Annotated in this window: 50 protein-coding genes (2 of these 50 cut by a window edge); 28 read left to right on the forward strand and 22 right to left on the reverse strand. The window is 64.5% G+C overall.

The annotated features are described in order from the left end of the window. From R9B85_RS06325 to R9B85_RS06380, 12 genes are all read left to right on the forward strand, one after another. On the forward strand, window positions 1-912 hold the 3' portion of the coding sequence (locus R9B85_RS06325) for a ribonucleotide-diphosphate reductase subunit beta (protein ID WP_112253462.1). The gene continues 339 nt to the left of window position 1, outside the view; the window shows 912 of its 1251 coding nt (coding positions 340-1251); its start codon lies beyond the left edge, outside the window; it ends in the stop codon at window positions 910-912. Window positions 913-1114: 202 nt separating this feature from the next. Next, the gene (locus tag R9B85_RS06330) at window positions 1115-1651 is read left to right on the forward strand and encodes a BRO-N domain-containing protein (RefSeq protein ID WP_423770905.1); all 537 of its coding nucleotides are present in this window, start codon (window positions 1115-1117) and stop codon (window positions 1649-1651) included. A 455-nt stretch (window positions 1652-2106) separates the two neighbouring features. After that, window positions 2107-2370, forward strand: coding sequence for a hypothetical protein (locus R9B85_RS06335; protein ID WP_423770906.1), 264 nt, complete (start codon window positions 2107-2109; stop codon window positions 2368-2370). Beyond that, complete coding sequence (locus R9B85_RS06340) at window positions 2357-3091, forward strand: zeta toxin family protein (RefSeq protein ID WP_423770907.1); 735 nt, start codon at window positions 2357-2359, stop codon at window positions 3089-3091. Before R9B85_RS06335 ends, R9B85_RS06340 begins: the two co-directional genes overlap by 14 nt. 801 nt (window positions 3092-3892) lie before the next feature. Further along, window positions 3893-5131 carry an OprD family porin gene (locus R9B85_RS06345; RefSeq protein ID WP_423770908.1) on the forward strand — a complete coding sequence of 413 codons (1239 nt, stop codon included), beginning with the start codon at window positions 3893-3895 and terminating at the stop codon, window positions 5129-5131. Window positions 5132-5357: 226 nt separating this feature from the next. Further along, window positions 5358-6164, forward strand: coding sequence for an NAD-dependent epimerase/dehydratase family protein (locus R9B85_RS06350; RefSeq protein ID WP_112253459.1), 807 nt, complete (start codon window positions 5358-5360; stop codon window positions 6162-6164). A gap of 20 nt (window positions 6165-6184) precedes the next feature. After that, entirely contained in the window at window positions 6185-7066 is an 882-nt protein-coding gene (locus R9B85_RS06355) for a glucurono-1,5-lactonase (protein WP_112253458.1), read from the forward strand. A 63-nt stretch (window positions 7067-7129) separates the two neighbouring features. Then, window positions 7130-8101, forward strand: coding sequence for a TRAP transporter substrate-binding protein (locus tag R9B85_RS06360; RefSeq protein WP_112253457.1), 972 nt, complete (start codon window positions 7130-7132; stop codon window positions 8099-8101). Window positions 8102-8167: 66 nt separating this feature from the next. Beyond that, window positions 8168-8695, forward strand: a complete 528-nt coding sequence (locus tag R9B85_RS06365) for a TRAP transporter small permease (RefSeq protein ID WP_112253456.1) — start codon at window positions 8168-8170, stop codon at window positions 8693-8695. Beyond that, window positions 8696-9976 carry a TRAP transporter large permease gene (locus tag R9B85_RS06370; RefSeq protein ID WP_112253455.1) on the forward strand — a complete coding sequence of 427 codons (1281 nt, stop codon included), beginning with the start codon at window positions 8696-8698 and terminating at the stop codon, window positions 9974-9976. It begins immediately after the preceding gene. Window positions 9977-10154: 178 nt separating this feature from the next. Beyond that, window positions 10155-11078: an EamA family transporter gene (locus R9B85_RS06375; RefSeq protein WP_112253454.1), complete on the forward strand. Its 924-nt coding sequence runs from the start codon at window positions 10155-10157 to the stop codon at window positions 11076-11078. A gap of 22 nt (window positions 11079-11100) precedes the next feature. Next, entirely contained in the window at window positions 11101-11970 is an 870-nt protein-coding gene (locus R9B85_RS06380; protein WP_423770909.1) for an aldose 1-epimerase, read from the forward strand. 71 nt (window positions 11971-12041) lie between these two features. Here R9B85_RS06380 and R9B85_RS06385 read toward each other — a convergent pair whose 3' ends face one another. From R9B85_RS06385 to tagH, 15 genes are all read right to left on the reverse strand, one after another. After that, on the reverse strand, window positions 12042-12503 hold the full coding sequence (locus tag R9B85_RS06385) for a hypothetical protein (RefSeq protein WP_112253452.1): 462 nt from the start codon (window positions 12501-12503) through the stop codon (window positions 12042-12044). Window positions 12504-12532: 29 nt separating this feature from the next. Then, window positions 12533-12973, reverse strand: a complete 441-nt coding sequence (locus R9B85_RS06390) for a hypothetical protein (RefSeq protein WP_112253451.1) — start codon at window positions 12971-12973, stop codon at window positions 12533-12535. Beyond that, window positions 12970-13863, reverse strand: coding sequence for an NAD synthetase (locus R9B85_RS06395; protein ID WP_112253476.1), 894 nt, complete (start codon window positions 13861-13863; stop codon window positions 12970-12972). The genes R9B85_RS06390 and R9B85_RS06395 overlap by 4 nt, the downstream gene beginning before the upstream one ends. A gap of 125 nt (window positions 13864-13988) precedes the next feature. Then, window positions 13989-14894, reverse strand: coding sequence for a type VI secretion system-associated lipoprotein TagQ (gene tagQ / locus R9B85_RS06400; RefSeq protein ID WP_112253450.1), 906 nt, complete (start codon window positions 14892-14894; stop codon window positions 13989-13991). Window positions 14895-14964: 70 nt separating this feature from the next. Next, window positions 14965-16752 (reverse strand): formylglycine-generating enzyme family protein, encoded by a 1788-nt coding sequence (locus R9B85_RS06405; protein WP_207879258.1) that lies wholly within the window; start codon window positions 16750-16752, stop codon window positions 14965-14967. Continuing rightward, on the reverse strand, window positions 16745-17947 hold the full coding sequence (locus tag R9B85_RS06410; protein ID WP_112253448.1) for an FtsX-like permease family protein: 1203 nt from the start codon (window positions 17945-17947) through the stop codon (window positions 16745-16747). Before R9B85_RS06410 ends, R9B85_RS06405 begins: the two co-directional genes overlap by 8 nt. Further along, the gene (locus R9B85_RS06415) at window positions 17947-18651 is read right to left on the reverse strand and encodes an ATP-binding cassette domain-containing protein (protein ID WP_112253447.1); all 705 of its coding nucleotides are present in this window, start codon (window positions 18649-18651) and stop codon (window positions 17947-17949) included. Before R9B85_RS06415 ends, R9B85_RS06410 begins: the two co-directional genes overlap by 1 nt. Then, window positions 18651-21650, reverse strand: a complete 3000-nt coding sequence (locus R9B85_RS06420) for a serine/threonine-protein kinase (protein WP_313856102.1) — start codon at window positions 21648-21650, stop codon at window positions 18651-18653. The genes R9B85_RS06415 and R9B85_RS06420 overlap by 1 nt, the downstream gene beginning before the upstream one ends. Window positions 21651-21664: 14 nt before the next feature. Continuing rightward, the gene (locus R9B85_RS06425; protein WP_215521313.1) at window positions 21665-22384 is read right to left on the reverse strand and encodes a PP2C family protein-serine/threonine phosphatase; all 720 of its coding nucleotides are present in this window, start codon (window positions 22382-22384) and stop codon (window positions 21665-21667) included. Then, complete coding sequence (gene tagF, locus R9B85_RS06430) at window positions 22381-23037, reverse strand: type VI secretion system-associated protein TagF (protein ID WP_112253444.1); 657 nt, start codon at window positions 23035-23037, stop codon at window positions 22381-22383. Before tagF ends, R9B85_RS06425 begins: the two co-directional genes overlap by 4 nt. Then, on the reverse strand, window positions 23034-26543 hold the full coding sequence (tssM, locus tag R9B85_RS06435; protein ID WP_207879249.1) for a type VI secretion system membrane subunit TssM: 3510 nt from the start codon (window positions 26541-26543) through the stop codon (window positions 23034-23036). The genes tagF and tssM overlap by 4 nt, the downstream gene beginning before the upstream one ends. Next, complete coding sequence (locus R9B85_RS06440) at window positions 26540-27847, reverse strand: DotU family type VI secretion system protein (protein ID WP_112253442.1); 1308 nt, start codon at window positions 27845-27847, stop codon at window positions 26540-26542. The genes tssM and R9B85_RS06440 overlap by 4 nt, the downstream gene beginning before the upstream one ends. Before the next feature lie 6 nt (window positions 27848-27853). Next, entirely contained in the window at window positions 27854-29188 is a 1335-nt protein-coding gene (gene tssK / locus R9B85_RS06445) for a type VI secretion system baseplate subunit TssK (RefSeq protein WP_112253441.1), read from the reverse strand. A gap of 15 nt (window positions 29189-29203) precedes the next feature. Then, window positions 29204-29701, reverse strand: a complete 498-nt coding sequence (gene tssJ / locus R9B85_RS06450; RefSeq protein WP_207879246.1) for a type VI secretion system lipoprotein TssJ — start codon at window positions 29699-29701, stop codon at window positions 29204-29206. Window positions 29702-29740: 39 nt separating this feature from the next. Beyond that, complete coding sequence (gene tagH / locus R9B85_RS06455) at window positions 29741-31123, reverse strand: type VI secretion system-associated FHA domain protein TagH (RefSeq protein WP_313856112.1); 1383 nt, start codon at window positions 31121-31123, stop codon at window positions 29741-29743. A gap of 396 nt (window positions 31124-31519) precedes the next feature. Between tagH and tssA the strand changes: the two genes are divergently transcribed. The 16 genes from tssA to R9B85_RS06535 all read left to right on the forward strand — a co-directional run bounded on the left by tssA (window position 31520) and on the right by R9B85_RS06535 (window position 50570). Next, entirely contained in the window at window positions 31520-32557 is a 1038-nt protein-coding gene (tssA, locus tag R9B85_RS06460; protein WP_423770910.1) for a type VI secretion system protein TssA, read from the forward strand. Window positions 32558-32629: 72 nt separating this feature from the next. Further along, the gene (gene tssB / locus R9B85_RS06465; protein WP_025340314.1) at window positions 32630-33145 is read left to right on the forward strand and encodes a type VI secretion system contractile sheath small subunit; all 516 of its coding nucleotides are present in this window, start codon (window positions 32630-32632) and stop codon (window positions 33143-33145) included. Window positions 33146-33156: 11 nt separating this feature from the next. Further along, window positions 33157-34653, forward strand: a complete 1497-nt coding sequence (gene tssC / locus R9B85_RS06470; protein WP_133974866.1) for a type VI secretion system contractile sheath large subunit — start codon at window positions 33157-33159, stop codon at window positions 34651-34653. Window positions 34654-34724: 71 nt separating this feature from the next. Next, window positions 34725-35213: an Hcp family type VI secretion system effector gene (locus R9B85_RS06475; protein ID WP_112253436.1), complete on the forward strand. Its 489-nt coding sequence runs from the start codon at window positions 34725-34727 to the stop codon at window positions 35211-35213. Window positions 35214-35283: 70 nt separating this feature from the next. Next, the gene (locus R9B85_RS06480) at window positions 35284-35724 is read left to right on the forward strand and encodes a type VI secretion system amidase effector protein Tae4 (protein ID WP_207879239.1); all 441 of its coding nucleotides are present in this window, start codon (window positions 35284-35286) and stop codon (window positions 35722-35724) included. Continuing rightward, window positions 35721-36161 carry a hypothetical protein gene (locus R9B85_RS06485; protein WP_181457383.1) on the forward strand — a complete coding sequence of 147 codons (441 nt, stop codon included), beginning with the start codon at window positions 35721-35723 and terminating at the stop codon, window positions 36159-36161. The genes R9B85_RS06480 and R9B85_RS06485 overlap by 4 nt, the downstream gene beginning before the upstream one ends. Next, window positions 36155-36670 (forward strand): type VI secretion system baseplate subunit TssE, encoded by a 516-nt coding sequence (gene tssE, locus R9B85_RS06490; protein ID WP_112253434.1) that lies wholly within the window; start codon window positions 36155-36157, stop codon window positions 36668-36670. Before R9B85_RS06485 ends, tssE begins: the two co-directional genes overlap by 7 nt. Next, window positions 36667-38529, forward strand: a complete 1863-nt coding sequence (tssF, locus tag R9B85_RS06495; protein WP_112253433.1) for a type VI secretion system baseplate subunit TssF — start codon at window positions 36667-36669, stop codon at window positions 38527-38529. Before tssE ends, tssF begins: the two co-directional genes overlap by 4 nt. Further along, a complete protein-coding gene (tssG, locus tag R9B85_RS06500; protein WP_112253432.1) occupies window positions 38526-39542 on the forward strand; it encodes a type VI secretion system baseplate subunit TssG in 1017 nt (338 codons plus the stop codon). The genes tssF and tssG overlap by 4 nt, the downstream gene beginning before the upstream one ends. Then, window positions 39535-42210, forward strand: a complete 2676-nt coding sequence (gene tssH, locus R9B85_RS06505; RefSeq protein WP_112253431.1) for a type VI secretion system ATPase TssH — start codon at window positions 39535-39537, stop codon at window positions 42208-42210. The genes tssG and tssH overlap by 8 nt, the downstream gene beginning before the upstream one ends. 11 nt (window positions 42211-42221) lie before the next feature. Then, window positions 42222-44159: a type VI secretion system tip protein VgrG gene (locus R9B85_RS06510; RefSeq protein ID WP_207879233.1), complete on the forward strand. Its 1938-nt coding sequence runs from the start codon at window positions 42222-42224 to the stop codon at window positions 44157-44159. 11 nt (window positions 44160-44170) lie between these two features. Beyond that, window positions 44171-44605, forward strand: a complete 435-nt coding sequence (locus R9B85_RS06515; RefSeq protein ID WP_112253429.1) for a DcrB-related protein — start codon at window positions 44171-44173, stop codon at window positions 44603-44605. 9 nt (window positions 44606-44614) lie between these two features. Further along, window positions 44615-48970 carry an RHS repeat-associated core domain-containing protein gene (locus tag R9B85_RS06520; protein ID WP_423770911.1) on the forward strand — a complete coding sequence of 1452 codons (4356 nt, stop codon included), beginning with the start codon at window positions 44615-44617 and terminating at the stop codon, window positions 48968-48970. A gap of 10 nt (window positions 48971-48980) precedes the next feature. Continuing rightward, window positions 48981-49637 (forward strand): hypothetical protein, encoded by a 657-nt coding sequence (locus tag R9B85_RS06525; RefSeq protein WP_423770912.1) that lies wholly within the window; start codon window positions 48981-48983, stop codon window positions 49635-49637. 25 nt (window positions 49638-49662) lie between these two features. Further along, window positions 49663-49911 carry a hypothetical protein gene (locus tag R9B85_RS06530; protein WP_207879231.1) on the forward strand — a complete coding sequence of 83 codons (249 nt, stop codon included), beginning with the start codon at window positions 49663-49665 and terminating at the stop codon, window positions 49909-49911. 8 nt (window positions 49912-49919) lie between these two features. Continuing rightward, window positions 49920-50570: a hypothetical protein gene (locus R9B85_RS06535; protein WP_423770913.1), complete on the forward strand. Its 651-nt coding sequence runs from the start codon at window positions 49920-49922 to the stop codon at window positions 50568-50570. Between the two features lies 1 nt (window position 50571). On the opposite strand, the gene R9B85_RS06540 is transcribed toward R9B85_RS06535, so the two are convergent. The 7 genes from R9B85_RS06540 to R9B85_RS06570 form a co-directional block, all read right to left on the reverse strand. Further along, on the reverse strand, window positions 50572-51468 hold the full coding sequence (locus tag R9B85_RS06540; RefSeq protein WP_112253425.1) for a LysR family transcriptional regulator: 897 nt from the start codon (window positions 51466-51468) through the stop codon (window positions 50572-50574). A gap of 169 nt (window positions 51469-51637) precedes the next feature. Then, window positions 51638-53674: a pyridoxamine 5'-phosphate oxidase family protein gene (locus R9B85_RS06545; RefSeq protein ID WP_112253424.1), complete on the reverse strand. Its 2037-nt coding sequence runs from the start codon at window positions 53672-53674 to the stop codon at window positions 51638-51640. A 27-nt stretch (window positions 53675-53701) separates the two neighbouring features. After that, window positions 53702-54331, reverse strand: coding sequence for a glutathione S-transferase family protein (locus R9B85_RS06550; protein ID WP_112253423.1), 630 nt, complete (start codon window positions 54329-54331; stop codon window positions 53702-53704). A 279-nt stretch (window positions 54332-54610) separates the two neighbouring features. Further along, window positions 54611-55168: a UPF0149 family protein gene (locus tag R9B85_RS06555; protein ID WP_112253422.1), complete on the reverse strand. Its 558-nt coding sequence runs from the start codon at window positions 55166-55168 to the stop codon at window positions 54611-54613. Between the two features lie 5 nt (window positions 55169-55173). Further along, window positions 55174-55725 (reverse strand): UPF0149 family protein, encoded by a 552-nt coding sequence (locus R9B85_RS06560; protein ID WP_112253421.1) that lies wholly within the window; start codon window positions 55723-55725, stop codon window positions 55174-55176. A 92-nt stretch (window positions 55726-55817) separates the two neighbouring features. After that, on the reverse strand, window positions 55818-56807 hold the full coding sequence (locus tag R9B85_RS06565; protein ID WP_423770914.1) for an asparaginase: 990 nt from the start codon (window positions 56805-56807) through the stop codon (window positions 55818-55820). Then, on the reverse strand, window positions 56804-57671 hold the 3' portion of the coding sequence (locus R9B85_RS06570) for a hypothetical protein (RefSeq protein ID WP_207879220.1). 287 nt of this gene lie beyond the right edge of the window; only the last 868 of its 1155 coding nucleotides appear in the window; its start codon lies off the right edge, out of view — the gene reads right to left on this strand; its stop codon occupies window positions 56804-56806. Before R9B85_RS06570 ends, R9B85_RS06565 begins: the two co-directional genes overlap by 4 nt.

Raw genomic sequence — 57671 nt, forward strand, 5'->3', positions numbered from 1 at the left:
TGCGCCAACCACTGGATGCCGCAAGAGGTCAACATGACCGCCGACATCGCCCTGTGGAAGAGCATGGACGGCCTGACCGAGGACGAGCGCCGCATCGTCATGCGCAACCTCGGCTTCTTCTCCACCGCCGACTCGCTGGTAGCCAACAACCTGGCCCTGGCCGTGTACCGCCTGATCACCAACCCGGAGTGCCGCCAGTACATCCTGCGCCAGGCCTTCGAAGAGGCGATCCACACCCACGCCTACCAGTACTGCATCGAGTCGCTGGGCATGGATGAAGGCGAGATCTTCAACATGTACCACGAGATCCCGTCGGTCGCGAAGAAAGCCGCCTGGGGCCTGAAGTACACCCGCGCCATCTCCGATCCGGAATTCAACACCGGCACCGTCGAAACCGACAAAGAGCTGCTGCGCAACCTGATCGCTTACTACTGCGTGCTGGAAGGCATCTTCTTCTACTGCGGCTTCACCCAGATCCTGTCCATGGGCCGCCGCAACAAGATGACCGGCGTCGCCGAGCAGTTCCAGTACATCCTGCGTGACGAGTCGATGCACCTGAACTTCGGTATCGACGTGATCAACCAGATCAAGATCGAGAACCCGCACCTGTGGGACGCGGCGATGAAGGAAGAAGCGACCCAGATGATCCTGCAAGGGACCCAGCTGGAGATCGAATACGCCCGTGACACCATGCCACGCGGGGTACTGGGCATGAACGCGGCGATGATGGAGGACTACCTCAAGTTCATCGCCAACCGTCGCCTGACCCAGATTGGCCTGAAGGAAGAGTACCCGGGGACCACCAACCCGTTCCCGTGGATGAGCGAGATCATGGACTTGAAGAAGGAGAAGAACTTCTTTGAGACGCGTGTGATCGAGTATCAGACTGGTGGGGCGTTGAGCTGGGATTGATCGTCCGGGCTGAGCATCGAGAAGGCTGCCGATTGGCAGCCTTTTTTATTGGCAGGGGAATGGCAGAACAGGAAGCATCCTACAACTTTTACCGTTGTCACTTTGAACGCATAGCGATAACGTTTCATGGCGCTTAAGAACGCTCACGCAGCGGAACCCCGTTCCCGTTAGCAACGGCTCTCCAATATCAGGATGGCCAAACATGGACAGTCTCAATACACCTACCCTCTTCTTTCGCCACAACCGTCCTCTTCACACCCTTTGGCTCGAGTCCCAAGCCTGGTTTTGCGCCCACGAACTCGGCCGGCTGAGCGGGCACTTCTTCGATGAGCACTGCATGCGCAAGCTCGACCCGGACCAGTACCGCACGGTGCAGCTGCGGCGCTATGGCAAGTACCAGGAAACCACCATGGTCAGCGAATCCGGGGCCTATACCTTGTTGGCACATCACCATGTGCCGGAGAACCGGCATTTGCGCTGGTGGTTGACGCATGAGGTGGTGGCGGTGCTGCGTGATGGGCAGACGGACGGGGTTGAGGATGCGCCGCGGCTGGGGCAGATGTGCTGGCCTGGGGGGCGGACGGCGACGTTGTTGTATTGGCAGAGTGAGCCTTGGGTGAGGATGCGGGAGATGCCGGTAGTGCTGGCTGGGGAGGTGGAACAGCTACCGCAGGTGGAGAAGCGGAAGTTGAGTTGGCGGGAGTGTGCGCAGCGAGCGCTGCGGTTGCATGGGGTTTAACCAGCGCGTTTGCCTGCGCGGGCCTCTTCGCGGGTGAACCCGCTCCCACAGGGGGCTTAGTCTGCTGGAATGACTTGGTTAGTCAGTAAAGTGCGGTATATAGGGCTGGAGAGCAGCCCATCGCCGGCAAGCCATGCGCAGCACCAGTGGGAGCTGGCTTGCCGGCGATGGGCCGCAAAGCGGCCCTAATCTGTATGCCCCACTGGCATGTGGAGTTACCCGCGAACACCGGCAATGCCGGTGCCATGTACCGCGTCGTATTCTTCGCGGACATGCCCGCTCCCACAAAGGCCGCGTCTCGCTTGTGATACGGCCAGGGCCCTTCCGCATGACTGCTGTAAGGTTTTGACTCAACCCAGTCAGCAGAAACCTCACTAATGGCCTTCAGGTTACTTGCAGGGGCTATTACACTGACGGATATCCAATTCATGCGTCTGACCAGACCAGGAAAACCTATGGCAACCTTGAGCGAAAACCAGCTTAGCGACGAGACTATTGAGAATCTGGAAAATCAGATTCCGGAGATGGCCGCAGCTGCCACACGCCTTGCATATTTCCGGGCTGTCGCAGCAGGACATACGGTCGTCACCGTCGCCAACAATCACATCATCGCAACCCACGCTGACGGGCATGTTGAAGTGCTTGCCGAGACCAAGCCAGGCCGAAAGGTGAAGACCGGGCAGCGCTTCACCGTGCGAAAGCTCAGTGGGCGCGCCTAAGCTTCGCGTTTTTGCCGGGCCCAATGGGTCGGGTAAAAGCACCATCAAAGATCAGGTCCCACCTCGACTGATCAACCTCTACGTCAATGCCGATGAACTGGAAAAATCAGCCAAATCGACTGGCTACATCGACCTGAATGACTATGGTCTTGAGCTTACGTTGGAGGCTCTGCGTTCGTATCTCAGCCAGCACCCACTGATGATAAAGGCAGGGCTACAGAAGGACGTAGAACGGGTAGCCCTCGATGGTCGAAGAATCGACCTCCGAGCAGTAGACATCAATTCTTACCATGCTGCAGTGGTTGCGGACTTTATCCGTCATCATTTGCTCGACCGTAGGATCAGCTTCACATTCGAGACAGTGATGTCTTCATCGGAAAAGGTTAGGTTCATGGAGGCAGCCCAGAAGCTGGGCTACCGAACTTACCTGTATTTCGTGGCCACAAATTCACCGGAGATCAATATTCTTCGGGTGGCCAACAGGGTCGAAGATGGCGGCCATGATGTCCCGAAAGACAAAATTACCCAACGTTACGACCGTACACTCTCACTGCTTCCCGAAGCCATTTCCGCAGCGAACCGGGCGTACATTTTTGATAATTCCGGCGATGAGTCTGTTTTCTTGGCAGAAATTACTGACGGTGCCACGTTGGAGTTTCATCAGAACGACATGCCGGACTGGTTCATCAATGCCTACCTGAGTCAGGTTTGGGAACCATGAGTTAAGCCCAACGGTAGAACACCCAGCTTTATTCCCTTGCGCAATATCGGTGTGAGCGGCCATCGCCGGGGCCGCTTTGCGGCCCTTTCGCGACGCAAGGCCGCTCCTACACGGGATCGCGTATCACTGGGAATTTGTGTGGCAGTTGCCGGCAAGAATCCGCCAGGGCCTTGAACGAAAAAAGCGCAATGGGCGCTTTTTCAAGGGGTTAGTAAAACAGCGGGGGCCAGGGAGCGCTCGATCTCATCCGGTCAGGCGCGCCATAAAAAAGGGGCCCCGCCCACGCCGACAAGGGGGTACGGCATCAACGAGGATGCCGGGACTGGACATGCCAGTCTAAGTGGTCGAGGGCGAGGCCTGATTTGAAGATAGCGCAGGGGAGCAGCGCGGTCCACTGTCAGGTAGGGTTGATTTGTTTACCTGCAAAGCAGTTGTCATCGTATCTCTTTACAGAGTGCGCGATAGAGCCTCTACGCGTTAATTTACGGGGATCTTGCCTTTAATCACCAGGCCATTATGCGTTGACAGTCCCTCTCACCCTTGCTAATAATCGCCCCTAGTTGTACGACAACACATAACAAAAACAACAATCAGTGGACGAACCCATGTCGACACTCATCCCGCTGCACCCACATCTGTCTCTTCCCACGGTCTGCTGGCGTACCCCCTCGAGTACCTAGCGCCCGGTTACTGCGCATTCACCCCTGGCCCTGACCGGCCCGTTACTTACCCGCCCCTGCCGCAGGCCGCTTGCGCGTGCCCGGTGGACGGGCTGCCATACCCTTCGGGAGCATAACAATAATGAAGATCTGCCATACCTTGCCCTTCGCGCTGCTTGGCGCCGGGGTTATCGCCGGCTTGCCAGGTACCAGCCTGGCGGCGGGTTTTGTCGAGGACAGCAAGGCCACCCTCGGCCTGCGCAACTTCTACATCAACCGCAACTTCACCAACCAGAGCAACCCGCAAAGCAAGGCCGAGGAATGGACGCAAAGCTTCATCCTCGACGCCCGTTCGGGGTTCACCGAGGGGCCGATCGGCTTCGGCGTGGATGTGCTGGGGCTGTGGTCGGTCAAGCTGGATGGCGGTGGCGGTACCTACGGCACGGCGTTGTTGCCGCGCCATGACGATGGCAAGCCGGCCGATGACTATGGGCGCCTGGCAGTGGCGGGCAAGGCACGCATCTCCAGAACAGAACTGAAGATCGGTGAGTGGATGCCGGTGCTTCCGATTCTGCGCTCGGACGACGGGCGTTCGTTGCCACAGACGTTCCGTGGCGGGCAGGTCACGTCCAACGAGATTGCCGGGCTGACCTTGTATGGCGGGCAGTTCCGCGGCAACAGCCCGCGCAACGACGCCAGCATGGACGACATGAGCTACGCCGGTGGCGTGTCGGACCGCTTCAACTTTGTTGGTGGCGAGTACAAGTTCAATCAGGACCGCACCCTGGTCGGGCTGTGGAATGCGGCGCTGAAGGATGTGTACCAGCAACAGTACCTGCAACTGAGCCACAGTCAGCCGGTGGGTGGCTGGACCCTGGGCGCCAACCTGGGCTACTTCAATGGCGATGACGATGGCGCCAGACGCGCTGGCGAGCTGGACAACAAGACTTACTCGGGAATGTTCTCGGCCAAGTACGGTGGCAGCACCTTCTGGGTCGGGCTGCAGAAAGTCGATGGCGATACCTGGATGCGGGTCAACGGCACCAGTGGCGGCACCCTGGCCAACGACAGTTACAACTCCAGCTTCGACAACGCCAACGAGCGCTCGTGGCAGCTGCGCCATGACTTCAACTTCGTCACCGTCGGGGTGCCGGGGCTGACCTTGATGAACCGCTATATCAGCGGGCGCGATGTGCACAGCGGGGTGGTGACTGATGGCAAGGAGTGGGTGCGTGAGACGGAACTGGCGTATGTGATCCAGAGCGGGGCGTTCAAGGATTTGAGTGTGAAATGGCGCAATTCCTCGATTCGTCGGGATTACAGCAATAACGAGTTTGATGAGAACCGGTTGATCTTCAACTATCCGTTGTCGTTGCTGTAACCAAGGGCGAGGCGAACGCGATCCCTGTGGGAGCGGGCATGCCCGCGAAGCCGGCAACTCGGTGCATGGCACCGGCTACGCCGGTGTTCGCGGGCGCGCCCGCTCCCACAAGAGACCGCGTAACCCGTCGAGGGCTGTGCATGCCTCATTGACAACCACCAGAACCACCGCCAATATTCACCGCAGTCATACGACAACCTACAACAACTTACAACAAGAGCTGGCCATGACCACTACTCCCCTCAATCGCCTGCTGCTCACTGGAGCCGCAGGCGGCCTGGGCAAGGTCCTTCGCGAACGCCTGCAAGGCTACGCCGAAGTCCTGCGCCTTTCTGACATCAGCCCCATGGCACCTGCCGCAGGTCCGCATGAAGAGGTCATCACCTGCGACCTGGCCGACAAGGCTGCAGTACATGCCTTGGTCGAAGGCGTGGACGCCATCATCCATTTCGGCGGCGTGTCCACCGAGCACTCCTTCGAAGAGATCCTCGGCCCTAACATCTGCGGCGTGTTCCACATCTACGAGGCAGCACGCAAGCATGGCGTGAAACGCATCATCTTCGCCAGTTCCAACCACACCATCGGTTTCTACCGCCAGGATGAGCGCATCGACGCCCATTCACCACGCCGCCCGGACAGCTATTACGGGCTGTCCAAGTGCTACGGCGAGGATGTTGCCAGCTTCTACTTCGACCGCTACGGCATCGAGACCGTCAGCATCCGCATTGGCTCGTCGTTCCCGCAACCACAGAACCGGCGGATGCTTTGCACCTGGCTGAGCTATGACGACCTGGTGCAACTGATCGAGCGCGGGCTGTTCACGCCCGACGTTGGCCACACCATCGTCTACGGCGCCTCCGACAACCGCACCGTGTGGTGGGACAACCGCCATGCCGAGCACCTGGGCTACGTGCCAAAGGACAGCTCCGAACCCTTCCGCGCCGCCGTGGAAGCCCAGCCGGCGCTCGCTGCCGACGACCCGAGCATGGTCTATCAGGGCGGTGCCTTCGCCGTGGCCGGCCCGTTCAACTGACCTTGGGGGGAGGCACGGCCATGAACTGCGAACTGATTGTCGACGCCCGCAACAGCACCGGCGAAAGCCCCGTCTGGCACCCAAGCGAACAGGCCCTGTACTGGGTCGACATTCCCGCCCGCCAGCTGCACCGCTGGCAGGCGGCCGATGGCACCCACCGGGTCTGGCAAGGCGACGAGATGCTAGCCTGCATCGCCCGCAGCGGTGACGGCTGGGTGGCGGGTATGGAAAGTGGCATCTTCCAGCTGCAGGCCAAAGCAGATGGCAGCCTGGATAGCCGTTTGCTCAGCAGCGTGGAGCATGCCCAGGCTGGCATGCGCTTCAACGATGGCCGCTGCGACCGCCAGGGCCGCTTCTGGGCCGGCACCATGTTGCTGGACATGCAGCAAGGCGCGCATGTCGGCGCGCTGTACCGGCATGACGGCGAAGGTCGGCTGCACCTGCAGCAGGGCGGCATGATCGTGCCCAACGGCCTGGCCTTCAGCCCCGACGGCAAGCGCATGTATCTGTCCGATTCACACCCCGATGTGCAAAAGGTCTGGGCGTTCGACTACGACATCGACAGCGGCACCCCGCACAACCAGCGGCTGTTCGTCGACATGCGCAGCCACCCCGGCCGCCCCGACGGCGCCGCCATGGACCAGGATGGCTGCTACTGGGTCTGCGGCAACGACGCCGGGCAGATCCACCGATTCACCCCAGATGGCCGACTCGACCGCTCGCTCAGCGTGCCGGTGAAAAAGCCGGCGATGTGTGCCTTCGGCGGCGCCTGCCTCGACACCCTGTACATCACCTCGATCCGCCCCTCGGGCATCGACCTCGGCGACCAGCCACTGGCTGGCGGGGTATTTGCCCTCAACCCTGGCACCAAGGGCCTGGAGGAACCTGTCTACCGGGGCTAAGCCCCCATCCACCACCACACTTGCACGCTCGAAACCGGATAATAAAAACCACGGAGTTTCATCATGACGTTCAAACGCAAGCTGCTTCTTGCCGTTCTCCCGTTCGCCTTCAGCGTGGCCATGCCCGCCTCGGCCCTGGACATCAAGTTCGCCGAAATCCACCCCGCCGGCTACCCGACCGTGGTCGCCGAGCAGAACATGGGTAAAAAGCTCGAAGATGCCAGTAATGGCGATATCACCTTCAAGATGTTCGCGGGCGGCGTGCTGGGCTCGGAAAAGGAAGTGATCGAACAGGCGCAGGTTGGCGCCGTGCAGATGACCCGCGTCAGCCTGGGTATCGTCGGCCCGGTGGTACCGGATGTGAACGTGTTCAACATGCCGTTCGTGTTCCGCGACCATGACCACATGCGCAAGATCATCGACGGCGAGATAGGCCAGGAGATCCTCGACAAGATCACCAACTCCGACTTCAACCTGGTGGCCCTGGCCTGGATGGATGGTGGCTCGCGCAGCATCTACACCAAGAAGCCGGTGCGCAGCCTGGAAGACCTCAAGGGCATGAAGATTCGCGTGCAGGGCAACCCGCTGTTCATCGACATGATGAACGCCATGGGCGGCAATGGCATCGCCATGGACACCGGGGAAATCTTCAGCGCCCTGCAGACCGGGGTGATCGACGGCGCCGAAAACAACCCGCCAACCCTGCTCGAGCACAACCACTTCCAGAGCGCCAAGTACTACACCCTGACCGGCCACCTGATCCTGCCGGAGCCGGTGGTGATGTCCAAGACCACCTGGAACAAGCTCACCCCCGAGCAGCAGGTGCTGGTGAAGAAGGTCGCGCGTGAGGCGCAGATGGAGGAGCGCGCGCTGTGGGACGCCAAGTCCGCCGCCAGCGAAGAGAAGCTCAAGGCCGCCGGTGTCGAGTTCATCACCGTCGACAAGAAGCCGTTCTACGAAGCTACCGCTTCGGTCCGCGAAAAATACGGTGCGCAGTACGCCGACCTGATGAAACGTATCGACGCCGTCCAGTAATCGCGGCCCCTTCCTGAACGACCCCGGCAGTGCGGCGCCCGCCGCCCTGCCGCTTTGGTGATGCCGATGAAAAACCTCTTTCTACGTGCCAACGACACGCTGTACCGCGCCTGTATCTGGGTTGCCGGCCTGTCGATCCTGACCATGTCGCTGATCATTCCCTGGGGCATCTTCGCCCGCTACGTGCTCGGCACTGGCGCCAGTTGGCCGGAACCCGTGGCGATCTTGCTGATGGTGGTGTTCACCTTCGTCGGCGCAGCGGCCAGTTACCGTGCCGGGGCGCATATGGCGGTGGCGATGATCACCGACCGCCTGCCAGCGCAGCAGCGCCAACTGGTGGCGCTGCTGGTGCAACTGCTGATGATCCTGGTGTGCGTGTTCATGACCTATTACGGCAGCAAGCTGTGCATCACCACCTGGAACCAGTTTCTGGCGTCGTTGCCGGGGGTGCGGGTGGGCATGACCTACGCGCCGATCCCGGTCGGCGGCGTGCTGACTTTGGTGTTCGTGCTGGAGAAACTGCTGCTGGGCGACCAGAGCCATCGCAAGGTGGTGCGCTTCGACCAGCTGGAAGAAAACGAGGGGGCGGCATAAATGGATGCGTTCATTCTGTTGGGCAGTTTCATCGCTCTCATCCTGCTGGGCATGCCGGTGGCCTACGCCTTGGGCCTGTCGGCGCTGATCGGAGCCTGGTGGATCGACATCCCACTGCAGGCGATGATGATCCAGGTGGCCAGTGGGGTTAACAAGTTCTCGCTGCTGGCGATTCCGTTCTTCGTCCTGGCCGGCGCGATCATGGCCGAAGGCGGCATGTCACGCCGGTTGGTGGCGTTTGCCGGTGTGCTGGTGGGCTTCGTGCGCGGCGGGCTGTCGCTGGTCAACATCATGGCCTCGACCTTCTTCGGGGCGATTTCCGGCTCGTCGGTAGCCGACACCGCGTCGGTGGGTTCGGTACTGATCCCGGAGATGGAGCGCAGGGGATACCCGCGCGAGTTTTCCACCGCAGTGACCGTCAGCGGCTCGGTACAGGCGCTGCTGACCCCGCCCAGCCACAACTCGGTGCTGTACTCGCTGGCGGCAGGCGGCACGGTATCGATTGCCTCGCTGTTCATGGCCGGGGTGATGCCCGGTTTGCTGCTAAGCGCAGTGATGATGGGCCTGTGCCTGCTGTTCGCCAAGAAGCGCAATTACCCCAAGGGCGAAGTGATCCCGATGCGCCAGGCGCTGAAGATCGCCGGTGAAGCACTGTGGGGGCTGATGGCCATGGTCATCATCCTCGGTGGCATCCTCAGCGGGGTGTTCACCGCGACCGAATCGGCAGCCGTGGCGGTGGTGTGGTCGTTCTTCGTGACCATGTTCGTCTACCGCGACTACAAGTGGCGCGACCTGCCCAAGCTGATGCACCGCACGGTACGCACCATCTCGATCGTGATGATCCTGATCGGCTTCGCTGCAAGCTTTGGCTACGTGATGACGCTGATGCAGATTCCGTCGAAGATCACCACGGCGTTTCTGACCCTGTCGGACAACCGCTATGTGATCCTGATGTGCATCAACTTCATGCTATTGCTGCTGGGCACGGTCATGGACATGGCACCGCTGATCTTGATTCTTACGCCGATCCTGCTACCGGTGATAACCGGTATCGGCGTGGACCCGGTGCACTTTGGCATGATCATGCTGGTGAACCTGGGGATCGGGCTGGTAACGCCGCCGGTGGGGGCTGTGTTGTTCGTCGGCTCGGCAATTGGCAAGGTGAGCATCGAATCGACGGTGAAGGCGATGCTGCCGTTCTACCTGGCGCTGTTCCTGGTGTTGATGGCGGTAACCTACATCCCGGCCATCTCGCTGTGGCTGCCTAGCGTGGTGCTGTAACTGCACTTGCGGTCCCTGTAGGAGCGGCCTTGTGTCGCGATGGGCCGCAAAGCGGCCCCAGGATTTCGGCGTTGATGCTGATAGTGCTGGGGCCGCTTTGCGGCCCATCGCGACACAAGGCCGCTCCTACAACGACCGTGATGCGGCTGGAAAATCTATCTGCAAACGGATCCTGCACATGGCTGTCCCCTCCTCTGCTATCCCCCTGTTCCCACGCAAGCTGGCCATCGCCCTGCTGGCTTTGCTGGCCTGCTCCTTCGCCGGTAACCACATCGCCGCACGGATCGCCTTCGATGACGGCACCGGCGTGTTGCTGGCCATCCTCTGCCGCTCGGGCATCACGTTTCTGGTCCTGGCCAGCCTGCTGCTATGGCAACGCCAGGCCCTGGCCCTGCCCGCCGGCACTCGCCGCTGGCAGTTGTTGCTCGGCCTGCTGATCGCCACCCAGAGCCTGTGCCTGTACTCGGCGGTGGCGCGCATTCCGGTGGCCCTGGCGCTGCTGGTGGGCAACACCTTCCCGATGCTGCTGGCACTGCTCACCTGGGCGCTGGGTGGAGCACGCCCCACTGGCCGCACCGTGCTGTTCATGGGCCTGATCCTGTGCGGCCTGGTACTGGCGCTGGACGTGCCGGCACGCCTGGCCGACAGCAGCGATGCCAACCCGCACTGGGCGCTGGGTGTCGGCCTGGCCTTCGGCGCCGCCTGTGCCTTTGCCTGCGCCTTGTGGATCACCGACCACAAGCTGGCCGCCGTGCGCGGCCCGGTGCGCAGCCTGCTGACGCTGCTGATCGTGTTTTCCAGCATGCTGGTCGCAGGCGCAAGCGGCGTAATGCCGTCCGGCTTGTCGCTGCCGGGCAGCAGCAGCGGCTGGGCGGCGCTGGCGAGCCTGGTGGTGCTGTATGGCCTGGCCTTCACCTTGCTGTTTGTCTGCGTGCCGCGGCTGAACATGGCACAGAACGCGCCGGTCATGAACGTCGAACCTGTCGCGACCTTGCTGCTTGGCTGGGCCCTGCTCGGCCAGCAGCTGGGTACCCTGCAACTGCTCGGCGGTGCCGTGGTGGTGTGCGGCATCGTGCTGCTCACTTACCGGCGCCCCGCCTGACGCTTTTTCAAAGGAGCCTTGAATGGCTGTGACCGAACTGCACCTGCAGGACCGCCTGACCCGCCTGAGCCTGGCCCCGGAACTGGGCGCCAGCCTGGTCAACTGGCAGGTCAAGGCGACCGGGCAGGCTCTGCTGCGTCATTCCGACCACGACGCGCTGGCCAGCGGTACGCCGCGACGGCTAGCCTGCTACCCGCTGGCGCCGTGGTCCAACCGTATCGCCGAAGGCGGCTTTGCCCGGCCCGAGGGTTGGCAGGCTCTGGCGCCAAATACCGCGCATGACCCTTACCCGATTCATGGCAGCGCCTGGCAGCAGGCCTGGCAGGTGGTGCACTACAGTGAACGGCGTGCGCGACTGACGCTGGACAGTTCCGTACCGTTTGCCTACCACGCCACCCTGGATGTGCATTTGCAAGAGGGTTGCCTGAACCTGGGCCTGCATGTAACGCACCTGGAGGAATCGGCTAACTGGTATGGGCTGGGGCTGCACCCTTACTTTCCACGCTATCCCGATACCAGGCTGTATGCAGCGGCACGCAAGGTCTGGCTGGCCGAGGATGGGCGCTTGCCGTCGTACCAGGCCGAAGTACCTGAACAGTGGAGTTTTGCAACGCTGGCCAGCCTGCCCGAAACGGTGGTTGATCACGCCTTCAGTGGCTGGCCGGGGACGTGTGTGATCGAACAGCCGGGAGCCGGGTATCGGTTGGCATGTAGCGCCAGCGGGGCTGAGCACTTCTTGCTGTTCTGCCCTCAGGGGCAGGGTTTTTTCTGCTTTGAGCCGGTTAGCCACCCGGTCAATGCGCATCACCTGCCGGGGCGGCCGGGGTTGCGGTTGTTGCAGCGTGGGCAAATGATGAGCCTGGCGTTCAGGATTCAATATCGGGCTTTGTAACCGGGGTGCCCTCTGGGAGCGGTTTGAGCCGGTGCCATGCGCAGCTAGTTACTGTTCAGGCAGCCCAAAGGCTATTTCCCCTCATCAGCCGGCTCCACCCGCTGCACCACGATCTGCAGATGGTTCGCCATATCCGTCAGTATCACCTCCCCTTCCTTGTACTCCGGGGTGATCATCAGCGTGCGGACAAAATGCTCGTTGCCGCCTTCGCGCTTTTGCACGTTCTCGAACGCCACGATGATCGTGTCATTGCGCCAGTTGCTGATGTCGAAACCGCCCGCAGCAACGAATTCGCGAATGTCGCGCTCGTCATTGAAAACACTGGCAGGCAGGATCAGCAAGCGGTCCTTGAGAAACACCTCATAGTACTGTCGAGGCCCCACCGGCCAGTTCTGCTCCACCACATGCTCGATGCGCCAGTGATGGACGTTGTTCTCATAAACCACGACGCGTTCGACCTTGTGCCCGTTGCAGGCAACGAGCAAGGGCAACAGCAAAGCAGCGAACCCGCTACGCATTCGGCGCAAATTCATCCAGAAGCCTCGTTACATCAGCCAAGCCATCATTTGCCAGCTTTCGCCGCCTGGTGGTTGGCCCTGCGCGTTTCTCGGTAGCCCACCAGGCGCACGCGCATTTCCCGGTAGCGCTGGCTATTGATCACCAGCAAGGCCAGCAGCCCGAACAGCAATACCGAGACGTAGCCGCCCATGTGCGGCCGGTAAGCGTAGCTGGGCAACGCGGCCAGCACGGCCAGCCCGTTCAGGCCGACCAGCCCGCGCACGCCCCAGGCATAACCCCGCACCATGGCGATATGCGAGGCGACGCTCAGCGCCCCTGCCAGCGCCAGGACCAGCACCGACAGCGATCGGTCCGGGCTGCGCAGCCAGGTGGAGAACACCAGTGAAACACAGCCGCCAATGGCAAAGCAGGACAGCATGAACTCGGCGATGAACACGCCGAAGTAGCGGGAAAGAAATGCCTTCAGTTCCTGGCCCTGGGTCATTCGTCAACTTCCTCGTAAAGCCCCACGGCAACCGACTGCACAAAGCTACTGCTGGCAAAACCCGATAGGCCGCCTATCGAGTCCTTGATCAGGGTACGCGTGGCGTGCTGAATTTCGGTAGGGGTGAAACGCTTGATCGCGGTACCCGCCGCCTGCTTCAGCTTGAGCTGCTTGGCGGTGAGCGACGGATGCTTGATGAGCAGCAGTTCCTCGGCCAAGGCCTTGCGTTGCTGCCGGGACAGACTATGGAACAGCTCTCTCCAGCCCTTGCCGGTCGCCGCTTTGCGAGCCTGCAGGAAACGCACGGTGTTCAGGCTCGATGCACCCACACCTGCCAGCGCTACGCCGTCGAGTATGCTCATCACTGTCTGGACCGTGTCATTACTGTCGAGCCAGTCGTTCTGCCCAGGGTCGAACACTTCGTTGAATACCCGGTACCCGCCCATCATGCACTGCCCGGTACCCGCAGCTGCGGCGGCATAACCGACCGCCGTCAACACCATGCTGGCGCCGCCAGTGAAGGGTACAGCAATGGTGCCGCTGAACATGACGACCCAGCCAAGATAGGCGGAAAGGCAACCCAAACTGGCGTTCACGGCCTCTGCCATCACCTTGCGCTCACGCGCGCCGGTTTGCAGCTGGGTCATGAACTGTTCAGGCGACTTGTATGGGGGTGCCTCCTGCAGAATCACACGCTTGGGCGCAATGCTGCAGATAGGCTTGAATTCGCGCAGGACAATCACGTTGTACTGGGCATCGATATAGACAACACCAGCACCAACGATACCCGGGTCGGCATCGATAGCCCTGAACAGCTTCTGTTGGTCGACAGTCAACAGCAGCCGTTGACGGGCCATTTGCTGCTGGTAGCCGCCCAGGACGCCGGACATCAGATCGGTCACGACAACTCTCCTTGTTTCGAAAAGCCGCTGCGCCGGCCCACGCATGCCCCGTGCAGGTCAGGCGACCTGCCGAGAGCAGCACGTGCACCGGCGCAAGCGCAACGGAGCGTGGGTTACACGTTCGGGCAAGGCACCGGCGCCCAGTCACCCATGTCGGGGCTGCGGCACATCTTGTTGACCTGGTCGACGCCAGCATTGGCCACCTGCTGGGCCTCGGCTTTCTTGGTAGTGGCCTTCTGCAGGGTCTTCTCGGTGGCGACCGCCTCTTGCGGCACGTTCGTGTTCACCTTGACGGCCTGGGTCTTCTTCTTGCCGGTGGTGGCCTTCGGCGGTTCAGCCACGGTCGCTACGTCGGTACGGGCCACGCCAACCTGCTTGAGGTCCTGCTCGTAGGCCTGGGTGTAGTTGTCGAGGTTTTCCGCAACGCGGCCATTGACGGTAGCCAGCAGCTTGTTCGACTCCTGCAGGCCCGAGACGATCTCGGCCAGGCGCTTGCGCCCTTCGGTGTCGTTGATGCGGTTGGCCTTGCGGCCTTCGATCAGGCTGGTGAACTCACGCTGGTAGCAGCTTTGCGAAGCCTTGGCATAGGCCGTGGTGCGGTCCAGGTCGGCGGCGCTCTTGTCGATGTCGGTGGCGTAAGAGGCAATGCGCTGCTTGTCGTCGCTGATCTGCTTCTGGCGCTCGGTGTAGTAACCGGCCGCACCGCCCACCAGGGCACCACCCGCCGCACCGATGGCAGCGTTGCGGCCACGGTTGTCGCCATCGACCAGGGCGCCGGTCAGGGCACCGCCGAGGGCCCCGATGACGGCGCCTGTAGCAACCGAGCGGGTCATGTCACCGTCGGTGGAACGCAGGTGCTGCACGGGCTGGTAGCAGCTCGGGTAGTACTCGACCTTGGTCGTGGCACCAACCTTGGACACCGGAGAGCTGGAGCAGCCCGCCAGCAGGACAGTGCTGAAACCGGCGGCAATCAGCAGGGCGGAACGGGCATGGGTAGCCGTGAAGATGGTCTTGAACATGTCACTTTCTCACGTGGGTGGTTAAAACGGGGGGCTTCATGCCACCCCGCGGTTGGTCAGGCAGAAGCCACTACGAGGGCCGCGCGGCGGCCGATGCCAGGAGCTCCTTGAGGATCGTCGCCGGGTCGGCCCGCTGGTTCTGGCGGTACTCCCCAACGTGGCGAACGAACAGGGTCGCGCGGCTCACCAGGCTCTTGCCCAGGACCGGCTTGCGGTTGAGTTCTTCCTTGACCCGCTGGAACTGCGCCTGGATCACCGCATCGGTGTAGCGCGTACCACTGGCCAGGTTGTCGATGTAGATCGCCACGGCGCCATCGAGCGCGGCGCGGCCGTTGGTGATGGCTGCGGCGTACATGCGCACGGTGGTCTGGTCACCACGCGCCTTGGCCTCGGCCTGGGTGGTGCGCAGGTTGGTCAGGCGGATGTTGTAGTTGTTGATGGTCTCGGCCACCAGCGCGGCGGACTGGATCAGGTTGCCGGCAGCCTCTTCGCGCTGGCGGCCGATCAGCGAAACGCTGCGCTTGAGCTCTTCGTTGACCAGCCCCAGCTCGGCCTGCTGGCGCGGGTCGGCGGTGGCGGCGATGATGCTGTCCAGGCGCTTGGTCGGATCCTGCGCGGCATCGATGTCGTCGGTCAGGCTGGCCAGGCGCCCTACCTTCTGCCACTGCTCGAACAGCTCCTGGTAACGCGAACGGGGCGCCGACAGGGCGCCGATGGCCACCCGGAAGCCCGTGGTCTCGTTGCGCTGCTCGGTACCGTCAGCGCCGAACAGCGGGTACTCGCGGCGCATGCCGGTGAACAGCGTGCCCTCGCCTTCCAGGTAGTTGCCACCCTTGACCACGAAGCCGCCATAGGCGCCTTGCAAGCGGCCGGCATGTACCAGCTGGAACGACTCCTGAACCATTTCGGCAGCATTGCCGATCACATCGAACAGCCCCAGCGGGTTCGGCAGCCGGGTACCGATCGGCATCAGCCGTGCGGCCTGCCCGGTGCCGCCCGCCACCTGGTTGAATACCGCCCAGTCGCCGAGCGGCCCGTCGCTGTCACTACCCTGGACCTTGCGCGGGAACAGGCGCCCTTCCAGTTCCTGGCGGCTCACCGCAGAACCGCCACGGGCAGCGAACTCCCACTCCACTTCGGTAGGCAGGCGCACAAAACCGACCCCGCCGTCCTCGGCCTTGCTGCCCCGGCCACTGACCGGCAGCAGGTCGCGGTGATACTTGAGCAACCAGGCGCTATAGACCGCGGCAAAGCGCTCGGCTTCGAAGCGCGACAGCTTGACTTTGGGCAGACGCCCCGCCGCCGTGGTATCGGGCTGGCAGGCCGGCGCCGGCTCGCCGCTGGCCAGCGACTGGGCCTGAGCCATCACTTGGGCATACTGCCGGGCGGTGACCTCGTACTTGCCAATGAAATACATCATCGGCTTGAGCGGGCCTGCCTGGTCGAGCTTGGGCAAGCTGGGGGCGACGGCCTTCTGCCAATCGGCAGAAAGGTCCTGAAGGCTGAACTGGCCATTGATGAAGTCACGCCGATAACCGGAAATGAACGACTGCTGGTAGCCGGCCTCGCCCTCGCTGAACGGGTAGCCGAGGTTGACCTCGCGGTCGTCCAGGCTGCCCTGGGCCAGCACGTAGACGCTGCGCAGCACCAGCTCGCCGCCGCACGGCAGCGGCAGGCTGACGTCGCCCGGCAAGGGCTTGGGGTTGTCCAGCTTGCTGGTGTCGACCGCCTGTGCCGGGGCGCTGGCGGCAGCGGCGTTGACCGGCTTGGCAGGCGGCTCGTCGGCGCCCGGCGAACAGGCCGCCAGGCCCAGCGTTGTCAGAAGCAGAGCCGTAGCCCCGAGGCGATATTCAGACATCACGGATTCCTTGACTGGCGTCGATGCGCGTCACCCGCCAGCCACCCAGGGCAGCAGCGGCTGTGCTGGCCAGCAGCACCGCGGACAACGCAACGAAGTAATGCATTGGCAACAGATGGCTGGCGTATTCGCCAGGCACCTGCGTGAAGATCCGGTTGAGGCCCTGCTCGGCCAGCAGGTACAGGCCGCCGGCAACTGCGGCCGCCAGTACGCCGCTGTACAGCGCCTGCAGCACCACGAACAGCAGCAGCGCGGCCGTGCCGAACCCCAGCAGGCGCAGCACCGCCAGCTCACGCTGCTTGCGCTGTACCGCCGCGACCGCGCCAGCGGCGACGGCGGCCACGGCACCGGCCACGGCCAGGCTGGTGATGATCCAGAACACCAGGTCGAGGTTGCGGCTGAGCGCCTGCACCTGGGCGATCTGCGCCGCCTGGGTCGACACCAGCCACTTGCGTTCGGCGAAATAGGCGCGCAGCGGCTCGACATCGGCCAGCTCCTTGGCATACAGGCGAAACGCCGGGTACACCCGCCGGGCATCGCTGCCTGCGGCATTGCCCGGCCAGCCCAGTGCTGGCACGCCGCGCCCGTCGCGGTAGTCTTCGACCGCCTCGAGCAGGGCCAGGGAGGCGAACAGGCCATCGCGTTCGAACGCCGCCAGCGGCAGCACCGCAGCCACCTGCAGGCGGGTCTGGCGCCATTGCAGGTGCCCGGCCTGCTGCCGGCTGAAGCTGGCCTGCAGTTCATCACCGGCCGCGGCACCGAGCTTTTCGGCGGCGGTAAAGCTCAATACCACCTGCTGCAGCCCCTGCGGCGGCGCCACCTGTTGCAACAACGGGTCGCCGGCAGCAGTCGGCAGCATCTCGGCCGTCACCGCACGCCCGCGTGCCGGCAGCAACAGCTCGGCGGTAGCGGCGATCTGCCGGGTACGGGCGATGGCGAAGGCAACGTCCGGTCGCTGCGCCAGCTCATGGATGAAATCGGCGCGGAACCGACCACCGCCCAGCGGCACGATCTCGCGCACCGCCGGGTCGCGTTGCAGGCGCTCGGTCAGGCTGCCGACCAGGCCGAACTTGAGCCCGAACAGCACCAGCAAGGGCGCGATCACCGCGACCAGCGCCAGCACGCTGCACGCCGACAGCCGCGCATCGTTGCGGTAGTCCTGCCAGGCCAGGCCGGCGATCAGCCACGGGCGCATCAGACCGCCTGCGCCAAAGTGGCGGTGACGCCGCCGTCGGCATCGCGCCGGCAGGCCATGCGCAGCACGCTCAACCCGGCCCGGCGCGCCAGCGCTTCGTCATGGGTGGCGAGCACGCAGGTCACCTGGCGCGCCTGTGCCTCGCGCAGCAGCAACTGCATGACCCGCTCGGCGTTCACCGGGTCCAGCGCCGCAGTAGGCTCATCGGCCAGCAACAAGGCCGGCGCATGCGCCAGGGCCCGGGCGCAGCTGACCCGCTGACGTTGCCCCAGCGACAACGCGGCAGGCTTCTTGGCCAGCTGGTCATGCACGTCCAGCGCCTCGGCCAGGCGTTCGACGCTGCCGTCCTCGCCCAGCCCCAACAGCTGCCGTGGCAGGCGGATATTGCCACGCACATCGAGGAAGCCGAGCAATCCGCCAGCCTGCAGCACGTAGCCCAGCTGCCGGCTGCGCAGCGCCGCCAACTGGTCGAGGCGGCGCTGGCGCCACAGGCCAGCCACATCGGTGCCGGCGAAGACGAAGCCCTCGGCAGCATCCGGCGCCAGCACCAGCGCCAACAGGTCGAGCAAGGTACTCTTGCCGCAGCCGCTGGGGCCGACCAGCGCCACCCGCGCGCCCGCCGCCAGCTGCAGCTGGTCGACCTGCAGGCTGTAGCGCTGGGCGCCCTGCCCGCGCGTCTTGCGCACCCCGTGCAGGCTGATCATCACGGCAGCGTCGACAACGGGACACGGTACAGGGCATCGCCCGGCTCGGCCTTGCCGAAGCGCACCCAGTTGGCCATGTCGTTGTGGAAGGTTTCGTACAGGCGGATCTTCGAGTCCAGCTCGTCGATGAAATCCTCCTGTTCGGCCACCGACAGCGACAGCCACAGGTCCTCGGTCATGCTCAGGGACTTGCTGCGGTACGGCAAGCCTTCGAGGTATTCGCCCAGCACCCCGCCCTGGGCCAGGTTGGCCCCCTTGCGCAGGGCACCCGGATCGCGGCTCATGTAGGCGCTGGCGCTGGCGATCTCGTTGAAGAAATCCCCCGGCGAACTGCGGGTCTTGCGCGCGGCGTCGACAATCAGCTTCAGCGACTGCTGCAGGTCATTGAGCTGCAACTTGGTCAGCATCACGCACACCTGCAGGCTCGGTAACGCCGGGTTGGCCAGGTCATGGTCGGCAGCCCAGGCGCTGACCAGTTGCGGCGCCTGGCTGGCGCCGTTACGGCCGAGGAAGTCCATGTGCATGGCATAACCGATCGCCTGGGACTTCGCCGCCAGGCTCGCGCCCGAGCTCAACTGGGGCAATGGCTGTGGCTGCTGTTCACGCACCTGGTGCACCAGCTGGGCGAACGTCGAGCCGATCTCGCGCACGCGCTCGCCAAAGGCGCCCACATCGCCGCCCGGCACGCCCACGTACAGGTCACCGATCTGCGGGTTGCTGTCGGCGGTAAGCACGCGGTACTGGCTTTCGGCAGCGCCATGGTTTTTCACACCGGCCGGGGTGCGCAGGTGCAGGGCGTAGATCCTGATCTGCTTGCTCAACGCAGCCTGGCGCACCTCGGCCTCGTTCATCTGCGTGCTGCTGTAAGGGTCGTTCTTGCGCAGGGCACCGGCATCGCTGACCAGCAGCACGATACGCCCGCCATAGCCCGACCAGTCCATGCCTTCCACGGCTTGCATCACGCCGGCAAAGGCATCTTCGTTGAACGAATGGCTGGAGACGCTGGTGGCCTTGACCTGCGCGGCAGCCTTGAGGAAGCGCGCCGGGTCGCGGCCCTCCTCCAGGCTGACCAGGGTCTTGCTCAGGTAGTCCAGGCCCGGGGTGCGCTTGACGCTGTTGCGAAAGCCCACCAGGCCGAAGCTGACATTGTCCAGCTCGCCCTGCGCGGCCAGTTGCGCCTGCAGTTCGCTGACCACCTGGCGCACGCGGTCGATGTAGGGTTGCATCGACACCGACGTGTCGACCACCAGGACGATACCGGTACGGAAGCGGTTGTCCGCCGCCACGGCCGCACCGGCAGCCGTGGCCGCCTGGCTGCGAACGCTGCTGCCGGGGTCGATAGAGGCGACGTTGAGCAACTGCACCGGCTGGCCGTCGGCGCCAAAGCTCTCGCGGTAGTCGAAGATCGGCATCAGGTAGAACTGGTTCTGCGGCACCGCGCTGGCGGCCGGTTCCAGGGCCAGCACCTGGGGCACCTGGTCGGGCTCGTTCTGCGCCTTGAGCAAGTCGGCGCGGGCCTTGCCGGTGTCATCGAGCAACTGCTGCAGGTCATCGGCCTGGCGCATGAACATCACCGGTGAACGGCCGGAACGCTCGGTGAACTTCAGCACCAGGCTTTGCTTCCAGTCGCTGGTTTGTGCCGCCGGCAACCAGCCGTCGCGCTGGCCGCTGCTGGAGGCGCCAACCTCCAGCCATGGCTGGCCGTCGATGTCCTTGCGCTGGTACACGTACAACACCGAAAACGCCGGCAGGGGCTCACCCGCGCTATCACCGGGCCTGGCCAGCAGTTGCGCTTCGGGCTTGCTCAGCACGCGCTGGAACAGGGTTTTCTTGCCCGGCATCAGCAATGGCCGGCCGTCCTCGCTGGCAGCCAGAGGCGGCGTAGCTGGCGTCTGTGGCTCGCTCGCGGCTTGCGCCAGGGGTGGCTGCGAAGCCGATTGGTCGTTATCAGCGGGCCACCACAACCAGGTCGCCCCCAGGCCCAGCGCCGCAGCGATGGCCACGGCCAGCAGGGCTTTGGCCGGTTTGCCGGTACTGGCCTTCGCTGGCACGCTCGGTTGCGGCCGGGTCGGCTCGGGTTCAGGCGCGGGGCTGGCGACCGGCTCAGCCACGGCGTGCGGGATCTCGATGGATACCGGCATCAGTCCGCCCAGGTCAGCCTTGCCCGGCATCGCGACCGGCAACGGCCGGATCACGGTGCTGTCCTGGTCATCGACAGGCAAGCGATCCAGTGCGGCCAGCAACGCGGCAGCATCGGCGAAGCGTTGATCGGGGTCCTTGGCCAGCAGCCCGCGCAGGATGCTCTGGTAGCGCCCATGCTCGATGGGCAGCTCCGGCAGTGGCTCGGTCAGGTGGGCCAGTGCGGTCGACAACGCATCGGTGCCACGGTAGGGCAACTCGCCGACAAGGATCTCGTACAGCACCACCCCAAGCGCATACAGGTCGGCGCGGCCGTCGATGTCCATGCCTCGCGCCTGCTCAGGGCTCATGTAGCTGGGGGTGCCGACGGCGAAGCCAGCCTGGGTGAACTGGGTGCGGTCGTCCAGCGACTTGGCGATGCCGAAGTCCGAGAGCACCGCCGTGCCGTCGGCGCGGAACAGGATGTTGGCCGGTTTCACGTCGCGGTGCACCAGCCCCTGGTCGTGGGCATACCCCAGCGCCTGGGCGATCTGCCGTACGTACAGCAAGCCCTGCTCGGGCGTAAGCCCGGCGGCGATGCGCTCCTTGAGGGTGCCGCTGGGCAGGTACTCCATGGCCATGTAGTACAGCTCGCCGACGTTGCCGATGTCATGGATGGTGGCGATGTGCGGGTGCGACAGCCGCGCCAGGGTGCGTCCTTCGCGCAGGAAGCGCTCGCAGAAGGTAGGGTCGGCGGCCAGGCTCGCGGCCATCACCTTCAACGCCACCTTGCGCTGCAGCGAGCGCTGGGTGGCCAGGTAGACACTGGCCATGGCGCCCTGGCCAATCTCGCTGTCGATGTCGAATCCGGGGATCTGCATGTTCGGGGTGCTCTTCAATTCGCCTTCACCACCACGGCGGTGATGTTGTCAGGGGCGCCACGGGTCAGCCCCAGGTGTACCAGGCTGCGGACCACCTGGTAGGGGTCGGCATGGCCGAGTACGTCGGCGATCTCGTGGTCTTCGGCGGTCTTGTTCAAGCCGTCGCTGCACAGCAGGTAGGTGTCGCCGGGCTGCACCTGCACGCTCACCGCCTGCAGTTCAAGCTGGTCCTCGACGCCGATGGCGCGGGTGACGATGTTGCCGCGCGGGTGCACGCGGGCTTCGGCCTCGTTGAGCAGGCCGCTGTCCTGCAGCTCCTGGACGTAGCTGTGGTCATGCGACAGGCGCTCGATGCGGCCATCGCGCAGCCGATATAGCCGGCTGTCCCCGGCCCACAGGCCTACGGCGCGGTCGCCGCGTGCGGCCAGCACCACCACCGTGCTGCCCATCATCGCCACGCCCCGGCGCAAGGTTTCCTCGCGCACGGCGCGGTTGACCCGCGTCAGGGTGTCGCGCAAGACCTGGGTGAAATCCTCAAGCCCATCGACGAGCGGCAACTGGCGCAGGCTGTCCACGGCCAGGCTGCTCACATAGTCGCCGGCGGCATGCCCACCCATGCCATCGGCAACGGCCCACAGGCCATCCCAGGTCAGCTCCAGGCAGGCGTCTTCGTTGATCTTGCGGACCATGCCTACATGGCTGTAGCTGGCCGCGCTGTAGTGCACGCTGCTCATGCCGGCCTCGCCTCGCTGCCCAGCAAAAACGCGGCGAACTGCTCGCTGCGCGGCAGGCCCTGGCTACGCAGCAGGCCTGGCGCGATCCGTTCGCTGCCCTGCCCCCACCACAGACTCATGCCTTCGCAGGCGCATTCGGCCAGGGCCAGGGCCCGGCCCTGCGGGGTGGTGCCGTCCAGCCGTTGCAAGCCGCCCACGGTCACGCGTGGCCCTGGCAACAATGGCCGGTCGTGACGAAAAGGCTGCAGGGCCGCCTCGAAATGCTCGAAGGTTGCCTCTGCTTCAAGTGTGCCCAGCAACGCCGCCTCAACCCCCTCGAACCACTCATCCGCGCCGCCAACGACACCTGCGATCGCCACCCCGGGCTCCAGCACCTGCGCCACGCTGAGCGGAAAATACCGCCCCACCCGGTCGATGCTCGGCATCAGCACGCCGACCACCGCATCCGGGCCACACACCCCAGGCGCCAGGGCAAAGCGCCACAACGGGCTGACCAGGTAGGCTTGCAGCCAGGCCTCGCCAAGCGCCTGCTGGCTGGCCTGGATACCGGCGGCCAGCCACTGGTCCCAGGGCTGGATGAAGGTCTGCGGCAAGCCACGGCTGACGAAGTCGCCGCGGCAGGCCAGTTTTCCGTAGAAACCCACGTCGTTCACAGGTGCTCCGGCAGGCTGAAACCGCTGACCACTCGGCTGCGGAACGGGTTGAAGGCGCTGCTGGCACGCAGCTCGTATGACACGCTGGCGCCGTCCACGCGCAAGCGCAGGTTGAAGCGCTCCGGCGAGCTGCCGGCCACCAGGTCGGACTGGTCGAGCAGGCGGAACCACGCCCACGGGCCTTCCACGGTCAGCCCCGACCGGCCGCTGGCCGCTGGCGGCGCAATCGACAGGCGCACCACGCCGATGCTGTTGGGGTTGGGCCACTGCAACGCCACTGGGCGGCTCGGCCCGTGATCGTAGCTGACCTGCTGGCCGTCGAGGTCGAGCAGGAACTGGGTGATGCTGGCGTCCATCGCCACTGGCTTGAGCTCGAAGCGCACGCCTGGCTGCAGACCGTTGCCGCTGCGGAAGAAGGCATCGCGAATGGTCGCCGCGCGCTGGAAGGTGTACAGCACGCTGCTGTTGATCCCAAGCTTCTGCGCCGCACCCGGCTGCCAGCTCCAGGGTGTGCTGGAGGTGTTGACGTAGGGCTGCAGGTACTTGCGGAAGTAGCTGTCCATCACCCCGCCGACCCCGAAGAACTGGCCGAAGTCTTCCAGGGTGGCATCGCGCGAGCTGCCGGCCGCCATCGGGTAGCGGCCACTGAGCGACTGGCGGTAGACATTCAGCACTTCGCTGGCCCAGGCGGCGTTGAGCTGGTTGCGCACCCCACCCATGACCACGCCGTGGGTCGAGCCGAGTACCGAGCTGACCAGGTTCTGCACCACCTTGGGCTGGCGCGCCGCGCCCAGGGCGACCCGTTGCGCCGCCGCCTGGGCCTGGTTCTTGGCCTCGCCTAGCAGGGCATCGCCGCTGGCGCCGACCATGGCGCTGACCTGCACGTAGAGCGCATTGAGGTCGGTGAGCAAGCCGTCGATGGCGGCAGGTTGGCCTTCGCCGTTGCCGACCAGCGCGGCCAACTCGGCGAAGTGCGCCGTCACCGGGTCCTGCGTGCGGGAAGCAGGGCTGTCGACGGGCAGCGGTGCGTCGCCGAGCAGCCCGCCAAGGCGCTGGCGCAGCTGGTCGACACCGGCCTGTTCGGCCTTGTCCTGGACCTTGTCGAGTGTGGTCGGCTGCGCCAGGTTGGTTTCCCGGGCTACCGCCTGCAGCAGCTGCTTCATTGGCGAAGTGGGCCCGGACAGCACCCGCAGTACATCGGCGGCCTGGCCGACACTGGTGATCGGCACAAAGTCCAGGTCGTCGAGCAGGGCATCCCAGTGGCGGATGTAGTCCTGGTAATAGAGCTGCTGCACATCATCGGCCAGGCGCCTGGCATCACCTGCCTCGCCCGGCGCGCGGCCCAATACCCAGCGCTCTTCGGCCAGCGTGGTGCTCTGCGCCAGGCTGGCGGCAAGAAACGCCTGGCGGTAGCCCTGCACGGTGAACAGCCCCGGCAGCGGCTCGCTCAGCGGCTTGCCGCTCTTGAAGCGAAACACCAGGGCTGCATCGCGCCCGGCCGCGTCGCTGACGCGGAAATCCTCGACCCCGCCTGGCAGTTTCTGGCGCTTGACCCGGTCGTACACCCGCTGGGCCACCGGCAATTGCTGCAGCTGGCGACGGGTGTCGTCGATCAGGCGCTGGTCCAGGCGGGCATTCGGCGGGCGCTTGTCGAACAGCGCCGCCAGGTGCTGCTCCAGGGCCTTGCGCAGATCCGGCGCCAGGTCGCGGGGCAACTGGCGTTCCCAGTCGAGGGTGATCCAGGCCTTGATGAAGTCCGGGTCGTAGTGCTCGGCATCGGCCAGCATCAGGTAGGCCTTGAGGCCTTCGTAGAGGTAGTCTGACGGGCCGCCGGCGTACAGCTGTTCCTCGATGCGGGTGACCAGGCGTGGGGCGAAAATTGCGATCAGCAGCTTGCGGTACAGGCTCTGCGATTCGCTTTCGAGCATGTCGCCCTGGTACAGGCCCAGGCCTTCGGCCCAGCTGGGTGGGTCGTCGGCCAGGTGGCGCACGGCGTTGAGCAGCGGCAGCACGTCGACCACGTTGCGCTGCGCAGGGCTCAGGCCTTGCACACTTTTGCCCAGCGGCTGTAGGCGGCTGTCGACCTCGGCGATGTATTGCTGGTTGGCCCGGTAACTGACGGCCCACAAGGTGCCGACCAGCAGCACCAGGGCCACGCTCAGGGCCAGCGCGCCACGGGCGATCCACCGGCGCCGCCGCTCCACCTTCGGGTTGCTGCCGACCAGGCCACGCTCGGCGAAAGCCACGGCAGTGAACAGCCGCTCGATGAAATAGCTGCGCCCGCTACCGCTCTGGCGGGCCAGGTGCGCACGGTCCAGGCCCATGCTCTGGGCCATGCTGCCGATCAGCCGGTCGATGGGGCTGCCTTCCTGGGTGCCGCTGGTGAAATATACCCCGCGCAGCAACGCCCGCGCCTCGAAGGCGTTGGGCTTGAAGATGCCATCGAGGAACCCCTTGAGGTTGCCATGCAGGGCGGCGAACTGTTGCACGAAGCCGTAGATCAGGTCGCGCCGGGCCGGGTCGCGCTCCTGCTGCAGGCGTTCGACCAGGCGCTCGCCGAGGCGCTGCTCGAGCAGCCCGAACTCGTTGTCGAACTGCGCCAACGGGCCATCACCGCCCTGCTCGAGGGTATCCAGCGGGAAGGTCATGCCCCACACCTGGGCGCGTTCGTCCTTGCCCAGGTTGTCGAAAAACTCCATGAAGCCCGGTACCAGGTCGAGCTTGGTCAGCATCAGGTATACGGGGAAGCGCACGCCCAGCTGGCTGTACAGCTCCTGGATGCGCGCACGGATCGCCGCTGCGTGTGCGGCGCGCTCGGCGTCGCTGCCCAGCAGCAGGTCAGACAAGCTGATGGCGATGAACGCACCGTCGATCGGGCGGCGCGAGCGCTGGGTCTTGAGCAGGTCGAGGAAGCCCAGCCAGGCCGCCTTGTCGACCTGGGCGTGGCTGTCCTGGGTGGTGTAACGGCCGGCAGTGTCGAGCAGCACCGCCTGGTCGGTGAACCACCAGTCGCAGTTGCGCGTGCCGCCGACACCGCGGATGGCGCCCTCGCCCAGTTGCGCGGCCAGCGGGAAGTGCAGGCCAGAATTGACCAGCGCGGTGGTCTTGCCCGAACCGGGCGGGCCGATGATCACGTACCACGGCAACTCGTAGAGGTTGCGCCGTTCGTCACCGCCCAGGCGGGCCTTCTTCAGCAGGGCCAGTGCTTCGTCCATGCGCTGGCGCAGGGCTGACAGTTCTTCGGCGGTGGCCACGCTGGCAGGGTCCGCGGCGGTCTCGGCCGCCAGGCTTTGCATGACCTTGGCCGCCTGCTGGCGCGCCTGCACGATGCGCCAGGCACGGTAAGCGCCCCACAGCGCGAACAGCAGGACAATCAGCAGCCAGCGTGGCGTGGGCGACGCCAGCATTTCCAGCAACGGCCCGACGAACCAGATGATCAGGCTCAGGGCGATCAGGCCCAGCAGCGGGATTACCCAGCGAATGACAAAACTGAAAAACGCCTTCACTCGACGCCCTCCGCCAGAACGGTGATTTCAACCCGGCGATTCTTCGCCCGGCCCTGCGCGGTGTCGTTCGACGCCAGTGGTTCGGTGTCGCTCAACCCTTGGGCGCTGAAGCGCTCGGGTTGCCCGGTGCGCGCGGCGAGGATGCTCCTGACCTCTTCGGCGCGTGCCTGCGACAACGCCCAGTTGGACGGGAAGCGCAGCGTCGCGATGCGCTGGTTGTCGCTGTGCCCGGTGACCCGGACATTGCCCTTGACCTTGGCCACTGCCTCGGCGATGCGCAGCATCAACGGCTGGAAATCGCCCTTGATGCTGGCGCTGGCACTGGCAAACAGCTCGTCGCCGCGAATGGTCACCACCGAGCGGTCGACCGCGTCTTCTACGGCGACCCGGCCAGCCTTGATGTCATCGGCGAGGAACCCGGCCAGGCGCGGGCGCTCCACTGGCTTGGGCTGCAACACCGGGCGGTCCATGGCTTGTACCGGGATTTCGCCCAGCGCGTGAATACCTCGGAACACCGGCTCGGCATCGGCCGCCAGCTTCAGGCGCAGGCCGAACAACAACAGCAACAGCAACGCCACGGCCACCGCCAGGCCCACCCATGGCGGCACGAACTGGGCCAGACGGTCACGGCTGACGGCCACCCCACGCCAGTGTGGCGAGAGTTCACGCTCACGCTCGCCACGGGCGCTGCGAATCGCCGCAGCGGCGCGCTCGCGCAGCGCTTCGAGCTGGCTGCGGCCATCGTTCATGACCCGGTAGCGGCCTTCGAAGCCGAGGCTGGTGCACAGGTACAACAGTTCCAGCAGGTTGAGCCGTTCGCGCGGGCTCTGCAGGCAATGCTCCATCAGCTGGAACACCTTCTCACCGCCCCAGGCCTCGTTGTGCACCGTGATCAGCAAGCTCTGCCGGCTCCAGTCGCTGGCACTGCCCCACGGCGTGCTGAGCACCGCTTCGTCCAGCGCGGTGCACAGCGCATAGCGCGCCAGCAGCACCTCGTTGCGCACCACCCCGGCGGCTTCGGCACGGGTCTCGAACTGGCGCAGATAGGCCAGCAACTGCGCTCGCAGGCTGGCCGGTGCCGAGTGGGCGATGGTGTTGCGCAGCCGGGTAAGCAAGGCCAGCAACGGGCCGGCAGCCTGCTCGAGCGGGTTGAGTCCCTTGCCCTGGCCAGGTGCCAGGGGCTCGGCCGGTACCTGCAACGGCGGCAGCTGCGGTGCTGGCGCAGCGGGTTGCGGCGCAGCACGGCCACCAGGGCGCGGCATGAACTGGGTACGGTCGTTGGCCTGCGGATCGTCCGGGTGCATCACGGGTTATCCTCGAATGGCCCAGAAGGCCAGGCTCAGGCCGGGGAACTCGCCGGCGACGTAGAAGGCAAAGCCACCGGAGTGTTGCAACTGCTTCCAGTGCTCGCTGCCCCGGTCGAGTTCGAAATAGGTGGCGCCGGCATGGAACGGAATCTGCCGGGGCGCCACCGGCAACGGCAGCAGGCCGATGCCCGGCAGTTGCAGGTTGACCAGATCGCGGATGTGTTCCACCGAGCCGATCTTGCTCTGCTGACCAAAGCGGCTACGCAGGGTCTCGCTGGGCACGTCGGCACGCACCACCAGGACGAAACTGGCGCTGTCGAGCAGGCTGCGGTCGGCAAGCATGCCAACGTGGATGCCATAGGCCTTTTCGACGATGGGAATGGCCACCGCCTTGCTGTCGATCAGCGTCGACAAGGCCTCGCGCAAGGCTGCCATCACGGGGGCGAAGGTCGCCGCCAGGTCGTCGTGCTGATAGACCGGGAAGCTGTGCGGGCGGCGGCCATCGCGGGTGAAGGTAGCGAACTCGCCAGCCAGGGCCACCAGCTCGCTGTACAACCGCTCGGGGTGCAGCGGGCTCAGCTGGTTGAGGTGTTCGACCAGCGGCTGGGCACGGTTGACCAGTTGCAGCAGCATGAAGTCGGCAATTTCCGACGCCCCGCCATTGGCCGAGGCGACCACCCTGCCTGCCAGCGCTTCGCCACGCTGGTGCAGCAGGCCCAGCAACTCGCCGCAGAAGCCAGACAGTTGTTGGCTGGCTGCCACATCGAGTACCGGCGGGATGTAGCTGTCATCCACTACCAGCGCGCGATCGGCGCGCTTTTCGCGGATGCGCAGCATGCCAAGGGCGGCGTAGTCGCTCAGGCCATCCTCGCTGCGCAGCAGGCGCAGGGCGCGGCTGCCAAGGGCCAGCGGAGCACGGTTTTCGAACGGCGCGTTGTCGTCACGCACTTCGCTGACTCGGCTGATGTAACGGGCGCCAGCGACGGCTTCGCCCTCGTCGACGGTGTCGCGAGCCCCCGCCCGCTTGAGTGGTAGCCCCAGGTGGATAACGCCATCGCGCAGATCGTCGGGCACTTCCAGCGGCGCAGGTGGCAGGTCGTCACGGGGGATATCGAACGGCGTGCCGTCAGGCAGCAGGCCACGGGCGCTGAGGATCGCCACCTTGCCCTGGGCAAGCAGGCCCTGGTCGAGCAGCAGCTCGGAGAACCCCCAAGCAGCCACGCCAAGCGGGCGGCTGCGGGCATCGACCAAGTGTTCGAGGTAGCGATCATGCTGTTGGAAATGCTGGGTCGTGATGAACATGCCTTCCGACCACACCACGCGATTGTTCCAGGACATGGGGACTCCGATTGCCTAGCGGGCAGGTTCAGGTTGTGAGGTGGCCACGGCGCTGCGCACGGCACGCACATCGAGGCTGATCTGATAATCCCGCGGCGGCACCGGCAGCACGCTGCGCCACTGGGCCTGGTCGATTTCGCGGTAACCGACCACCAGGCCGATGTGGCGAGTGGCAGGATCGAGCGGGCGTTCCAGGCGCAATTGCCCACCGGGCTGCAGCAGCACTTCGTCCTGGTCGATCAGGTCGGCGCCGAGGGTGGCCTGGGCGCGCTCGGCCAGGGCGAAGTAGTCGGCGCGGGCGAAAGCCGCGCTGTTCTTCAACTCGTACAGGCGCACGCGTACCGGCGCTGGCGTGCCGCCAGGGCCGGGGTTCAGCCCCTCGGCGGCACTGAAATACAGGGTCACGGCTGCGCTGTCCGGGGCACTGTCGGCAGCGGGGGCAACCGGCGAGTCCTTGCTACAGGCAGCCAGCAGCACCAGGCTCAGGGCTGCGACCAGTCGTATTGCTTTCATCCTTGTCCTCTTGACGTACCGTGGTCTTCCTGGGGGCGCTCAGCTACGTTGCAAACGGCTGCTGTGGGCCTCGTAGGCGCGGCTGAATTCGCGGCCGAACAGTTCCTGGAAATCGTCTTCGGCCTCACGGGAGATCTGCCCGTAAAGCTCGGTGAACTGCTGCCAGCAGTGGGCCTGACGCGAACCACCGAACAACTTGGCCAGCCCGGCCGCGGGTGCCAGGCGCTGCTCCAGGCGCGCCGGCTGGAAACACTCGAGCAAGTGCTTGATTGCGGCCTGCACACCCGCCATCACCGCCAACTGGTGAGCGCGCACATCATCGAAGCTTTCGCGCACGGCCTGGTCCGGCGCCATGAACGCCTGGTTGCCGTGACGCAGCAACAGCAGCAACGCCTCGTCGGCATTGGGGGCGAACTTCAGCGGGTTGTTCTGCACCGGGGCAATGGTGGTCTGCTGCATGCGGAACTCGCCCTTCAGGCTGCTGCGTGCACGCAACACATCGATCAGGCCCTCTACCATCAGGCGGTAGCTATGGCCGATGGCTTCCATCTGCGCGGCAGCGTCGGCGGCGTCGATGCGCAGGTGCTCGATACCAGCGCCGCGCAGGAACGCCTGCAGCAACGCGTCGCTGCTTGCAGCCGGCGCAGGCGCAGCGGCCGGTGCTGCGACCGGTGCGCTCGCCGCCGGCTGTGCAGATACTGCCGGAACGGCTGGCGCAGGGGGCGCTGTCGGGGCCGGGGTCGGGGTCGGGGTCGGTGTTTGTACCGATGCCGGTGCCGAGTCGAAAAGGTTCCAGTCTTCCGGGATCATCCCCGGCGCAGCCGGTTCGACGGCTGGGGCAGGCGCCACCAGCGGGGTTGGCGGGCGGAAGTCGTGCTGCTGAGCCGGCACATGGTCGGGCTGGCTGACCGGCGGCACGCTCGAGGGGCCGAGGAAGTCGAACAGGTCAGGCAGCGTGTCGTGGTTCGACGCACCTTGCAGGAACGCAGCCGGCGCACCGGAAATCGCCGGGGCTGGGGCGGCTGGGGCCGCCACCTGGTTGGCCATCAGCGCCTCGAAACTGTGCGCCTGGGGTTCGCCATCCAGGGCGCCGGGCAGGTTCGCGTCGATGCGCGCCTGTATCTCGTATTCGCCAATGCGGATAACTTCGCCATCCAGCAATTGCTCACTGTTACCGCGACGCAAGCGAATACCGGCGCGAACTAATTCCACACCGTTCGTACTGTCATCGGTCAAATAATATCGCCCATCCTTGAACTGGATCACACAATGCCTGGCCGATACCAACCGCTCCGGATCAGGAAGTACCCAGTCATTATCCGTCGCGCGGCCAAGCGTGATGGCACCGGTTTCCAACCGCATCTCCGGGCATTGGCCGGGAGTAATCTTGTGGTAACTAGTGATATTTAGGCAAAGTGCCATCACGCCTCCATGCATCCATTTAAAACGTCGATCCATCCATTTGAGTTACTTTTTCACAGCCACTCAAAAATGGCTGAACCCCTTGATTTACGGGGCTTTGCACATACAACCGAACATGCCAGGGCTATTCAAAGCCAACGCCGAGGCTAACCGAATGGAACCGGACGAGCGGTGCCCGGTAACTGCCAACGAATTCACATGTGGCACTCGGGAGCGCGTAGCTTACCTTGACACTCGCGAATAAATAAACCATAAATGCGCAACTTCGAAGTGCCAAAATAATATCACCATGATATCACCCTGGCACTCTTTGGAAAGTTTGTGCGCCAGTTCACACTTGCAACTACGCACACACAACACGCCCTCACCAAGGGCCGATATGGAGATCGAATTCTGGTGAACGCATCGCCGTTGCTCGCCGCTGTTTCCGCTGACTTCCCCTGCGGCGAGGACCTCGAATATGACGCCGAGTTTCTGCAACTGGAACGTGACGCCCAGGGCCGCCCCGAGCGCGTCATGGGCGACGCTGTGCAGCCTGCAGAGCCACCGCAGTGGCGCGATATCGAGCAGGCAAGCACGACCTTGCTGCAACGCAGCAAGGACCTTCGCATCACCCATTTCCTGCTTCAGGCCAACCTGGCCCTGCACGGCCTGCCAGGGCTTGCCGCCAGCCTGGAACTGATCCGCGACCTGCTCGGCGAGTATTGGCTGCACCTGCACCCACAACTGGACGCCGCCGACGACAACGACCCAACGGTACGGGTCAACGCCCTGGCCGGCCTGACCTGCGACACCAACATCGCGCTGCTGCGTGACGCCGTGCTGGTGCGCTCACGTGCCTTCGGCCCGGTCACCCTGCGCGCGGCGCTGCACGCCGCAGGCGTGCAGCATTTCGCCAGCGAACAGCTCAGCGCCGAGGAACTGGCCGCCGCCCTGCGTGACGCCGACGCCGACCAGTTGCAGCAATGCCAAGAGGCGTTGCGGCTGGCCCGCGAGGCCGTGGACGCCATCGAGAACCGGGTCAACGACCAGGTCGGATCGGCCAGTGGTATCGATTTGTCAGCCTTGCGCCAGCCGCTGCGCCAGGTGCAGCAGGTACTGGCCGACTACTGCCCCGACGGGGCGGGCCCAGCCCCGGAAGCCGCTAACGCGCCATCTGCCGAAAGCGATGACGACCGGCTGACGATCGCCGGTGCTGCCCCCGACACACGGCCGGCTGCCCGCCCCGGCGAAGTCAACAGCCGCGAAGACGTGCAGCTGAGCCTCGACCGCCTGTTGCAGTACTACGCACGCCACGAACCCTCCAGCCCGCTGCCGGTACTGCTGCACCGGGCGAAGAAGCTGGTCAATGCCGATTTCGCAACCATTGTGCGCGACCTGATCCCCGATGGCTGGTCGCAATTCGAGAACCTGCGCGGCCCCGAGGACAACTGACGTCCTCGGCCCGCATCAACACCGACGCCCGCAACAAACAGCCCCGCCGCACCGGCGACCAGGAGGAACAACGTGGCGAAAGACAGCTCCCAGAAATTCATCGCGCGCAACCGTGCGCCGCGGGTGCAGATCGAATATGACGTCGAGCTCTACGGCGCCGAGAAGAAAGTCCAGTTGCCGTTCGTCATGGGCGTGCTGTCGGACCTTGCCGGCAAGCCGGCCGAGCCGCTGCCAGCGGTGGCCGAGCGCAAGTTCCTGGAAATCGACGTCGACAACTTCGACTCGCGCCTGAAGGCGATGAAGCCACGCGTGGCCTTCAACGTGCCCAACGAACTGACCGGCGAAGGCAACCTGAGCCTGGACATCACCTTCGAGAGCATGGACGACTTCAGCCCGGCCGCCGTGGCACGCAAGGTCGATGCCCTCAACCAGTTGCTCGAGGCCCGCACCCAATTGGCCAACCTGCTGACCTACATGGACGGCAAGACCGGTGCCGAGGACATCATCCTCAAGGCCATCAAGGACCCGGCCCTGCTGCAGGCCCTGGCCAGCGCACCGAAACCCGTCGACAACGAGCCCAAGGCCTGAGGAGACAGCTCATGAACGATCCATTGCGCGACGCCCAGGGCCAGCCGGCAGCTGCCACCCAGGACCCGAGCGAGTTCGCCAACCTGCTGCTGCAGGAATTCAAGCCCAAGACCGAACGTGCCAAGGAAGCGGTAGAAAGCGCCGTGCGCACGCTGGCCGAGCAGGCCCTGGCGCAGACCAGCCTGGTATCCGACGATGCCATCGGCTCGATCGAGCAGATCATTGCCGCCATCGACGCCAAGCTGACCGCGCAGGTCAACCAGATCATCCATCACGACGACTTCCAGCAGCTGGAAAGCGCCTGGCGTGGCCTGCACTACCTGGTGAACAACACTGAGAGCGACGAGCAGCTGAAGATTCGCGTGCTCAACGTCTCGAAGACCGAGCTGCACAAGACCTTGAAGAAGTTCAAGGGCACCGCCTGGGACCAGAGCCCGGTGTTCAAGAAGCTGTACGAGGAAGAGTACGGCCAGTTCGGCGGCGAACCCTATGGCTGCCTGGTCGGTGACTACTACTTCGACCAGTCGCCACCCGACGTCGAACTGCTGGGCGAGATGTCGAAGATCTGCGCCTCTATGCACGCGCCGTTCATTGCCGCCGCCTCGCCGACCGTGATGGGCATGGGCTCCTGGCAGGAACTGAGCAACCCGCGCGACCTGACCAAGATCTTCACCACACCGGAATATGCCGGCTGGCGCTCGCTGCGTGAGTCCGAAGACTCGCGCTACATCGGCCTGACCATGCCGCGCTTCCTGGCGCGCCTGCCTTATGGCGCCAAGACCGACCCGGTAGAGGCGTTTGCCTTTGAAGAAGACACCGACGGCGCCGACAGCAGCAAGTACACCTGGGCCAATGCCGCCTATGCCATGGCCGTGAACATCAACCGTTCGTTCAAGTATTACGGCTGGTGCTCGCGCATTCGTGGCGTGGAGTCGGGTGGCGAAGTGCAGGGCCTGCCGGCGCACACCTTCCCCACCGACGACGGTGGCGTGGACATGAAGTGCCCGACCGAAATCGCCATTTCCGACCGCCGCGAAGCGGAGCTGGCCAAGAACGGTTTCATGCCGCTGCTGCACAAGAAGAACACCGACTTCGCTGCCTTCATCGGTGCCCAGTCGCTGCAGAAGCCGGCCGAATACGACGACCCGGACGCCACCGCCAACGCCAACCTGGCCGCGCGCCTGCCGTACCTGTTCGCTACCTGCCGCTTCGCTCACTACCTCAAGTGCATCGTTCGCGACAAGATCGGCTCGTTCAAGGAGAAGGACGAGATGCAGCGCTGGCTGCAGGACTGGATCCTCAACTACGTCGACGGCGACCCGGCGCACTCCACCGAGACCACCAAGGCCCAGCACCCGCTGGCAGCGGCCGAAGTAGTGGTCGAGGACGTCGAAGGCAACCCGGGCTACTACAACTCGCGCTTCTACCTGCGCCCGCACTATCAGCTCGAAGGGCTGACCGTGTCGCTGCGCCTGGTATCGAAGCTGCCTTCGGCCAAAGGGGCCTGACCGCCCCCGGGGCTGCCTGACAGCCCCAACTGCACCAAACCGCCAACCTGACGCGTAATACCGAGGACATCATGGCTGTAGATATTTTCATCAAGATCGGCGACATCAAGGGCGAGTCCCACGACAAGGGCCACAAGGACGAAATCGACGTGCTCAACTGGAGCTGGGGCATGTCCCAGTCCGGCAACATGCACATGGGCAGCGGCGGCGGCTCGGGCAAGGTCAACATCCAGGATCTGTCGATCACCAAGTACATCGACAAGTCCAGCCCCAACCTGATGGCCCACTGCTCCAGCGGCAAGCACATCGACAAGGTCAAGCTGACCGTGCGCAAGGCCGGTGGCGAGAGCCAGGTCGAGTACCTGATCATCAACCTTGAAGAAGTCATCATCAGCTCGCTGAGCACCGGTGGCTCGGGCAGCGACGACCGCCTGACCGAGCACGTGACCCTGAACTTCGCCAAGGTCACCGTCGACTATCAGCCGCAGAAAGCCGATGGCACCAAGGAAGGCGGCCCGATCAAGTACGGCTGGAACATCCGCTCCAACGTCAAGATCTGACCGACCGCGCCCGCGCCGCCTGGCTGGCGCGGGCGCCTTTCCCCACCTCACCCGCTCACGGTGAACCCCAATGGCCAAGCCTTCTTTCATCAACCTCTGGAATGCCTACCCGACCGACTCCTCGCCTTGCGACGGCGGCTGGGACAACCAGTGCGCCATTCGCATGAGTATCGCGCTCAACGGCGAGCACACCATCAAGGTGAACGCCGGTACCTACAGCGAACCACGTTGTGCCCATGGCCATGCCCGGGGTGCCGAGTCGCTGGCCAACTGGCTGTGGAAGCACCATCTCGGCGCCCCGCTGCAACTGAGCGGCAGTGCAGGCGACCGTCTCAAGCTCGGCCAGAAGCGCGGCATCATTTTCTTCAAGGACTGCTTCGCCCGTGCCGGGCAGGCATTCGACGACCGTACCGGCGATCACATCGACCTGTGGGACAGAGGCCGGGTCACGGGCTATTTCGCCGACCAGGCCCATCGTTCCAAGGCCGTCTGGTTCTGGGAGCTGAAATGAAACGTGCGCTCAAAGCCATCCCGGCCCTGCTGGTCGCGTTCGCCCTGAATGCGTGTGCCCAGCCCCCCGCCCCCTCGTCGAGCGCGGCGCCTGAGGTTACCCTTGCCGGGAAAACGCTTGCGCTGGTGAACCACGAAGGCCGCTGCGCGCTGCGCAAGGCCGATGCCTCGCTGTTGCAGCTGGACATGCCCTGGCCCTGCCAGCTCAGCCCGGAGCGAGATGGCGGCAAGCCTCGCGTGGAGCAGTTCAATGGCGCACAGATCATTATTGTCAGCCATGTGCAGCCAGACCCGTCACAGCCCGGCCGTTGCGACAGCCAGTACCAGGCTGTTCGCCAGCTGGGCGAGCGCCTGGAGCCCTCCATCCTGGCGCGTGGCGCCAGTTGCTGGAACGGCCCTGTAGACCAGAAGAACTTCGTGGGGTTGTTCGAGTGGTAGCCGAAATCGCCGCCCGCGACCGCCTGCAGCCCTCGCTGCTGGACCGTCTGACCGACGACGACCCGGGCAACCCGCAGGAAGCCCCGGACAAGCGCGTGCTCAGCCTGCACCAGCTCAAGGCCTCGGTACTGCGCGACCTCGCCTGGCTGCTCAACACCACTTCGCTGCTCGACAGCGCCACTACCTTGGGCACCCCGGCCGGGGCTTCGGTGATCAACTACGGCCTGCCGGCCCTGGCCGGCAACAGCGCCTCGAACATCGACCTGGCCGCCCTGGAGCGCATCATCCACCAGGCCATCACCACCTACGAGCCACGCATCCTCGCTCATACCCTCAAGGTGCGGGCCCAGGCCGCACCTGGCGAGATGAATGCCAACGCCCTGAGTTTCGAAATCGAAGGCGACCTGTGGGCCCAGCCGGCGGCCTTGCCGTTGCTGCTGCAGACCGAGGTGGACCTTGAGTCCGGCCATGTGCGCGTGGCCCCTGCCGAACGCCGGAGGCGTGCATGAACCCGCGCCTGCTCGAGCTGTACAACCAGGAGCTGCAGCACATCCGCGAGAGTGCGGCGGAGTTCGCCCGGGAATACCCGAAAATCGCCGGGCGCCTGACGCTGTCCGGGGTCGAGTGTGCCGACCCCTATGTCGAGCGCCTGCTCGAAGGCTTCGCCTACCTCACCGCACGGGTGCAGCTCAAGCTGGACGCCGAGTACCCGACCTTCACCCACAACCTGCTGGAGATCGCCTACCCGCACTACCTGGCGCCGACCCCATCGATGACCGTGGTGCAACTGCAGACCGACCCCGACGAGGGTTCGCTGGCCGCCGGTTTCCGCCTGCCGCGTGACAGCGTGCTGCGCGCCAACCTGGGGCGCAACTCGCAGACCCCATGCGAGTTCCGCAGCACCCAGGACGTCACGCTCTGGCCCTTGCAGGTAGCCCGCGCCGAGTACTTCGGCAACCCCGGCGCTGTACTCGGGCGCCTGGCCAGCAGCGTGCCGCAAGCCCGCGCCGGCCTGCGCCTGACCCTGCGCAGTGGCGCCGAGGTGCCGTTCGCCAGCTTGCCGCTCAGCCATCTGCCGCTGTACCTCAACGGCGCCGACGAAACCCCGTTCCGCCTCTACGAGCAACTGCTGGGCAGCGCCTGTGCGGTGTTCGTGCGCCAACCCGGCGCCGACTGGGTGGAACGTATTCCGGTCGAACAGGCCCTGCGCCCGTGTGGCTTCGATGACCGCGAAGCAGCGTTGCCGGTGGTGCCCCAGGCCTTCCAGGGCTACCGCCTGCTGCAGGAGTACTTCGCCCTGCCGCAGCGCTTCCTGTTCGTCGATTTTGCCGGGCTGGAGCCGGCCGTACAGCGCTGCACCGGCCAGACGCTGGAAGTGCTGGTTTTGTTCGAGCGCTTCGACCAGAGCCTGGAGGGCAGCGTCGGCGCGGGCCAGTTCGTGCCGTTCTGCACCCCGGCGATCAACCTGTTCCCGCGCCGTGTCGACCGCCTGCACCTTTCCGATCGGGTGCATGAACACCACGTGATCGCCGACCGCACCCGGCCCACCGATTTCGAGATCCATTCCCTGCAGCGGGTCACCGGCCATGGTACCGGCCCGGATCAGGAATTCCTGCCGTTCTACGCGGTGCGCGACCCGTCGCGCTACGGCCGCGACCAGGCCTACTACATCGTGCGCCGCGAGCCGCGGGTGTTGTCCAGCGACCAGCGACGCAATGGCACCCGCTCCAGCTACATGGGCAGCGAAACGTTCATCAGCCTGGTCGATGGCCAGCAGGCGCCCTACCGCCACGACCTGCGCCAGTTGGGTATCAGCGCCCTGTGCAGCAACCGCGACCTGCCATTGTTCATGAGTGTTGGCGACGGGCGCAGCGACTTCAGCCTGGCCGACAGCGCGCCGGTCGCCGGCGTGCGATGCCTGGCCGGCCCGAGTCGGCCCAAGGCCAGCCATGCCCATGACAACCGCGCCTGGCGCCTGATCAGCCAGCTGTCGCTGAACTACCTGTCGCTGGCCGAGCATGGCCAGGGCGCCGCCGCCCTGCGCGAATTGCTGCGCCTGTATGGCGACCCGCAGGACAGCGCCCTGAACCTGCAGATCGACGGCCTGCGCGACGTCAGTAGCAAGCCCTGCACCCGACGCCTGCCGATGCCCGGGCCGATCGTTTTCGGGCGTGGCCTGGAGATCACCCTGACCTTCGACGAAAACGCCTTCCGCGGGACCGGCGTGTTCCTGCTCGGCGCGGTGTTCGAGCGCTTCCTGACCCGCTACGTGTCGATCAACAGCTTCACCGAAACGGTACTGCGCACCAGCGAACGCGGCGAGATCATGCGCTGGGCGGCCAAACCGGGGCGCAGGCCGACCTTATGAACACCTTGCAGGCCATGCAGGACGAGCCTTGGGCGTACGACTTCTTCCAGGCGCTGCGCCGCCTCGAGGCGCAATACCCCGAGCTGCCACGCTTCGGCCATTCCCTGCGCCTGGCCGACGAGCCAGTGCGCCTGGGCCAGCGCCTGGACTGCGGGTTCGCCCCGGCGACCCTGGCCTCTGTCAGCGCCGACGGCAACCAGCCGGCGCGCCTGGAGCAGTTCTTCTTCGGCCTCGGTGGGCCCAACGGGCCACTGCCACTGCACCTGACCGAATACATGCGCGAGCGCCAGCGCAACCATGCCGACTCGACCAGCAAGGCCTTCCTCGATGTCTTCCATCACCGCCTGCTGAGCCTGTTCTACCGTGCCTGGGCCGAAGCCCGACCGACCGTCAGCCACGATCGCCCGGGTGATGATTACTGGGCCGCGCGCCTGGCGGCGCTCAGTGGCCGTGGCCAACCAGAACTGCAAGGCCAGGGCGCGTTGGCAGACACCGCCAAACTGCACTGGTCCGGCCACCTGAGCGCGCAAACCCGTTACCCGGACGGCCTGTGCAGCATCCTCAGCGGGTATTTCGGCGTGCCTGTGGCGCTTGAAGAATACGTCGGCCAATGGCTTGAACTGCCCGAACGCAGCCAGCTCGGCGTGCGCGCCAACCGCCTGGGCGTGGACCTGTGCCTGGGCCGCTACGTCTGGGACCGCCAGCACAAGTTCCGGCTGTGCCTCGGCCCGCTCAGCCTCGACCAGTACCACGCCCTGCTACCCGGCGGACAGGCCTTCGTCGAACTGGCGGCATGGGTCGCCGAATACCTGGGCCAGGAACTGGACTGGGACCTCAACCTGATTCTCGCGCAGGACCAGGTGCCTGCGTTGCAACTCAATGCCGGCCAGCGCCTCGGTTTCGATACCTGGCTCGGCCGCCCTCCGCACGATGCACGCGACCTGAAGCTGGCCCGGTACTACGCCGACCAGCCGGCCGCCGCCCACCATACAAGGAACCAGGACCATGGGTGAAATCAGCCGCGCCGCGCTGTTCGGCAAACTCAACAGCATCGCCTACAAGGCCATCGAGGCCGCAACGGTGTTCTGCAAGCTGCGGGGCAACCCCTATGTCGAACTGGTGCACTGGCTGCACCAGTTGCTGCAACTGCAGGACAGCGACTTGCACCGTATCGTGCGCCAGTGCGATATAGAGCCGGCGCGCCTGGCCCGCGACCTGACCGATGCGCTGGACCGGCTGCCGCGCGGTTCGACGTCGATCACCGACCTGTCCTCGCAGGTGGAAGAAGCCGTCGAGCGCGGCTGGGTTTACGGCAGCCTGATGTTCGGCGAGAGCCAGGTGCGCACCGGTTACCTGCTGGTTGGCATTCTCAAGACCCCGAGCCTGCGCCACGCCTTGCTGGGGCTGTCGAGCGAGTTCGCCAAGCTGAAGGTCGAGGCGTTGAGCGAACGCTTCAGCGAATACGTGGGCGACTCGCCGGAGAACCACCTGGGCGCCACCGACGGTTTCAGTGCTGCGCAACCTGGCGAAGCCAGCGGCGCCGTGGCGCCCGCGGCGATGGGCAAGCAGGAGGCGCTCAAGCGCTTTACCGTCGACCTGACCGAACAGGCCCGCAGCGGCAAGCTCGACCCTATCGTCGGCCGTGACGAAGAGATCCGCCAGCTGGTCGACATCCTCATGCGCCGCCGGCAGAACAACCCGATCCTTACTGGCGAGGCCGGTGTCGGCAAGACCGCCGTGGTCGAAGGCTTCGCCTTGCGCATCGTCGCCGGCGACGTGCCGCCGGCGCTCAAGGACGTCGAGCTGCGCAGCCTGGACGTCGGCCTGCTGCAGGCCGGCGCCAGCATGAAAGGCGAGTTCGAGCAGCGCCTGCGCCAGGTGATCGAGGATGTGCAGGCTTCGCCCAAGCCGATCATCCTGTTCATCGATGAAGCGCACACCCTGGTCGGTGCCGGTGGCGCTGCCGGCACCGGCGATGCCGCCAACCTGCTCAAGCCGGCGCTCGCCCGTGGCAGCCTGCGCACGGTGGCGGCAACCACCTGGGCCGAGTACAAGAAGCACATCGAGAAGGACCCGGCGCTGACCCGCCGCTTCCAGGTGGTGCAGGTGGACGAGCCGAGCGAAGCCAAGGCGCTGCTGATGATGCGTGGAGTGGCATCGACCATGGAGCAGCACCACCAGGTGCAGATCCTCGACGAAGCGCTCGAAGCCGCGGTCAAGCTGTCGCACCGCTACATCCCGGCGCGCCAGTTGCCGGACAAGTCGGTGAGCCTGCTCGATACCGCCTGCGCGCGCGTGGCCATCAGCCTGCACGCGGTGCCGGCCGAGGTCGACGACAGCCGCCGGCGTATCGAGGCGCTGGAGGTCGAGCAGGCGATCATTGCCCGTGAAGCCGCCATCGGCGTGCCTACCGCGCAGCGCCAGGCCCAGGCCGAAACCCTGCTGGCCGAAGAGCGCCAACGCCTGGCCACGCTGGAAAGCCGCTGGGCCGAAGAAAAGGCCCTGGTCGACCAGTTGCTGGCCACCCGTGCCCAGCTGCGCGACCAGGCCGGGGTGGTCGACCAGGACGCGCAGGTGCCTGGCAACCCTGAACTGCGCGAAACGCTGGCCGACCTGCAACGGCGCCTGAGCGCCCTGCAAGGCGAGAGCCCGCTGATCCTGCCGACCGTGGACTACCAGGCAGTCGCCTCGGTGGTGGCCGACTGGACCGGGATCCCGGTGGGGCGCATGGCGCGCAACGAGATCGAGACCGTGCTCAACCTCGACAGCCTGTTGGCCAAGCGCATCATTGGCCAGGACCATGCGCTGAAAATGATCGCCAAGCGCATCCAGACCTCCCGCGCCGGCCTCGACAACCCGAACAAGCCGATTGGCGTGTTCATGCTCGCCGGCACCTCTGGCGTGGGCAAGACCGAGACTGCACTGGCCTTGGCCGAGGCGTTGTACGGCGGTGAACAGAACCTGATCACCATCAACATGAGCGAGTTCCAAGAGGCCCATACCGTCTCGACCCTCAAGGGCGCCCCACCTGGCTACGTCGGCTACGGCGAAGGCGGCGTGCTGACCGAGGCCGTGCGCCGCCGGCCGTACAGCGTGGTGCTGCTGGACGAGGTGGAGAAGGCCCACCCGGACGTGCACGAGATTTTCTTCCAGGTCTTCGACAAGGGCGTGATGGAGGACGGCGAAGGCCGCCAGATCGATTTCCGCAACACGCTGATTCTGCTCACCACCAACGCCGGTACCGAGCTCATCGCGCGCACCTGCAGCGACCCGCAGGCCCTGCCCGACCCGGACACGGTGGCCAGCCAGCTGCGCCAGCCGCTGCTGGAAATCTTCCCGCCGGCGCTGCTCGGCCGCCTGGTGACCATCCCCTACTACCCGCTCAGCGACGCCATGCTCAAGGCCATCACCCGCCTGCAACTGGAGCGCATCCGCAAGCGCGTGGAAGGCACGCACAAGGTCGGCTTCGCCTACGACGAAGGGGTGGTGGAGCTGATCGTCTCGCGCTGCAGCGAAACCGAAAGCGGTGGCCGCATGATCGACGCCATCCTCACCAACGGCCTGCTGCCGGACATGAGCCGCGAGTTCCTCACCCGCATGCTCGAAGGCAAGCCGCTGGCCAGCGTGCGCATCAGCCGCCGCGACAACGACTTGCACTATGACTTCGGCGCAGCCGACTGACAGGACCGACCATGCTGTTCACGCAGTTCACGCGCCTGGCGCAGATCAACAGCCCGTTGGGGCCGGACAAGCTGATCCTGGCCGAAATGGGCGGCAGCGACGAGCTCGGCCGCTTGTTCGACTATGAGCTGCAGCTGACCAGCGACGACCCGGCCATCGACCTCAACGCCCTGCTGGGCAAGCCGATGAGCCTGAGCGTGCAGCAGGGCCTCGGCACGTCACGTTACTTCCATGGCATCGTCGCCCGCTGCAGCCAGTCGGTGGACCAGGGCCAGTTCGCCAGCTACCGGGTCACCCTGCGCCCATGGCTGTGGCTGCTGACCCGCACCAGCGACTGCCGCATCTTCCAGCACCAGAGCGCGCCGCAGATCATCAAGCAGGTGTTTCGCGATCTGGGCTTTTCCGATTTCGAGGATGCCCTGAGCCGCAGCTACCGCGAACGCGAATACTGCGTGCAGTACCGCGAGACCAGCTTCGACTTCGTCAGCCGGCTGATGGAAGAGGAAGGCATCTACTACTTCTTCCGCCATGAAGCGCAGCGCCACGTGCTGGTGCTGGCCGACGCCTATGGCGCGCACCCGCAGGTACCTGGTTACGAAACCGTGCCCTTCTACCCGCCGGACGGGCAGCACCGCGAGCGTGACCACATCAACGACTGGCACCTGGCCCAGGAAGTCCAGCCAGGTTCCCTGGAGCTCAACGACTACGACTTCCAGCGCCCCAGCGCGCGTATCGACGTGCGCTCGGCCATGCCACGCCCGCATCAGGCCGGTGACTACCCACTGTACGACTACCCCGGCGCCTACCAGCAAAGCCAGGATGGCGAGCATTACGCGCGTACGCGCCTGGAATCGCTGCAAAGCCTGCACGAGCGGGTCGAGCTGCGCGGCAACGCCCGTGGCCTGGGCAGCGGTCACTTGTTCAGCCTCAGCGGTTTCACCCGCCAGGACCAGAACCGCGAATACCTGATCGTCGGCGCACGCTACTACGTGCACCAGGAGCGCCTGGAAAGCGGCACCGGCAGCGGCGCGGCGCAATTCGAAAGCAACCTCAGCTGCATCGACGCACAGCAGAGCTTCCGCCCGCAGGGCAGCACCGTGCGGCCTATCGTCAAGGGCCCGCAGACCGCCGTGGTGGTCGGCCCCGCCGGCGAGGAGATCTGGACCGACCAGTATGGCCGGGTGAAAGTGCACTTCCACTGGGACCGCCACGACCAGTCCAACGAGAACAGCTCCTGCTGGATCCGCGTATCACAAGCCTGGGCCGGCAAGAACTGGGGCTCGATGCAGATCCCGCGCATCGGCCAGGAGGTGATCGTCAGCTTCCTCGAAGGCGACCCCGACCGGCCTATCATCACTGGTCGCGTCTACAACGCAGAACAGAGCGTGCCCTACGACTTGCCCGCCAATGCTACGCAAAGCGGCATGAAAAGCCGCTCGAGCAAAGGCGGCAGCCCGGCCAATTTCAATGAAATCCGCATGGAAGACAAAAAGGGCGCCGAGCAGATCTACGTGCATGCCGAGCGCAACATGGACACCGTGGTCGAGCAGAGCGAGACGCTGGCCGTCGGCATCAACCGCACCCAGACGGTGGGCATGCTGGAAACCATCACCATCGGCCAGGACCGCATCCGCGCCGTGCGTCGCGACGACATGTTGCTGGTCGGCGCCAGCAAGACCGATAGCGTCAGCACCAGCTACCTGATCGAAGTGGGTGAAAACCTGCGCCTGGTGTGCGGCAAGAGCGTCATCGAGCTCAACGCCAGCGGCCAGATCAACATCAGCTGCGAGCAGTTCAGCTTCCATGCCAAGCAGAACGGCGAGATCAATACCGACGGCACCCTCGACCTGAACGTCGGCAGTGGTGCGCAGACCGCGCCCGACAACCAGGGTGTGAAAAAGACCATCGACGACTCGGTGAAGGCGATCTTCTCCGGCTCCGACCAGTAACGAGACCTGTCATGAGTTATCGCGTCAACGAATTCCGCCTGGCCCTGCCCGATGCCGCCGTGCAGGACAGCAGCATCAACATCCTGCGCTTCGAGGCGCTGGCCACTTCGCTGATCATCAGCCGCAGCCTGCTGGCCGAAGGCGAGACCTTGCAGAGCAATTTCGACGGCCAGTTGCAGCGCCTGCAGCAGCAGGTCAAAGACCTGCGCATGCAGCCTGCCCAGGCGGTGCGGGTAGGCACCGAGCAGGCGATCGCCGCCATCGAGCTGAGCAGCCAGTTCAGCAAGGGCCAGGAAAAGGTCTATCAGTACCAGCTGGCCCTGGTGCTGCCGGGCACGCGCAAGATGTTTGCCTTGAGCTACGTCAAGGCCAGCCCGCTGGGCGCGGCCGAAGCGGCGCACTGGGCAACCATCAAGCAGTCGCTCGACTTCGACAACCTGGGCTGATCGCGCACCATGTCCGACGCCCTGTGGGCCGCCCGCGAAGGCGACGCGCTTATGCACACCTCGATGCTGGCGGACATTGTCGGCGGTGTACTGGAAATCGCCGCCACCGTGGCCATCGGCGCCCTGGCCACTGCCGCCGTGGCGGCAGCGTTCGGCTTGACCGTGGCCACCGGTGGCCTGGGCTGCTTCGTGCTGGGCGCGGTGGTTGGCCTGGTGGTCGGTGTGGTCATGGCCAAGACCGGCGCCGATACCGGCCTGAGCCGATTATGCGAGGGCATCGGCAATTTCCTGTTCCCGCCGTCGGTGCAGGCCACCATCATCAGTGGCTCGCCGAACACCCGCACCAACGGCATGCGCGCGGCACGTGCTGCCGGCATCGTCACTGGCCCGCCGGCACCGCTGGAGCAGGCCGGCGCCGAGGCTGGCGAGGCGAAGGAAGAAAGTTTCCTGGACATGGCCAAGGGCTTCTTCTCGCAGATGTGGCGGCCGACCGTGGCCACGCCCGCTGCCAATACCTTGCCAGCACCGGACGACAAGGTACTGTGCAGCAAGCACCCGCCAATGCCACCGCAGTACCTGGCCGAAGGGTCAAGCAAGGTGCTGATCAATGGCCACCCGGCCTGCCGCAGCGGTGACCGCAGCACCTGCGAAGCGGTGATCGTCGACGGTGGCCTGGTATCGAGCAACGTGCGCATCGGCGGTGAACCGATCGTTGTGCGCGAGATCCGCAGCGGCAAGACGCCGGGCATCGGCCTGGCAGTGACCGCGCTGATGCTGCTGCGCGGGCGTGGCGGCAAGTTCTACAGCAAGTTCGGCTGCATGCTGGTGGGCGGGGTGAGCAGCGTCGTAACCGGCCAGGTGACCAGCGCCCTCACCCAGGCCATGGCCGGTTCGCCCAACCCGGTACATGCGGCGACCGGCGGCAAGGTCCTGTGTGGCGATGAAGACCTCGACTTCACCGTGCAGGCCACCCTGCCGATCGCCTGGCAACGCCTCTACAACAGCCACGACGAGCGGGTCGATGGCTTGTTCGGCGCGGGCTGGAGCCTGCCTTACGAAGTTTCGGTAGAGGTCAGCGAAGACGATCACCTGGTGCTGGTCGACGAGCAGGCCCGCCGGGTGGACATGGGCATCATCACCTTGGGTGATGCGGTGTTCAGCGTCGGTGAAGGGCTGAGCGTACGCCGGGCGCACAACGGCGAGCTGCTGACCGAAAGCCGCGAAGGCGAGTATCGGCTGTTCCAGCCGACCCCGGGGCGGCCTGACCGACTGCGCCTTAGCCAGATCGGTGATCGCAACGACAACCGGATCTACCTGGACTACGACAACCAGGGCCGCCTTTGCCAGTTGCGCGATACCTTCGACCAGGTGCGTGTCCGGCTCGGCTACAGCGAGCAATGGCCACAGCGAGTGAGCCACGTCGACTTCCACGCGGCGAGCGGCGAATCGCAACGCTTGGCCAGCTATGGCTATGACGCCAACGGTGACCTGGCTCAGGTGCTGGATGGCGCAAGCCAGCCGCTGCGCGGCTTTGCCTACGACGCCGCCCGACGCATGATCGAACACCGTACTGGCGGCGGCCTGTGTTGCAACTACGAATGGGCGCAGCATGAGGACGGTTGGCGGGTGGTGCGACACTGGACCAACGGCGGCGACAGCTACGCCTTCGAATACGATGTGGCCGCAGGCATCACGCGGGTGACCGACAGCCTTGGCCGCGTCGCCGTGCGCCACTGGAACCCGCAGTATCAGATCACCGCCTACACCGATGCACTCGAGCGGACCTGGCGCTTCGAATGGAACGACGAGCGCCAGTTGCTCGCGGCGAGCGACCCCATGGATGGACGCTGGCAGTTTTTCTACGATGAGTCGGGCAACCTTGCCGAAACGGTCGACCCGCTGGGGCGTAGCGAGTCGACCGAGTGGCTCGAGCATTGGTCGCTGCCTCGCAGCCAGACCGACCAGGCCGGCCACCGCTGGACATTCGCCTACGACCAACGCGGCAACTGCACGCGCGAAACCGACCCGCTGGGCCAGCACACACGGTATCGCCATGACAGCCAGGGCAACCCTGTCGAAATCATCGATGCCAATGGTTCCAGCCGCCACCTGCGCTGGAACGAGCAAGGGCTGCTGGTCGAACAGCGGGACTGCTCCGGCTACCTGACCCGCTTCGCCTACGACACCCTGGGCCACTTGCGATCGATCACCGACGCCCAGGGCGAGCGCACCGACTACCAGCATGACAGCAAGGGTCGCTTGCGTAGCGTGACCTTGCCCGATGGCCGCAGCGAAGCGTTTGCCCTCGATGCCAGCGGCTTGTTGGTTCAGCACCTCGATCCGGCAGGTCACGTTACCCAATACCGGCGTAACCGCCGCGGGCAACTGGAACTGCGCACCGATGCGCTCGGCCGGCAGGTACGCTACCAGTACGATAACCATGGGCGCCTGCTCGCGCTGTACAACGAAAATGGCGAAGCCTACGGTTTCGAATGGGATGCAGGCGACCGGCTGATCGCCGAACGCGACCTGGACGGCGGCTTGCGGCGCTACCAGTACGACCCACTGGACAACCTTGTCCAGGTGACCTTCCTGCCTGCACCGGGCAGCGCAGAAGCGCCCATTATTCATCGCATGGCGTATGACGCCGGCGGTCGCCTGCTGACCCGCCATACCGATGAGGGACGCACCGACTACTGCAACGACGCATTGGACAACGTGGTTGCGATCCGCCGTACCGCCGTGGATGGCCAGGTCGAGGAACTGGGCTTCGCCTTCGATGCACTGAGCCAGTTGCTCGAAGAACACAGCGCGCAGGGCAGCGTGCAGTACCAGTACGACCCGCTCGGCAATGTCACCCGCACGCGAGTCCCCGACGGCCGCTGGATCAACCGCCTGTACTACGGCAGCGGGCACCTGCACCAGATCAACCTCGATGGCAAGGTGGTGTGCGATTTCGAGCGTGACCGCGTACACCGGGAGACGCTGCGTCTGCAGGGCAACCTGGCGATTCAACGCCAGTACGACCGTGGTGGGCGCCTGCGCACTCTGCTGCGCCGCCCGGCAACCCAACCCAGCCAGCTGCCGGCGCCAGACCAGCAGCGGTACCAGTTCGACGCGGCCGACCAACTGGCCGTACGCGAGGTGCAGCACCCCGGCAGCGGCTATTTGCAGGCTTATCAGCATGATGGCTGCGGCCATGTGCTGGGGCGCCAGGACAGCCCTGCCGGCCAGCGCGAAGCATTCCGCTACGACCCGGCCGGCAACCTGCTCGACCCGCTGGCGGCAGGTGCCGGGCTGGTCCGGCACAACCGCGTGCTCACTTTCGAGGACAAGCGCTATCGCTACGATGGCTTCGGTCGCCTGGTGGAAAAGCGCAGCCGCCGCCGCGGTACGCAGCATTTTCGCTACGACGCCGAGCACCGGCTGGTCCAGGTGCGCAACCTGCAACCCGGGCGGGAACGCATCATCGACATGCGCTACGACCCGATGGGCCGGCGCACGGAGAAGATCGAATCGACGCTCGACGGCCAGGTGGTCGGCCGCACCCGCTTCAACTGGAGTGGCCTGCGCCTGCTAGGTGAGCAGCACAACGGCCGGCAGGCGTTGTACCTGTATGAAGACGATGGCCACGAACCGCTGGCCCGGGTGGATGGCCTGGGTGCTCACCAGCAAGTGCTGCATTACCACAATGACATCAACGGCCTGCCGGAGCAGTTGACCGATGACACCGGCGAGGTCGTGTGGTCGGCGCGCTACCTGACCTGGGGCGCAAGTTGGGATGAACAGCGCGCCCCCCGCCTGCCGGAAGAACAGAACCTGCGCTTCCAGGGCCAGTACCTGGACCGCGAAATCGGCCTGCACTACAACCTGTTCCGCTTCTACGATCCGGAGATAGGCCGCTTTACCCAGCCTGACCCGATTGGTCTGGCCGGTGGTTTGAACCTTTACGAGTATGCGCCCAACCCGTTTACCTGGATCGACCCATGGGGGCTGCTCAAAGAAGGCGAATCCGCAGGCTTCGGCACCGATGCTCATAAAAAAGACGGCCACGATGCCCATGAAATCATGCGTCACAAGTTCATGCAGGACAAAGGTATCGCCACGACTAACCGGGTAAAAGGCAACCCGGCAATGGCGCTCAAGCGTAGCAACCACACCATGGTTCACGACGAGGAGCGCCGCTTGCGAGCACTACGAGGACTGGGGCCAAACCAGATGCTCAAGCGCGGCAAACTGGAAATCCGACTGATGTCCGAAGCTATCTACAACACATTGGTTACCCGTAATATCGTGACCCAGGACCAACTCCGCACCGCCAGGCGGCTAGCCCGGTCATATGCAAAAAGCAAGGGATGTTATTGACGTGCATTCAATGAAGATCGTGTTTACCGAAGAAGACAAAGGCTTCGGTCAGGTGGGTGGCAGCGTCCGCATGGACGACCCAGGCTTGTGGCCTTTGTCGCCCGACACCCAGGAGCCGATGACGCCTCTGTGTACGGTCACGGAAAACTTCCTGCCGGCTAAAATCTTTCCGCCCGGCATGGCTGCCACGGTATTCATCACAGCTCGAAAACAGCGCGCCGGCGGCTTCAAGCAATCCGTCGTCAGCCACTACTCACTTCATGAGCAAGCGGAGCTACCCGGTATCCACAATGGTTACGCACGGTTCATTCTCCACCGGCTGTGTGAGGAGGAGTTACCAGCCCCGCCTGGAGCGCTCTTGCTGGAGCGCCGTTTTATCGACTTCGAGCCAATGACCGAAGAGGAATTCGCCGAAGAGCACGATGACGAGGACTCCGGTCTTGGCATCAGCAAGCAACTCGGTCGAGCAGCCTGGATGCAAGATCCCATCTATGTTCCAAGCCGGTACCTGCTTCTTTTACAACTGACCGACTACGAAATCAGCCGCTGGGCCCCACAGCAGGAAGGGATCTTCCTGGATGGCATCGGTTACATCTATCTGGACAAGCAAGCCCGACGAAAAAACCAAGGCGACGAAGCCGGGTTCTTTTTCGTTCAGTACGCCTGAATGGCCGAAAGAACATGCCTCTGATATGAACATTTACTATTTAGACAACCTGCCATCCCCTTGGGGAGACTGGGGCGCGGCACTGCTTCAGGGGATGATCGCCTGGGATGAAGATACCGACATAGACAGCATCAAGCGCGCCGGCGATGAACAGGCCGACTTTTTCAAAGGCGATGTTTATCGTGGGTATTTTCTGAGCGAATGCGCCAAGGAATGGCTGGAAAGGCAATGTCCAGGATGCTTTACCTTCACCCTGCTTTCCTGTGCGTCATGAAGAAAATCGTGCTGTCCCAACAAGATCGCGGCTTTGGCCAGATCGGTGGTGCGCCTTTGCTCAAGGACCTTTCCCTGTGGCCGGCCAATCCGCAAACCGGTGGGCTTATGACGCCCATCATGACCCTTACCGAACAATTCCAACCGGCCCGGTTCGTCCCGCCAGGCATGGCTATCACCGTTTTCCTTGCAGTCGAGCAACAGCAGGACGGTAGCTTCAACCGCCCACTTCAGCGTCGCTATACGGTCAATCAGCAGTCTGAACTGCAGAGCGTCATCAGCGGTGGCTTTGCCCGGGTCATCCTGCATGAACTCGCCAGCCAGCCCCTGGAGCCCAGCACCCCGCCCTTGCTGCTGGAGCGAGCGTTCATCGATTTCGAAGAGATGACCGACGAGGAGCATGACGAGGAGCATGAGGATGAGGACAGCGGGATCGGCCTGAGCAAACCCAGCGGCCGCCCCTGCTGGCTGCAGGATCCGATCTACGAACCACCGCGCTACATGTTCATGATGCAACTGGTGGACGCCGACGTGGCCAAAGCCAGTCCGCAACATGTTGGGCTGTTTGGCGAAGGTAACGGCTTCCTGTTCGTGGACATGCAGGCGCGCCGTGGCAAGGAAGGCGATGACGCCGGGTTCTTCTTCATTCAGTTCACCTGAATCAGTCCAGCTGCCGAGCCCTCAGCGCCTGCGCCAGCATGTCAATGAAGGCCCGGACCTTGGCTGAACCGTACTTGCTCTCCCGGTGCAGTATATGGATCGGCCAAGGCGCCTCTTCATAATCGGCCAGGATCACCTGCAGCTGCCCGCTGGCCAATTCATCTGCGACCTGATACGACAGCAGGCGGGCAATGCCCAACCCGCCGCTGGCCGCAGCGATCGCCCCGTCATTGCTGGTCACCATCAAGCGGGGTTTCATGCGCACCAGGGTCGGTTCATCGGTTATTCCGAAACGCCAGCCGGCTCGCGGCGACAGGTTTGTGGTACCGATCACCGCATGTTCCGCCAGGTCGGACGGGTGCTTTGGCACGCCATGACGCGCCAGGTATTCGGGAGAGGCGCACAACATGCGTCGGACCCTGCCCACCCGCAGTGCTTTGAGCCCGGAGTCGGGCAAGGGGCCGATACGAACGGCCACGTCCATGCCCTCCTCTACCATGTTGACGATGCGGTCGAGGAAGTAGGCGGAAACGTCAACCTCAGGGTACTGCTGCAGGTAGTGGACGATGCACGGCATGACGAACTTCTTGCCGAACAGGATGGGCGCAGTGACGGCCAGGTCGCCCTTGGGCGTAGCGTTGATGCCGGCGGCGGCTTCGTTGGCCTCGTGGATGCTGGCGAGGATATGCCGGGTATCTTCCAGGTAGCGGCCACCGGCTTCGGTCAGGCGCACGCTACGGGTGGTGCGCAGCAGCAGCTTGACCCCGAGTTGCTCTTCCAGGGCGCTGACGGCACGGGTGACCGCAGCTGGGGAGATGTCCAGGCGGCGGGCAGCGGCGGCGAAGCTCTCCAGCTCGCCTACGGCGACGAACACCTTCATCAGGTGGATCTGGTCCATGCGGGCTCCTGGGATTGTGAGGTGCCGGGATTATCTTTCATCTGGGCATTTTGTGTTGCCTGTGCCGGCCTTTTCGCGGGCTTGCCCGCTCCCACAGGTCATTCACCATCCCTGAGGGCAGTGGAGTACCTGTGGGAGCGGGCAAGCCCGAAGGGCCGGGACAGGCTACTTACAGATCCAGCACCAACGCCTGCGCCCCCTCCTCCGACCGGGCCGGCACGGCACAGCAGATCAACACCGACCCCGCCTCCGGCAGCTCGGCCGGCAGGTTCGGGTAATGCACCTGGCCACTGACCAACCGGGTCTTGCAGGTACCGCACGATCCACCTCGGCAACTGAACTCCGGCGCCAGCCCACGCGCCTCGGCCAACTCCAGCAGCGTACCGCTACCGGGCGCCCAGCGCGCCTCCTTGGCCGAAGCCGCAAAGTATACCGGCACCGGCTCGCTGGCCGCCGGCGGCTGTTGCAGGGTGGGCTGGTCATCGTCGGTGTGCCGCCGAAGCGTCGACGGGCCAAAGGCTTCGGCATGGATCCGTGCATCCGGCACATGCACCCCGCGCAGCCCTTCATACAGGTCCTGGGTAAAACTGCCCGGGCCACACAGGTAGAAATCGTAGTCGTCCAGCGCAAGCGTCGTCTTGACCTGCTCGATACCCAGCCGACCGGCAAACTCGTAATCACGCCCCACCAGCGCATGCTCTTCCGGCTGGCTAAGGGCGCGGTGCACGTGCAGCAGGCCGCCAGCCTGCTGCCGCAAGCTTGCCAGCTCCTCACGGAACGGCAGGTCGGCCAGGCTGCGCGCACCATGGAACAGATGGATGCACCGTGCCCGCCCCTTGTTCAACTGCTCGCGCAGCATGGCCAGTAATGGCGTGATACCCACACCCGCGCCGATCAGCACCAGCGGCCGTGTGCTCTGCTGGTCCAGCGTGAAGCTGCCCATCGGCGGGCGCACGTTCAGCACATCGCCGGGCACGACACGCTCATGCAGGTGCCGCGAAGCAGGACCCTGGGCTTTGACGCTGATGCGCAGGTAGCCGTCCGAAGGCGCGCTGGACAGGCTGTAGGTACGGATCAGTGCTGCCTCGCCGTCGAGCTGGACTTGCACCGGAACATGCTGCCCTGGGGCAAAAGCCATCGCACTACCTGCAGGAGGCTCAAGGTAGAACGAGCGGATATCGCGGCTTTCCTGCTCCACCCGCAGCACACGCCAGGCCTGCCATTGGCGCTGCTGTTGGCGTTGCTGCAGGCGTATGTCGGCCTCGGCCCAGGTGCCGGTCATCAGGCTGGTCGGCGCGTACTCCTTGAAGGCCCAACGCAGGGAAACGGCAGCCGGGCGCCATACCACCTGCTCTACCTCCAGCGTCCACAAGCGCTCGGCGCCTTCGAACGCCTGGATGGCCGGGCTGTCCAGCAGCAACTCGGCATGCCCATAGAGCTGCAACACGTTGCCGTTGCTGAAATCGATGAACAGCAACCCTGCTTGCGGGTTCACCAGCAGGTTGCCCAAGGTGTTGAAGTGCAGGTTGCCAGCATAGTCGGGAATGGTCAGGCGGTTGCCTTCGACCTTGACGAACCCGGGCCGCCCGCCACGGTGGGAGACATCCACCGAACGCTGGCCGTCGTCATGCTCGACATAGCTGGCGACAAAGAAAGTATCGGCTGCCTGGATAATGCTGACAGCCGAGGCATCGAGTGTCGTCGCATCGACACGCCCCTGGGCGGGTTCTGCGACGCGGGTGTAGTCACGCAGCTGGATGTACTGCGGGCAGTTGCCGAACGACTGCTCCACAGTCACCTGCAGTTGCCTGTCGCCGGCCTCGCGAATCTGCCCGTTGAGGCGGTTGCGCCGGCGAGTGTGCAGTTCGATCCCCAACAGGCCGACCGCCTGCCCGGCTGCCAGCCCCGGGGTAGCGGGATCGTCTGCCGGCAGTTGAGTGTCGATCGTCAGCTGGCGCGGGTCCGGCGAGCTGACGAAACCTTCCGGCCCTTCCAGCAGCGTCGCCCAGGGCCGCCCCAGTGCGTCCACGCTGGCAGCGACCATGAATGGCAACTGGTTATAGAAAATACGATGCTGATCGGGCATGTAGTCACGAATGACCTTCTGCCCGAACGCCTCCATGCGCTCCGCGACACCGGCTTTTTCCTGCAGGGTCTTCTCTCCCGCATGCCAGGGGGAGGAGTGGTGGTCCGGGTTCTGTTGCATGGCGGCGTTCCTCGCAGTGGCTGAGCGTCAGGCGCTGGTCTGCAGGCCGATCACGGTGCGTGGCATGGGCACGAAGCGCGGCAGCGCCTCGATCCGCGCCAGCCAGCCGCGTACGTTGGCATAGGGCTCCAGCGACACATTGCCCTCAGGTGCATGGGCGATGTACGAGTAGTTGGCGATATCGGCGATGGTGGGTGTGCTACCCGCCAGGAAGGGCCTGTTGGCCAGCTCGGCGTCGATCACTTTCAGCAGGGTGTGGGCGCGGGTAATCACTTCATCGGTGTTGAACGAGGCACCGAACACCGTGACCAGACGCGCAGCAGCAGGGCCGAAGGCCAACGGGCCGGCAGCGACCGAAAGCCAGCGCTGGACGCGGGCGGCGGCAGCGGGTTCCTCGGGGAGCCAGGTGCCGTTATCGTACTTCTTGGCCAGGTACACCAGGATGGCATTGGAGTCGGCGACCACCGTGCCGTTGTCATCAATGACCGGGACCTGGCCGAACGGGTTGAGGGCGAGGAAGTCCGGCTGCTTGTGCGCGCCTTTGGCCAAGTCGACGAACACCAGCTCGGTGGGAAGGTTCAGCAGCGAGAGCATCAGCTCGATGCGGTGGGCGTGGCCGGACTTGGGGAAGTTGTAAAGCTTGATCGGGTTCGACATGGGCTTGGCTCCTCGTCAGCACCGGGATGGGCTGGTGGAGCACATGCTGCACTGGTTCGACTGACAGCAGAATCCGCGTGGCGGGGAAACCATAATTTCGCGAGGCGGAATAATGCACTCAGGCTTCTGCCCTCTTCGCGGGCAAGCCCGCTCCAAAAGCATTACACCCTCCCGTGGAAGCGGCTTTAGCCGCGAAGAATCCAACACGGTGCCTGGCACCGGCTGCGCCGGTGTTCGCGGCTAAAGCCGCTCCCACAGGTCCCTGCTAAATCAGAGAAATCAACCCAATCGCTGCTGCCGTTGGTAGAGGTAAAGAACATGCACAGCATCAACCACCAACGGCACAGTGGCCTGGTGTTCTTCGAGGCTCATCTTGTCCAGGACGGAAAAATTTTCCTCCGAACCGTGCAAGGCAATAGCGTCGAGATATTCTTGAAGATGGGCAGGTAATTCTGTCCATCGTCCCAAACGAACACCCCGCATGTACCCGAAGCACCACTCTTCAAGCACTACAATTTCGCCCTGCGCAGTATCTCTGACCTCAAAGAACAGATTCAGCTCATCCGTGGCTTCGCTGAGCATAATCGCGACGGTGTTGTAAAACTTGATGATCAAATCCGTGTAGCGCTGAGCCTGGGCCTTGCTTTTGAACCGAGGCAGTTTGCCGCCAGAAACCTCCGGCAACCACTCACTTGGTGGCAGCAGATGCGGCGAGCTGCATAGGGCATTCACAAAGCCATCGAGTTCACTGACATCAAGTATCGCGTCATCATTGCCATACTTGAAAAGCAGCTCTCCCAGCTCGTCCAACTCCTGGTCGGTGATGGGGTTACTCATAGAGGTCAATCCTGCAGCCGGTGGTAACGGTAAAGCTTGCGTGCCGCCTCGGTCACCTGAGGCACGCAGGCCTGGATATCCGCTTCGCTCATCTGGTCCAATAGCTCGAAGTTGTCCTCCAGCCCATGCAGCGAAATGGCCTTGAGCAGTTGGTCCTGCTCCGGCGGCAGCTCGGCCCAGCCGGCGACCTGGGTGCCGCGCATGTAGCCAAAGCACCACTCCTCCATGATGATTACATTGCCCTCTTCGCCTTCGCTTTCTTCGAACAGCGGCTCAAAGTGGTCGACATCGTCGCCCAACTCCTCCGCCACCTGGCTGGCATAGCGCAGCATCAATGCCGTATACGCCTCTTCATGCGCCGGCTTCTTGAATTTCGGCACCTTGCCGCCGGCCACCGCAGGCAGCCACTGTTCAGGCATGACGGTAGTCGGCGAGCTGGCCAGGGCAGTGAAAAAGCCATTGAGCTCGGCCAGGTTGAGTACCGAGTAGTCATTGCCGTAGGTGATCAGCAGGTCTTCAAGGCGGTCGAGTTCTTTTTCGCTGAGAGGGGGGAGCATGGCGTGGACATCCTGGGAAGCAAAAGTGTGTGCACCCTAGCACAGCAACGTCCGAAGGGCTGCCCGCGCTTGCAGCTACGCGGGCAGATTATCTAACGTGGCAACCAGCCATGCAGCTGCTGCTGCCTGCCCGTGCCGATCAACAGCCACAGCAAAATACGACATTTGCGCGGGCAGAGCTGCCCGCCCATGTGTACCCCCTTGGCCTGCAGGTCGATCTCGGCTCCGGTAAAACCGTAGGAGGCCGAGGCTGTGGGACCACTGCCTGTGCGGGTGGCAACAATCACAGGCAAGGTGGGCGCGAGATGGCCAAGCACTTCGGACCAGCTAGCGGAAACGTGACCGGCACCGAAACCGGCTATGACCAGTCCCTCATAGCCCAGTGTCGCTACAGCCTTCAACAACGCCGTATCTGCGTCCAGGCACGCTTCCAGCATTGCAACCCGATGCTCGGTACGATGCGGTAACGGCAGCACCACTCGTGGGACTGGCGGTTGACGATATACCACGACACCTTCCACAACATCGCCCAGTGCTCCGCACCCGGGCGATTCGAATGCAGCCATCGCGAGGCTTGCCGTCTTGCGAACCCTTGCAGCGCAGTGGACCTGATCATTCATCAGCACCAGAACACCGCGACCACGACTGCCAGGCGCCAATGCCACCTGCGCCGCAGCCAGCAGATTGGCCGGGCCGTCGTTGCCCGGCTGGCTGGCCGCGCGCATGGCACCGGTCATTACCAATGGCACATCGAACGGCCAGAGCAGATCAAGGAAATACGCCGTTTCCTCGAGGCTGTCGGTACCTTGGGTCAGTATCACCGCGTGTGCTCCACGAGCCACCTCGCCCCGGGCCCAGGCCAGCACCTCGAGCATCGCCGCAAAGCCCAGCGAGGCACTGGGGAGCAGGCCCAGAGTGACAGCCTCAAGATGGGCCATCTCACGCAGCTGTGGCAACTCGGCCAGTTGCTCAGCGCAGTCAAGCTTGGGCATCACCCCGCATTCGCTTGCACTTGTCCGCATACTCACCGTCCCTCCCAGGCTGGCGATCGACAACCTGGGCAGGTTTGCATGCGCTTTCATACGCCACCTCCAGCAAGCAGCCCGACCAGCGGAACGATCGCCAGTGTGCTGATGGCCATCGACACTACATTGCCGATGTAACCATGCATGTAGGCTGGCAAGCGCTGACTGATGGCCACTGCCAACGGTGGCGCTACCAGCGCACCCAGCACTGCACTGGCTACGACCACTTGCCAGCCTCCACCGTGGGTGAGCACAGCGGCAGGGACGATCGAGACGATGGGAATGTAAGTGGGGTACCAGCCTCGCGCCTGCCATTGGCGACGCCAGAACACGACACCTACCAGTGATGCCAGCGCCTGCCCGGCAACCATCGGAATCAGCAGCAGCGAACCGTAGACCGGCGCAGCGGGGGCCAGCATGTAAGCCAGAAACACCCCCAGCAGTAGCCCGAGGCTGGCCAGTTCATTGCCGAAGAATGGCGCTTCGCTGAAATCGGCCAGTACACGCCGCAGGGTCCAGAACACACCGTAGTCGGGTTGGGCCGCAACGGGTTCATGTGTGGTGGGCGGATGGCTGGGCCGTACCCATGATGGAAAGTGCCAGCACAGCATGAACGCCACCACGCTTGCCAGCGCCATGCCACTTACGTTGCCGACTACCACCGGCAACTGCAGGGGATAGCACAGGTAGTTGACCATCAGCAGGCTGGCTGGTGTTACCAACAGCGCTCCCAGCAGTGCGCCGCTGATGGTCACCCGCCAACCCGCACCAAACAACAGCACCATGGCTGCTGGCAACGATACGAAAGCAACGAAGGTCGGTTGCCAGGTGCCACTGGCCAATGTCCATCCCCACAACGCGTGACTGAGCAACAAGCCCAGCAGCGAACTGGTGAACACCCACGGCCATAATCCGCTGCCG

Origin of the sequence: Pseudomonas sp. NLJ1 (assembly GCF_049486705.1) — a bacterium.
Classification (GTDB): domain Bacteria; phylum Pseudomonadota; class Gammaproteobacteria; order Pseudomonadales; family Pseudomonadaceae; genus Aquipseudomonas; species Aquipseudomonas inefficax.

Bases quoted from the DNA above. Each gene is read 5' to 3' on its own strand.
- R9B85_RS06330 (WP_423770905.1), top strand. From the start codon at position 1,115: ATGGACAGTCTCAATACACCTACCCTCTTCTTTCGCCACAACCGTCCT.
- R9B85_RS06335 (WP_423770906.1), top strand. From the start codon at position 2,107: ATGGCAACCTTGAGCGAAAACCAGCTTAGCGACGAGACTATTGAGAAT.
- R9B85_RS06345 (WP_423770908.1), top strand. From the start codon at position 3,893: ATGAAGATCTGCCATACCTTGCCCTTCGCGCTGCTTGGCGCCGGGGTT.
- R9B85_RS06350 (WP_112253459.1), top strand. From the start codon at position 5,358: ATGACCACTACTCCCCTCAATCGCCTGCTGCTCACTGGAGCCGCAGGC.
- R9B85_RS06355 (WP_112253458.1), top strand. From the start codon at position 6,185: ATGAACTGCGAACTGATTGTCGACGCCCGCAACAGCACCGGCGAAAGC.
- R9B85_RS06360 (WP_112253457.1), top strand. From the start codon at position 7,130: ATGACGTTCAAACGCAAGCTGCTTCTTGCCGTTCTCCCGTTCGCCTTC.
- R9B85_RS06365 (WP_112253456.1), top strand. From the start codon at position 8,168: ATGAAAAACCTCTTTCTACGTGCCAACGACACGCTGTACCGCGCCTGT.
- R9B85_RS06370 (WP_112253455.1), top strand. From the start codon at position 8,696: ATGGATGCGTTCATTCTGTTGGGCAGTTTCATCGCTCTCATCCTGCTG.
- R9B85_RS06375 (WP_112253454.1), top strand. From the start codon at position 10,155: ATGGCTGTCCCCTCCTCTGCTATCCCCCTGTTCCCACGCAAGCTGGCC.
- R9B85_RS06380 (WP_423770909.1), top strand. From the start codon at position 11,101: ATGGCTGTGACCGAACTGCACCTGCAGGACCGCCTGACCCGCCTGAGC.
- R9B85_RS06385 (WP_112253452.1), bottom strand. From the start codon at position 12,503: ATGAATTTGCGCCGAATGCGTAGCGGGTTCGCTGCTTTGCTGTTGCCC.
- R9B85_RS06390 (WP_112253451.1), bottom strand. From the start codon at position 12,973: ATGACCCAGGGCCAGGAACTGAAGGCATTTCTTTCCCGCTACTTCGGC.
- R9B85_RS06395 (WP_112253476.1), bottom strand. From the start codon at position 13,863: ATGTCCGGCGTCCTGGGCGGCTACCAGCAGCAAATGGCCCGTCAACGG.
- tagQ (WP_112253450.1), bottom strand. From the start codon at position 14,894: ATGTTCAAGACCATCTTCACGGCTACCCATGCCCGTTCCGCCCTGCTG.
- R9B85_RS06405 (WP_207879258.1), bottom strand. From the start codon at position 16,752: ATGTCTGAATATCGCCTCGGGGCTACGGCTCTGCTTCTGACAACGCTG.
- R9B85_RS06410 (WP_112253448.1), bottom strand. From the start codon at position 17,947: ATGCGCCCGTGGCTGATCGCCGGCCTGGCCTGGCAGGACTACCGCAAC.
- R9B85_RS06415 (WP_112253447.1), bottom strand. From the start codon at position 18,651: ATGATCAGCCTGCACGGGGTGCGCAAGACGCGCGGGCAGGGCGCCCAG.
- R9B85_RS06420 (WP_313856102.1), bottom strand. From the start codon at position 21,650: ATGCAGATCCCCGGATTCGACATCGACAGCGAGATTGGCCAGGGCGCC.
- R9B85_RS06425 (WP_215521313.1), bottom strand. From the start codon at position 22,384: ATGAGCAGCGTGCACTACAGCGCGGCCAGCTACAGCCATGTAGGCATG.
- R9B85_RS06440 (WP_112253442.1), bottom strand. From the start codon at position 27,847: ATGCACCCGGACGATCCGCAGGCCAACGACCGTACCCAGTTCATGCCG.
- tssK (WP_112253441.1), bottom strand. From the start codon at position 29,188: ATGTCCTGGAACAATCGCGTGGTGTGGTCGGAAGGCATGTTCATCACG.
- tssJ (WP_207879246.1), bottom strand. From the start codon at position 29,701: ATGAAAGCAATACGACTGGTCGCAGCCCTGAGCCTGGTGCTGCTGGCT.
- tagH (WP_313856112.1), bottom strand. From the start codon at position 31,123: ATGGCACTTTGCCTAAATATCACTAGTTACCACAAGATTACTCCCGGC.
- tssC (WP_133974866.1), top strand. From the start codon at position 33,157: ATGAACGATCCATTGCGCGACGCCCAGGGCCAGCCGGCAGCTGCCACC.
- R9B85_RS06475 (WP_112253436.1), top strand. From the start codon at position 34,725: ATGGCTGTAGATATTTTCATCAAGATCGGCGACATCAAGGGCGAGTCC.
- R9B85_RS06480 (WP_207879239.1), top strand. From the start codon at position 35,284: ATGGCCAAGCCTTCTTTCATCAACCTCTGGAATGCCTACCCGACCGAC.
- R9B85_RS06485 (WP_181457383.1), top strand. From the start codon at position 35,721: ATGAAACGTGCGCTCAAAGCCATCCCGGCCCTGCTGGTCGCGTTCGCC.
- tssF (WP_112253433.1), top strand. From the start codon at position 36,667: ATGAACCCGCGCCTGCTCGAGCTGTACAACCAGGAGCTGCAGCACATC.
- tssG (WP_112253432.1), top strand. From the start codon at position 38,526: ATGAACACCTTGCAGGCCATGCAGGACGAGCCTTGGGCGTACGACTTC.
- tssH (WP_112253431.1), top strand. From the start codon at position 39,535: ATGGGTGAAATCAGCCGCGCCGCGCTGTTCGGCAAACTCAACAGCATC.
- R9B85_RS06510 (WP_207879233.1), top strand. From the start codon at position 42,222: ATGCTGTTCACGCAGTTCACGCGCCTGGCGCAGATCAACAGCCCGTTG.
- R9B85_RS06515 (WP_112253429.1), top strand. From the start codon at position 44,171: ATGAGTTATCGCGTCAACGAATTCCGCCTGGCCCTGCCCGATGCCGCC.
- R9B85_RS06520 (WP_423770911.1), top strand. From the start codon at position 44,615: ATGTCCGACGCCCTGTGGGCCGCCCGCGAAGGCGACGCGCTTATGCAC.
- R9B85_RS06525 (WP_423770912.1), top strand. From the start codon at position 48,981: ATGAAGATCGTGTTTACCGAAGAAGACAAAGGCTTCGGTCAGGTGGGT.
- R9B85_RS06530 (WP_207879231.1), top strand. From the start codon at position 49,663: ATGAACATTTACTATTTAGACAACCTGCCATCCCCTTGGGGAGACTGG.
- R9B85_RS06540 (WP_112253425.1), bottom strand. From the start codon at position 51,468: ATGGACCAGATCCACCTGATGAAGGTGTTCGTCGCCGTAGGCGAGCTG.
- R9B85_RS06545 (WP_112253424.1), bottom strand. From the start codon at position 53,674: ATGCAACAGAACCCGGACCACCACTCCTCCCCCTGGCATGCGGGAGAG.
- R9B85_RS06550 (WP_112253423.1), bottom strand. From the start codon at position 54,331: ATGTCGAACCCGATCAAGCTTTACAACTTCCCCAAGTCCGGCCACGCC.
- R9B85_RS06555 (WP_112253422.1), bottom strand. From the start codon at position 55,168: ATGAGTAACCCCATCACCGACCAGGAGTTGGACGAGCTGGGAGAGCTG.
- R9B85_RS06560 (WP_112253421.1), bottom strand. From the start codon at position 55,725: ATGCTCCCCCCTCTCAGCGAAAAAGAACTCGACCGCCTTGAAGACCTG.
- R9B85_RS06565 (WP_423770914.1), bottom strand. From the start codon at position 56,807: ATGAAAGCGCATGCAAACCTGCCCAGGTTGTCGATCGCCAGCCTGGGA.